The organism is Alcaligenes faecalis (genome assembly GCF_009497775.1).
Lineage (GTDB): Bacteria > Pseudomonadota > Gammaproteobacteria > Burkholderiales > Burkholderiaceae_B > Alcaligenes > Alcaligenes faecalis_D.
Genome location: NZ_CP031012.1, coordinates 4,111,978 through 4,159,911 on the forward strand (window position 1 = coordinate 4,111,978; position 47,934 = coordinate 4,159,911).

43 protein-coding genes and 3 tRNA genes are annotated in these 47,934 nt (G+C 53.7%); 26 read left to right on the top strand and 20 right to left on the bottom strand.

What is annotated here, in order from left to right:
- Positions 1 to 14: 14 nt before the first annotated feature.
- The 7 genes from DUD43_RS18855 to mnmG all read right to left on the bottom strand — a co-directional run bounded on the left by DUD43_RS18855 (position 15) and on the right by mnmG (position 5,314).
- Positions 15 to 89 (bottom strand) — tRNA-Thr (locus tag DUD43_RS18855).
- A 38-nt stretch (positions 90 to 127) separates the two neighbouring features.
- A tRNA-Gly gene (locus DUD43_RS18860) sits at positions 128 to 201 on the bottom strand.
- A 56-nt stretch (positions 202 to 257) separates the two neighbouring features.
- Positions 258 to 344, bottom strand: a tRNA-Tyr gene (locus DUD43_RS18865).
- Positions 345 to 943: 599 nt separating this feature from the next.
- Positions 944 to 1,882, bottom strand: a complete 939-nt coding sequence (locus tag DUD43_RS18870; RefSeq protein ID WP_153231465.1) for a ParB/RepB/Spo0J family partition protein — start codon at positions 1,880 to 1,882, stop codon at positions 944 to 946.
- A 29-nt stretch (positions 1,883 to 1,911) separates the two neighbouring features.
- Complete coding sequence (locus DUD43_RS18875) at positions 1,912 to 2,727, bottom strand: ParA family protein (protein ID WP_153231466.1); 816 nt, start codon at positions 2,725 to 2,727, stop codon at positions 1,912 to 1,914.
- Between the two features lie 2 nt (positions 2,728 to 2,729).
- The gene (gene rsmG / locus DUD43_RS18880) at positions 2,730 to 3,401 is read right to left on the bottom strand and encodes a 16S rRNA (guanine(527)-N(7))-methyltransferase RsmG (protein ID WP_153231467.1); all 672 of its coding nucleotides are present in this window, start codon (positions 3,399 to 3,401) and stop codon (positions 2,730 to 2,732) included.
- Positions 3,398 to 5,314: a tRNA uridine-5-carboxymethylaminomethyl(34) synthesis enzyme MnmG gene (gene mnmG / locus DUD43_RS18885; protein WP_153231468.1), complete on the bottom strand. Its 1,917-nt coding sequence runs from the start codon at positions 5,312 to 5,314 to the stop codon at positions 3,398 to 3,400. The genes rsmG and mnmG overlap by 4 nt, the downstream gene beginning before the upstream one ends.
- Before the next feature lie 891 nt (positions 5,315 to 6,205).
- Between mnmG and DUD43_RS18890 the strand changes: the two genes are divergently transcribed.
- Both DUD43_RS18890 and DUD43_RS18895 read left to right on the top strand, forming a co-directional pair.
- Positions 6,206 to 7,378, top strand: a complete 1,173-nt coding sequence (locus DUD43_RS18890; protein ID WP_153231469.1) for a methionine aminotransferase — start codon at positions 6,206 to 6,208, stop codon at positions 7,376 to 7,378.
- Positions 7,379 to 7,585: 207 nt separating this feature from the next.
- Positions 7,586 to 7,945, top strand: coding sequence for a hypothetical protein (locus DUD43_RS18895; protein WP_153231470.1), 360 nt, complete (start codon positions 7,586 to 7,588; stop codon positions 7,943 to 7,945).
- Positions 7,946 to 8,546: 601 nt separating this feature from the next.
- Here the strand turns inward: DUD43_RS18895 and DUD43_RS18900 are convergent.
- Positions 8,547 to 9,605 (bottom strand): metallophosphoesterase, encoded by a 1,059-nt coding sequence (locus DUD43_RS18900; protein ID WP_153231471.1) that lies wholly within the window; start codon positions 9,603 to 9,605, stop codon positions 8,547 to 8,549.
- Between the two features lie 1,518 nt (positions 9,606 to 11,123).
- On the opposite strand from DUD43_RS18900, the gene DUD43_RS18905 reads away from it, so the two are divergent.
- From DUD43_RS18905 to DUD43_RS18915, 3 genes are all read left to right on the top strand, one after another.
- Positions 11,124 to 12,491, top strand: a complete 1,368-nt coding sequence (locus tag DUD43_RS18905) for a diguanylate cyclase (RefSeq protein WP_153231472.1) — start codon at positions 11,124 to 11,126, stop codon at positions 12,489 to 12,491.
- A 220-nt stretch (positions 12,492 to 12,711) separates the two neighbouring features.
- Positions 12,712 to 13,560 (top strand): archaetidylserine decarboxylase, encoded by an 849-nt coding sequence (asd, locus tag DUD43_RS18910; RefSeq protein ID WP_153231473.1) that lies wholly within the window; start codon positions 12,712 to 12,714, stop codon positions 13,558 to 13,560.
- Between the two features lie 190 nt (positions 13,561 to 13,750).
- On the top strand, positions 13,751 to 14,752 hold the full coding sequence (locus tag DUD43_RS18915) for a DUF4105 domain-containing protein (protein ID WP_228125855.1): 1,002 nt from the start codon (positions 13,751 to 13,753) through the stop codon (positions 14,750 to 14,752).
- Positions 14,753 to 14,970: 218 nt separating this feature from the next.
- Here DUD43_RS18915 and DUD43_RS18920 read toward each other — a convergent pair whose 3' ends face one another.
- The gene (locus DUD43_RS18920; RefSeq protein ID WP_153231474.1) at positions 14,971 to 15,888 is read right to left on the bottom strand and encodes a pyridoxal-phosphate dependent enzyme; all 918 of its coding nucleotides are present in this window, start codon (positions 15,886 to 15,888) and stop codon (positions 14,971 to 14,973) included.
- A 562-nt stretch (positions 15,889 to 16,450) separates the two neighbouring features.
- Here DUD43_RS18920 and DUD43_RS18925 point away from each other — a divergent pair.
- The 4 genes from DUD43_RS18925 (at position 16,451) to DUD43_RS18940 (ending at position 20,067) form a co-directional block, all read left to right on the top strand.
- Positions 16,451 to 16,804 carry a winged helix-turn-helix domain-containing protein gene (locus DUD43_RS18925; RefSeq protein WP_153231475.1) on the top strand — a complete coding sequence of 118 codons (354 nt, stop codon included), beginning with the start codon at positions 16,451 to 16,453 and terminating at the stop codon, positions 16,802 to 16,804.
- A gap of 271 nt (positions 16,805 to 17,075) precedes the next feature.
- A complete protein-coding gene (locus DUD43_RS18930; RefSeq protein WP_153231476.1) occupies positions 17,076 to 17,864 on the top strand; it encodes a PhzF family phenazine biosynthesis protein in 789 nt (262 codons plus the stop codon).
- Between the two features lie 294 nt (positions 17,865 to 18,158).
- The gene (locus tag DUD43_RS18935; RefSeq protein WP_228125856.1) at positions 18,159 to 19,034 is read left to right on the top strand and encodes a hypothetical protein; all 876 of its coding nucleotides are present in this window, start codon (positions 18,159 to 18,161) and stop codon (positions 19,032 to 19,034) included.
- A gap of 280 nt (positions 19,035 to 19,314) precedes the next feature.
- The gene (locus DUD43_RS18940; RefSeq protein ID WP_153231478.1) at positions 19,315 to 20,067 is read left to right on the top strand and encodes a DUF4880 domain-containing protein; all 753 of its coding nucleotides are present in this window, start codon (positions 19,315 to 19,317) and stop codon (positions 20,065 to 20,067) included.
- Positions 20,068 to 20,094: 27 nt separating this feature from the next.
- On the opposite strand, the gene DUD43_RS18945 is transcribed toward DUD43_RS18940, so the two are convergent.
- Positions 20,095 to 23,397: an autotransporter outer membrane beta-barrel domain-containing protein gene (locus DUD43_RS18945; protein ID WP_153231479.1), complete on the bottom strand. Its 3,303-nt coding sequence runs from the start codon at positions 23,395 to 23,397 to the stop codon at positions 20,095 to 20,097.
- Between the two features lie 283 nt (positions 23,398 to 23,680).
- On the opposite strand from DUD43_RS18945, the gene DUD43_RS18950 reads away from it, so the two are divergent.
- Positions 23,681 to 24,103, top strand: a complete 423-nt coding sequence (locus DUD43_RS18950) for a hypothetical protein (protein WP_228125857.1) — start codon at positions 23,681 to 23,683, stop codon at positions 24,101 to 24,103.
- A gap of 129 nt (positions 24,104 to 24,232) precedes the next feature.
- On the opposite strand, the gene DUD43_RS18955 is transcribed toward DUD43_RS18950, so the two are convergent.
- The 4 genes from DUD43_RS18955 to DUD43_RS18970 form a co-directional block, all read right to left on the bottom strand.
- Complete coding sequence (locus tag DUD43_RS18955) at positions 24,233 to 24,622, bottom strand: DUF6180 family protein (RefSeq protein WP_153231480.1); 390 nt, start codon at positions 24,620 to 24,622, stop codon at positions 24,233 to 24,235.
- Between the two features lie 136 nt (positions 24,623 to 24,758).
- On the bottom strand, positions 24,759 to 25,787 hold the full coding sequence (locus DUD43_RS18960; protein WP_153231481.1) for a virulence RhuM family protein: 1,029 nt from the start codon (positions 25,785 to 25,787) through the stop codon (positions 24,759 to 24,761).
- Between the two features lie 43 nt (positions 25,788 to 25,830).
- Complete coding sequence (gene mnmE, locus DUD43_RS18965) at positions 25,831 to 27,204, bottom strand: tRNA uridine-5-carboxymethylaminomethyl(34) synthesis GTPase MnmE (RefSeq protein ID WP_153231482.1); 1,374 nt, start codon at positions 27,202 to 27,204, stop codon at positions 25,831 to 25,833.
- 134 nt (positions 27,205 to 27,338) lie between these two features.
- Positions 27,339 to 27,941 carry a helix-turn-helix domain-containing protein gene (locus DUD43_RS18970; RefSeq protein WP_228125858.1) on the bottom strand — a complete coding sequence of 201 codons (603 nt, stop codon included), beginning with the start codon at positions 27,939 to 27,941 and terminating at the stop codon, positions 27,339 to 27,341.
- Positions 27,942 to 28,050: 109 nt separating this feature from the next.
- Here DUD43_RS18970 and argE point away from each other — a divergent pair, with 109 nt between their 5' ends.
- From argE to DUD43_RS19045, 16 genes are all read left to right on the top strand, one after another.
- Positions 28,051 to 29,247 carry an acetylornithine deacetylase gene (argE, locus tag DUD43_RS18975; RefSeq protein WP_153231483.1) on the top strand — a complete coding sequence of 399 codons (1,197 nt, stop codon included), beginning with the start codon at positions 28,051 to 28,053 and terminating at the stop codon, positions 29,245 to 29,247.
- A 30-nt stretch (positions 29,248 to 29,277) separates the two neighbouring features.
- Positions 29,278 to 30,252, top strand: coding sequence for a threonine ammonia-lyase (locus DUD43_RS18980; protein ID WP_153231484.1), 975 nt, complete (start codon positions 29,278 to 29,280; stop codon positions 30,250 to 30,252).
- 2 nt (positions 30,253 to 30,254) lie between these two features.
- A complete protein-coding gene (locus tag DUD43_RS18985) occupies positions 30,255 to 31,259 on the top strand; it encodes an ornithine cyclodeaminase family protein (protein WP_153231485.1) in 1,005 nt (334 codons plus the stop codon).
- 30 nt (positions 31,260 to 31,289) lie between these two features.
- The gene (locus tag DUD43_RS18990; protein ID WP_153231486.1) at positions 31,290 to 32,261 is read left to right on the top strand and encodes a Bug family tripartite tricarboxylate transporter substrate binding protein; all 972 of its coding nucleotides are present in this window, start codon (positions 31,290 to 31,292) and stop codon (positions 32,259 to 32,261) included.
- A gap of 126 nt (positions 32,262 to 32,387) precedes the next feature.
- A complete protein-coding gene (locus tag DUD43_RS19310) occupies positions 32,388 to 32,660 on the top strand; it encodes a hypothetical protein (protein WP_228125859.1) in 273 nt (90 codons plus the stop codon).
- 259 nt (positions 32,661 to 32,919) lie between these two features.
- A complete protein-coding gene (locus DUD43_RS18995) occupies positions 32,920 to 34,017 on the top strand; it encodes an ABC transporter substrate-binding protein (RefSeq protein WP_035270004.1) in 1,098 nt (365 codons plus the stop codon).
- A gap of 44 nt (positions 34,018 to 34,061) precedes the next feature.
- Positions 34,062 to 34,937 (top strand): branched-chain amino acid ABC transporter permease, encoded by an 876-nt coding sequence (locus DUD43_RS19000; protein WP_153231487.1) that lies wholly within the window; start codon positions 34,062 to 34,064, stop codon positions 34,935 to 34,937.
- A complete protein-coding gene (locus DUD43_RS19005) occupies positions 34,938 to 35,897 on the top strand; it encodes a branched-chain amino acid ABC transporter permease (protein ID WP_153231488.1) in 960 nt (319 codons plus the stop codon).
- A complete protein-coding gene (locus DUD43_RS19010; protein WP_153231489.1) occupies positions 35,890 to 36,648 on the top strand; it encodes an ABC transporter ATP-binding protein in 759 nt (252 codons plus the stop codon). Before DUD43_RS19005 ends, DUD43_RS19010 begins: the two co-directional genes overlap by 8 nt.
- Positions 36,645 to 37,373 (top strand): ABC transporter ATP-binding protein, encoded by a 729-nt coding sequence (locus DUD43_RS19015; RefSeq protein ID WP_153231490.1) that lies wholly within the window; start codon positions 36,645 to 36,647, stop codon positions 37,371 to 37,373. The genes DUD43_RS19010 and DUD43_RS19015 overlap by 4 nt, the downstream gene beginning before the upstream one ends.
- Positions 37,373 to 38,209 carry an alpha/beta hydrolase gene (locus tag DUD43_RS19020; protein WP_322742790.1) on the top strand — a complete coding sequence of 279 codons (837 nt, stop codon included), beginning with the start codon at positions 37,373 to 37,375 and terminating at the stop codon, positions 38,207 to 38,209. Before DUD43_RS19015 ends, DUD43_RS19020 begins: the two co-directional genes overlap by 1 nt.
- A 19-nt stretch (positions 38,210 to 38,228) precedes the next feature.
- The gene (locus DUD43_RS19025) at positions 38,229 to 39,269 is read left to right on the top strand and encodes a 2,5-dihydroxypyridine 5,6-dioxygenase (RefSeq protein ID WP_153231491.1); all 1,041 of its coding nucleotides are present in this window, start codon (positions 38,229 to 38,231) and stop codon (positions 39,267 to 39,269) included.
- Positions 39,266 to 39,883 (top strand): isochorismatase family protein, encoded by a 618-nt coding sequence (locus DUD43_RS19030; protein WP_153231492.1) that lies wholly within the window; start codon positions 39,266 to 39,268, stop codon positions 39,881 to 39,883. Before DUD43_RS19025 ends, DUD43_RS19030 begins: the two co-directional genes overlap by 4 nt.
- Positions 39,884 to 39,976: 93 nt before the next feature.
- A complete protein-coding gene (locus DUD43_RS19035) occupies positions 39,977 to 41,185 on the top strand; it encodes an FAD-dependent monooxygenase (RefSeq protein WP_153231493.1) in 1,209 nt (402 codons plus the stop codon).
- Between the two features lie 23 nt (positions 41,186 to 41,208).
- On the top strand, positions 41,209 to 42,084 hold the full coding sequence (locus DUD43_RS19040; protein WP_153231494.1) for an oxygenase MpaB family protein: 876 nt from the start codon (positions 41,209 to 41,211) through the stop codon (positions 42,082 to 42,084).
- A gap of 36 nt (positions 42,085 to 42,120) precedes the next feature.
- A complete protein-coding gene (locus tag DUD43_RS19045; protein ID WP_137431119.1) occupies positions 42,121 to 42,828 on the top strand; it encodes a TetR/AcrR family transcriptional regulator in 708 nt (235 codons plus the stop codon).
- A gap of 15 nt (positions 42,829 to 42,843) precedes the next feature.
- Here DUD43_RS19045 and DUD43_RS19050 read toward each other — a convergent pair whose 3' ends face one another.
- From DUD43_RS19050 to rpmH, 6 genes are all read right to left on the bottom strand, one after another.
- Positions 42,844 to 43,233 carry a VOC family protein gene (locus tag DUD43_RS19050; protein WP_153231495.1) on the bottom strand — a complete coding sequence of 130 codons (390 nt, stop codon included), beginning with the start codon at positions 43,231 to 43,233 and terminating at the stop codon, positions 42,844 to 42,846.
- Between the two features lie 106 nt (positions 43,234 to 43,339).
- Positions 43,340 to 44,782 (bottom strand): catalase, encoded by a 1,443-nt coding sequence (locus DUD43_RS19055; RefSeq protein WP_153231496.1) that lies wholly within the window; start codon positions 44,780 to 44,782, stop codon positions 43,340 to 43,342.
- Between the two features lie 351 nt (positions 44,783 to 45,133).
- Positions 45,134 to 46,801: a membrane protein insertase YidC gene (gene yidC / locus DUD43_RS19060; protein WP_153231497.1), complete on the bottom strand. Its 1,668-nt coding sequence runs from the start codon at positions 46,799 to 46,801 to the stop codon at positions 45,134 to 45,136.
- Between the two features lie 107 nt (positions 46,802 to 46,908).
- Entirely contained in the window at positions 46,909 to 47,151 is a 243-nt protein-coding gene (gene yidD / locus DUD43_RS19065) for a membrane protein insertion efficiency factor YidD (protein ID WP_021447161.1), read from the bottom strand.
- Positions 47,148 to 47,513: a ribonuclease P protein component gene (rnpA, locus tag DUD43_RS19070; protein ID WP_009461433.1), complete on the bottom strand. Its 366-nt coding sequence runs from the start codon at positions 47,511 to 47,513 to the stop codon at positions 47,148 to 47,150. Before rnpA ends, yidD begins: the two co-directional genes overlap by 4 nt.
- A 69-nt stretch (positions 47,514 to 47,582) precedes the next feature.
- Positions 47,583 to 47,717 carry a 50S ribosomal protein L34 gene (gene rpmH / locus DUD43_RS19075; RefSeq protein ID WP_003800771.1) on the bottom strand — a complete coding sequence of 45 codons (135 nt, stop codon included), beginning with the start codon at positions 47,715 to 47,717 and terminating at the stop codon, positions 47,583 to 47,585.
- Positions 47,718 to 47,934 lie beyond the last annotated feature (217 nt).

Here is a 47,934-nt window from a genome sequence, read left to right on the forward strand (position 1 = left end):
AGAGAAGAGAGATGTGGTGCCCATGACGCGGATCGAACGCGTGACCTCTCCCTTACCAAGGGAGTGCTCTACCACTGAGCCACATGGGCATTCAACTTCAGCCGAGAGTGGCTAAAGATTTTTTACTTGGAGCGGGTGAAGGGGATCGAACCCTCGTCTTAAGCTTGGAAGGCTTCTGCTCTACCATTGAGCTACACCCGCAGACTTTTCTTCACCCTCTCCTAAAGTCGCCTTGCTGGCTGACTCTAGAAAAGTGCTGGTGGTGGGAGTTGGATTCGAACCAACGTAGGCGCAGGGCCAACAGATTTACAGTCTGCCTCCTTTAACCACTCGGACATCCCACCCGAAGCGAAAATCGAATTATGGACATGTTTTATGAAGTCGTCAAGCCTTTTGGGAAGAAAACTTAATAATTCGATGAAATTTTTAGAAAAACCTGATTTTGGACGCTTTTCTTACTGGTTTTGTCACTATTTTCAGGCTCTGGGGATGCCGCTTTTGAGCGCATTCAAAACCTGGAAATCAGGGTGAAATGCGGGTAAACACATAGATTTTTTCGTATTTTCAGCGCTTATTTTTGTAAGCAAAAGATACCGAATCGGATTTTCTGCTTTTAGCCCGGCTTTCGGGCCTCTTCCCTACCTCTCCCTTGCCTCCCCAAGACCCTCATCGTGCTGTTTTCTACTGACTGGAGCACAAGCAAGCAATCTGAAAATCACGCAGTCATGAGCTGCCGCCAAAAAAAGATTGGATAGCTGAGGAGTTTTAGGGGAGTAACCCATCATTCCAGAAGTTTTTCAAAGTCTTCCTCCACCAGTCGCTTCTTTTTCTTGCTCCAAGATGCTGACCAGTCACAAACCATGCTTCATGGCAAAGAAAAAGCCGACCTTAGGTCGGCTTTTCTACAGCAATCACATCGCCTTCAGCGTGGCGCGCACCTGACTTAATCCTCTGTTTGCTCCAGCAAGGACGACAGGCCCTGCTTTTCCAGCAAGGCATTCAGATGCTCCCAGCCATGGAAAGCGATCTGCAGCTGGCCCTTGTCCTTGGCACCGACCTTCAGGGTCACCTTGGTACCCAGGTGGTCGGACAGCACCTTTTCAAAGCGCTGTACGTCGCCATTGCGGCTGGCCTTGCTCTGGGCCTGCTTGCTGGCAGGCTCGTCATCCTCGTGCAGGGCACGGGCAACCAGCTTCTCGGTTTCACGCACCGACAGACGGCGGGCAATCACCTCGTTGGCCAGCATGATCTGGCGGGCAGCGTCCATGGCCAGCAAGGCACGGGCGTGACCCATGTCGATGTCACCGGCCAGCAGCATGATCTGTACGGGCTCAGCCAGGTTGATCAGACGCAGCAGGTTGCTGGTGGTCGAGCGCGAACGACCAATGGCCTGGGCGGCCTGCTCGTGGGTCAGACCGAACTCGTCCAGCAGACGCTTCACACCTTGCGCCTCTTCCAGCGGATTCAGATCTTCACGCTGAATGTTCTCGATCAGCGCCATGATGGCAGCGTTCTCGTCGCCTACTTCGCGCACCAGAACGGGCACTTCTTCCAGGCCGGCAATTTGCGACGCACGGAAACGGCGTTCACCCGCGATGATCTCGTACTTGCCCTTATCCTTGCCCGACAGGGGACGCACCAAAATAGGCTGCATCACACCTTGTGCGCGTATGGATTCGGCCAGCTCGTTCAAGGCGCCCTCGTCCATGCGAGTACGCGGCTGATACACCCCGGCCTTCAGCAGTTTGACGGGCAGGTTGGAAGGTGGGCCATCGCTCACCGCCGCTTCGCCCTTTTTCCCTATAGTTGCGATAGCGCCTGCGTCTGCGCCGAGCAAGGCATCCAAGCCTCGACCTAGACCTTTTGGTTTTCGTGTAGCCATGCTTACTTTCCTATTGATTCTTGTGTGCCTTACGCCTTATCGCTGCGGGAGTCTTTCTTCAAGCGCTTGATCAGCTCTTTGCCAAAGTCCATATAGGCCTTGGCGCCCCGGGAGTTCTTGTCGTAGACAATACCTGGCATACCGTGGCTTGGCGCTTCAGCCAAACGCACATTACGTGGCACAACCGTCTTGAACACCTTATCGCCAAAGTGTGTCTCGATCTGATTGGAGACTTGCTGCTGCAAGGTAACACGACCATCAAACATCACTCGCAGCAGACCAATCAACTGCAAATCCGGGTTGATATTGCGATAGACCCGCTTAACCGTATTGACCAGATCCGACAGCCCTTCCAGTGCAAAGTACTCGCACTGCATGGGGATGATGACCCCGTGCGCGCTGGCCAGGCCATTGAGCGTTAGCAGCGACAAGGTAGGTGGGCAGTCAATCAGCACGAAATCGTAATCGTCCAGTACCTGTGCCAGTGCCTGTTTGAGTTGTTGCTCACGCTCTTGCATCTGAATCAGGTCGATTTCCGCGCCCGACAGCTCCCTATTGGAAGGCAAGACGTCATAGCCACCTGTTTCTGAATGTATCTTGACGTTAGCAATGTTTTCATCGCCAATTAGCACCTGGTATAAATTACCAGACAGGCTGTTTTTATCAATGCCACTACCCATGGTGGCATTACCCTGAGGATCCAGGTCAATCAATAAAACTTTTTTCTTCAATGCTGCAAGCGCAGCGGCCAAATTGATTGCAGTGGTCGTCTTGCCCACCCCGCCCTTTTGGTTCGCAATACAAAACACATAGGCACGGGGAGATTTTTCGTCGTTTTTACTCATGATTATCCTTGCTGCACCAACCACACTAGACAACGCTGTGCCTCTAGCTCCGGTACGGTTAATGATTCTATTCGTTCGACCTGCCAGTTACTTTCAGATTGCAATGCGGCTATTTCCAAATCAGGTTCTTTACCCTTCATAGCTGCAATGCGCCCACCTAGGCGAACATGCCTGCCTGCCAAATTTACGAAATCAAGCAGCGAAGAAAAAGCTCGGGAAACCACAATATCTGCCTGCATGGGTTCCTGCTGCTCTACACGCACATGCATAGCCGACAAATTGGGTAAGGCCAAAGCCCCAACCATTTGTTGAACAAATGCCATTTTTTTCTCAACAGCATCAATGCAAGTAATGTTCCACGTGGAACATGATGCTGCCAAAACAACACCCGGCAAACCAGCCCCTGACCCTACATCCACAATCCGAACCGATTCTTGTGCCGAGCGATTGCTGCTGGCCAGATAGTTCTGGAACGGGCGGACAATCGACAGGCTATCAAAAATATGTTGCACCAGCATTTGATCTGGGTCACGCAGGGCGGTCAGATTATAGGTACGGTTCCAGCGCTGCAACTGATTAATGTAATCCAGTAGCTTGCGCACCAAGGCGGGGTCCTGATCCAGGCCCAAATCCAGCAGGGCCTGATTCAGGCGTTTTGAAAAAATATCGCTCATGCCGTTTGTTTGTTTTTTTGCTTACGCTTCAGGTGTACCAACAATAAAGAAACCGCCGCAGGTGTCACACCCTGAACACGTCCGGCCTGGCCAATGGTTAAAGGCTTGGCCGCCTTCAAGCGTTGACGCACTTCAATCGACAATCCTTTGATGTCGTCGTAATCCAGATCCTCTGGAATGGCTTGCTCTTCCAGAGCTGCCTGACGAGTCACCTCGTCCTGCTGACGCGCCACATAGCCCGCATACTTCACCTGAATTTCCACCTGCTCAACATGCACCGGATCTTCCAAGCCTGGACCTGCTACGGGCGTACCTTGATCATTCAGCACAGCCATCAGCTTTGCATAGTCCACTTCGGGCCGCTTGAGCAAATCGAAGAAGGAGTATTCCCGTTCGATGTTTTTACCTAACAGTGCGTTTGCCTGTTCGGCAGGCAAGTTGCGGGGGTTCACCCAGGTACCCTTCAAACGCTCGATTTCACGTGCGACTGCATCGCGCTTGCGATTGAAATGATCCCAACGAGCATCATCCACCAGGCCCAATTCACGACCAATTTCAGTCAGTCGCTGGTCTGCATTGTCTTCCCGCAGGCTCAAACGATATTCGGCACGGGAGGTAAACATGCGGTAAGGCTCGGTCACCCCACGGGTAATCAAGTCGTCTACCAGCACACCCAGATAAGCCTCGTTGCGGCGTGGGTACCACTGCTCTTTCTCTTGTGCCAAACGAGCGGCGTTCACCCCGGCCAACAAGCCCTGAGCAGCTGCTTCTTCGTAACCCGTTGTGCCATTGATCTGGCCAGCAAAGAACAAGCCACGAATCTGTTTGGTTTCCAGCGTAGGGTACAAGGATCGAGGATCGAAATAATCGTACTCAATCGCGTAGCCCGGACGCATGATGCGGGCATTTTCCAAACCAGGCAGGCTGCGCACCATAGCCAATTGGATATCGAAAGGCAAGCTGGTCGAGACACCGTTCGGGTAGATCTCGGTCGTGCTCAAGCCTTCAGGCTCCAAAAACACCTGGTGACTGCTCTTGTCCGCAAAGCGATGAATCTTGTCTTCGATCGACGGGCAGTAACGCGGGCCAATGCCCTCGATAGTGCCCTGGTCGCTATACATGGGCGAGCGATCCAAGCCCGAGCGAATAATGTCGTGAGTACGCTCGTTAGTGTGCGTAATCCAGCACGGCATCTGTTGGGGATGCATGGAAACATCACCCATATAAGAGAACACCGGAATCGGATCACTATCGCCGGGCTGAACTTCCAGACGGGAAAAGTCGATGGTGTTGGCATCAATACGCGGAGGGGTCCCTGTCTTCAATCGCCCTTGTGGCAATTGCAGTTCCCGCAGGCGATGCGCCAGGCTAATGGACGGAGGATCCCCTGCCCGGCCTGCAGAATAATTATTCAGGCCGACATGGACCAGCCCATTCAAAAAGGTACCTGCTGTCAGAACCACGGACTTGGCTTTGAACTCCAAGCCAATTTTGGTCACGGCACCCACCACCCGATCACCTTCCACAATCAAGTCTTCGACTGACTGCTGGAACACCATCAAGTTGGGTTGGTTCTGCAGAACCTCACGAATAGCCTTGCGGTACAAAGACCGGTCCGCCTGGGCACGAGTGGCGCGCACGGCTGGGCCTTTGGAACTATTCAGGGTACGGAATTGAATACCGGCATGGTCGGTTGCCAAAGCCATTGCCCCGCCCAGGGCGTCAACCTCTTTAACCAGATGCCCTTTGCCAATCCCCCCGATAGAAGGGTTGCAAGACATCTGCCCCAGGGTATCCATATTGTGGGTCAGTAACAGGGTAGACACGCCGGTTCGAGCTGCCGCTAAAGCCGCTTCGGTACCAGCATGTCCGCCGCCTATGACAATAACGTCAAACTCTTCGGGATAAATCATGTCAGAACAGCTAAAAAGTAAAAACCAATTATACGATTACCAGCGGTGTATGTTCCACGTGAAACACATGGAACCAACATCTGTTCCACGTGGAACACAGTTTTTTGCGTAAATACCACTGTGGATAACTTTGTGGAGAAACAGGCCGTTTTTTATCCCCAGGCTACCCTATGGGGTACAAGCTGCGCTTCCAAAGATTTTTTTTAGTCAGAATCCCCCAGGGAGCGAAGCCATAAAAGGCGCGCTTATCACTCTTAAATCCCCTAAAAGTGGCTATCTAAGCGGGTACCCCATGGCAGGTGGATAAAAGCAGCCCAAGCAGGCAGCAAAATTGTGGATAACAGAGCAATAAAAAGAAATACTGCCTGATGAACAGGAATACTGCCCAACAGTCTGGCGATAAGGAAATTTCCGCTGGCCTGGAGAAAATATAAGGCTTCGTTTTTTTAATCTGGCTACTTTGGCTGCAGGTAAAAAATGTCCTATGCGCAAAAAGAGAGCGCGCTCAGACAGCGCAGAACTTGCCTGTGATGAGACAGATACTTTGAAAAACCAGCAGTACCTTGAAGCCCGTCTTGAAACCTGGTTCCTTATCAGGAAGCCGAGTTTAGGACACAAGTTTGACCAAAAAAATTCCCGCAGCTCTAACAGGCATCCGTAGCGAAGTAGCTGGAGAAGAAAAACGGACAGCAGGAAAAGCGGCGCTTTAACCCTATATAGGCAGCAGCTATATCAATGTAAAAAACTGTCCTGAGCGATCGGTTCCACGATCAACAGATCCATGTGGAATCTATGGTATTTTCGACAAGAATTTGTCTGATACTTCACCACCCAACTTTTTGCTCAACTCTGAAGCGCGGGTGCATTTTTATTATTCATATCAGTAGACCCATGCAGATTACATCCAAGCTCCCTTCTGTGGGCACCACCATCTTTACCACCATGAGCCAGCTGGCGCTTGAACACAAGGCCATTAACCTGGGCCAGGGCTTTCCAGACTTCAATCCGGATCCGGCTCTGATCGAGGCTGTACACCAGGCCATGCTGGATGGCATCAACCAATATCCTGCCATGGCCGGCTATCCTGCCCTGCGAGCCGCTATTGCCAGCAAGACGCAGGCTCGTTATGCCCGCCTTTACAACGTGGATACGGAAATTACCGTTACCAGTGGTGCCACTGAGGCTTTGATGGCCAGTTTCCAGGCCTTTGTGCATGCAGGTGATGAAGTCGTCGTGATTGAGCCCTTCTACGACCTGTATATCCCCGCTATCGAGCTGGCCGGCGGTATTCCTGTTGCCGTCCCCATGACAGCGCCTAGTGAGGCTGTGCCCTACTACCGCGTCGACTGGGACCGTGTGGAGCAAGCCATTACCGGCAAGACCCGTATGCTGGTAATCAACTTCCCGCACAACCCGACCTGCACCATCTTGCAGCCCCAGGATCTGGATGCTTTGGAGCAAATTGTAGAAAAGCACCCTTCCCTGATCATCTTGTCCGACGAGGTCTATGAACACCTGACCTTCGATCAGAAAGAGCATCTAAGCCTTGCTACCCGCCCTCGCCTGGCAGAACGAGCAGTGATCGTTTCTTCCTTTGGCAAGACCTTCCACGCCACAGGTTGGAAAGTAGGCTATTGCTGTGCTCCTGCCAGTCTCAGCACGGAAATCCGCAAGGTCCACCAATACACCGTTTTTACCGTTCCCAGCCCCTTACAGGCCGGTTTAGCCACCTATATGCAGGATCCTGCTACCTGGGAGAGCTTGCCCGCTTTCTACCAGGAAAAGCGCGATCATTTGCATCAAGGTCTGCAGAACACCCGTTTCACACCTATGCCCAGTGAAGGGACTTTTTTCCTGCTGGCCAGCTATGAAAACATTTCGGAATTGTCCGAGCTGGAGTTTGCCAAGCATTTGAACCAGAACTACGGCGTAGGCGCGATCCCCGTCTCTGCCTTCTACCTGAATCCCAATTCTGAGCAGGCTAACCATCGTTTGCTGCGTTTTTGCTTTGCCAAGCAGGCCAACACCCTGGATCAGGCCATTGAACGCCTGAAAAAGGTCTAAAGGCCTTTCTTCCTGCCTTTATCAAACCGCCGTCAGGCGGTTTTTTTTCGTCCTGATTTTTGTGGACAAGTGCGGTGGCCGCAATCTTGCCTATATCTGCCACAGAAGCTCCACAAGGGCCATGTAAAACAACACGCCTCATGCGAGGCGCAGAACACCGACCTCAACCAACAAAACCCGCATCTTGTGATCCACAAGACACCAAGCGTGAAACAGCTAATTCGGCCTCTTCGTGCTGTCCTGTTGATAACTTTGGGGGTAAACCTGATTTTTTGCCCAGTTATCGCTTCTTTTCCTTTGATAAAAGAAAAATCTAGTCAGCTCAGCGGCTTTCCTGTTTCCGCTCCTGTAGCCAGCAAAAAAACTGACCTCAAAGTTAAAACCACAAAAAATATAGATATAAAACAAGGACTTATTTCAACATTCCAGGCCTTGAACATACTTTCCAACTGTGAAAATACACAGTTCAGCAAGCCTTTTCAGGCGCAGCAGGATTCGTGCATGCACCAGCACACGCTTTACCCACAAAATGTGGATAAGTCAAAAATTCAAACAGGATTGACCTAGTACAAGCTCCAGGCGCAGCAATCCCTGCAGCCATAGCAAATTCTTGGCCAAACACGTCGTCCAGGTAGAACTCCCCTCTTTTGCCAGCCTGGTCCTTTTCTTGAGTTTTTCTCATATTGAAAGAAAACCCAGGGAACAGACGACAAAGTCGATCTTGCACGGTTCTGAAAATTTATTTTCAGCCTTTGCGGCTCAAATTTCTGTATGCAAAAGCCGCATAAGCCAGCGTTGAGCGAGATCGTGATTTTTGTTCATGGACTGCATCTTAGTCGAGAACTTTTGGCTTGCAAAGGGCAGGGACCTGGCTTGCAGGGAGTTGAACTTATCTTATATAACAAGCACTTAAATCTTTTATTAGAATTATTGGATGGAGCCCTGTTGATAAGTCGAACAAGTGTCTTTAGCAATGATAAAACAAGAGCTTAGCGGTTTTTTTTCCGGGGATAGATCTAACGCTTACCGGTGGATGGTTTAGGTACAACTTTTAGACTTCACAAAGAAGTACCTACTTATGCCTTATGTATCCACACCCTGTTCACAATGCCCTTCCTAGAGCTTATCCACAGAAAAGAAAATTGTAACAGCGGGAAGAAAAGCGGATTTAGCAGGTTGGCTGCGTAAAACCGGTGTCCGTCATGATGATTTTCTCTGGCCAACGCAAAGCAGCCAGGTGAAAAGCCGAGTCTTCAGGCGTCTGGTCCTTGCGACGATCGCGCCAACGAGCTCCAACGGAAAAGTCCACGCAAAACGTATTTTTCTTTGCACCGTGCCAGGAAAATGGATCTATATCCTTGAATAATAAGGAGTATTTAGACATTTTCGCTGTTGGTTGAGGAAAAAGCTGACGCCAGTAGTGGCCAAAAACGACCGGAATATCGTCCTGGTAGCTGTTCCACCAGGGGGTACGGTCGGAAAAACGCCAACGGTTGCCAGCAAAAAACGGGCGATCCGCGGGACCTTCGGTTCCGGAAGTCAGCAAACGGATGGGGTTGAAGTCATTTTTGACCAAATCGTAGTCAATGTAGGCCTGCAATAAAGGCATCAGGGTCTTTGGATCTTCAATTTTTTCTTTCCATTCTTGTTTTGCAGCCAGATATTTATTCAGAATTCCTTTTGTTTCTGCATAAGTATCAGCTTTACGCTCACATTCAAAGAAAAAATCAAGAAAATCTTCGCTTTTTACCGATCTAATTGCATCAATAGCTGGATTATTCCAGGCGGCATGCACAATTCTGAGGTCATTTCTTTCCAATGCAATGGGTAGTGAGCTTAAAAACTTTCGGATTTCGTCTTTATTTTGAGGTTTTGCACGCTTGAATGGCGAGTAATTCTTTAAATCTGACTGATATCGCTGATCAAAATACCATCCTGATCCATCTTTCGCATCGTCTATCAGTAGATTGATTTCATGATTACCTAATATTCCTTTTGCTTTATTATTATTTATCAAGGACTTAAGGTATTCAATTACAGCAGGGCTGTTTGGACCTCGATCACAATAATCTCCCACGAATATCAGGCTACGTTGCTCCGGATGAGATCCATCTTCCTGGTAACCCAAGTTTTGGATCAGTTGTTGCAAGGCTTGAAGCTCTCCATGTACATCACCGATGATGTCTAAAGAACCAGCAGGTAAAGGCTGTACAAGAAAGTTGGGCATGGGTGAAGAGATCTTTATTTAACAATAACTATATATATAACTGGTAATGGATAATGGGTGTCTGTGGATAAGTGGCATAGATAGAAATTTACCTTTAATTTCAGCATCTTATTGACCACTTTTACCTGTGCACCACCCCAATGGAGTCGGTGGACCGAAACTGGACAAAATTTGAGGTCTGGAAAGACAGGCAACTTATCCCCCTTTCATCCACAGCACGTCCACAACAGGCCTTCTTGGAGCTTATCCACAGGGTCCCAGAGCCAGTAGCTGCCTTAAATATAGCTTTTTTGCCCAGTCCCTGACCGATTTTCTGGCCGGATCTGGCCCGCCTGGAGCGTCTGGATGAGCGGATGTCGGTGTTTGCACCAACACCATGTTGGAGTGCGAATTAAGTCCTTATAATATCCACAAACTATTCACTTTCTTATTAACTGCTGATTTCACCGGATTTTATATTTCCATTTTTGGTTTAATCTATTTTGTTAATAAAATTGTGGATTTCTTTGTTATCCAAATCTGTGGATAAGTTGGGTTATCACGATTGTTATTTTTTTTCTGTCCCAAACAAAACCCTGTTTTTGTAATTCAATAACGTGATTTTGTTTTTTGCTTTCAGTTTTTATCTCTGTCTTTAAAAAAAATAAAAATTAGCAATTCGAATTATTGTTTTTAATTGCTGTTTGGATTGCTTTCTTTTTATCCATCTTTCTTCTATTTTGACTGGTCTCTTTTTTTATTAATTTATTTCCTCAGAAAAAATAGAAATTAATCAATTATTTGAGTCTTTTTATCTCTATTCTCCAGTCGCTTTCTTTGATTATTTTTTGATCTCTTTCTGGGTTTTGTAGATAAAGTTTGCTTATTTTTAATAAAAAAATGACTTGAAGCAGAGTAGTAAGCATTGATTGATCGGGTTTAGTGGTGGAACCTATCTGCCGACCCGACCCGACCCGACCCGACCCGACCCGACCCGACCCGACCCGACCCGACCCGACCCGACCGCGGCGGCTCGGCTGTCTCATGAAGGTCTGGGTATTTGTTCAGTATTGGATATAAACCCAGTCCTACGTATCCGTTTCCTGGCACTCCCTCCCTTGCCCAAGCACTAGCACGCTTTATTGATCGTTCTCTGTCCGGATGCCAAACGTGGCTTTTTGGCGATAGTGGGGAATTCGTTTTGTCAGCTATCTACTTTGATAGGACAATCTGCTCAGCGTGGAACTTTCGGGGCATTTGGGTCGACAAAGCCTTGGGTTTGAATCGCAAATCGCTGTCAAAGTGAGGCGAAACAGGCGCTTGCCTGAGTACAGGGACAGCGTATTTCTGTCTGGGCTCGTGGAATCACCCACTTATCTTTAAGGGGTATGTTTTTTCCTTGTGAGCAGCAGGGGTATTCTCCTGCTAGCCCGTGGCCTGTATCGCTATAAGAAATAGCGCGAAATCTCCCCTCATGTAACAATTGCCGCTAAGGCTGTTTAATCCTTAAGTATCGTCTCGCTACTCTCCCCGTACTTCATGTCTCAACCGAATATCGAAGAAGCCGCTCAGGACTGGCACGGCTTGCTCCAGAAAGTGCCCCTGGCGGTCCGTGCTCATGTGCTGACTATCACTCAAGATAACCAGGACGAGCTTGCGACCCATTTTTATACGCATATGCTCAAGCACCCTGCCGCACAGGTGTATCTGTCGCACGATCAGGTACACAAGCGTTTGCATCGCTCCTTGCGCAGTTGGTTGGTACAGCTGTTTTCGGTGGATGAACACAGTGATATGCAGGATCAGGTCAAGCTGCAAAATCAGGTTGGCGAGGTCCATGCACGGGTTGGGGTGCCTGTTCATCTGGTGTTGCGCGGAGCACGCCTGCTCAAGGGCCGTTATGCCCGCTTTTTATTTGAATCTTCGACTATTAGCTCCGAGCAGGCCTGGGAGTGCTATCGCTATGTTCAGAACTTCATTGATCTGGCGATGGAGCTGATGAGCCATGCTTATGCCAATTCGCGTGAGCGTAAATCCCGTGCCGAAGAGTCTTATCGCCTGTTTGCCATTGTGCAGAACGTGGCGGCCGAGCGTGGCCGACAGCGAGCCGCGCTGCTGGATTGGGAAAACCTCTTCATGTTTGCGATGGCGGTCAACAATGGCGTGACGCCTGCCCCGCGGATTGGAGATTCGGACTTCGGTATCTGGTTCAAGCACAAGGGCGCGCATGCCTTCCAGGGCACGGTAGAGAGCCGTGAGATCCTGGATCTGATGAACATGATTGATACCGAGCTGATGCCCGCTTTCGAGCAAGGAGACGCGAAAGGACAGGTTCTGCGCCTGCATGAGCTGCGTGATCGAACCCGAGCCATTGGTTTGCACCTGGATCGCTTGTTTGAGCAGCAAAACGAGCTGGAGTCTGGCCGGGACGTGCTGACCCGCCTGTTAAGCCGTAAATACCTGCCTGTCGTGCTTAGCCGTGAAGTGGGCTATGCCCAGCAGCGGGGATCGCGTTTTGCGCTGCTGGCTGTGGATATAGACTTCTTCAAGCGCGTCAATGACACCTATGGTCATGATGCGGGTGATCGTATCCTGCGTCAGTTTGCCGAGCTGCTTAGCAATAGCGCTCGTGCCGGTGATTATGTGTTCCGTCTTGGGGGCGAAGAGTTCCTTCTGGTTCTGGTCGATGTGGATGCGGATGGCGCAATGCGTGCCGCCCGTAATCTGCGTCTGCGTATTCATGCGGAAACCTTCCGGGTTGTGGATGGGGAAAGCATGAATATCACCGCCAGTATTGGTGTGGCCTTGTACGATGGCCACCCAGATTACGAGCGCACGCTGCGCCGGGTTGACCGCGCCTTGTATCAAGCCAAAGAAGAAGGCCGCGACCGGGTCGTATACGTCTGACAGGACAGGCTTGTCCGCCCTTTTATGTCGTATGGCGGCAACCTGTGCTACAAGTGCGTATTGTTTTATTCCTGCCAGTGTTTGACGCCTGATTCCTGACTGTTGCGTGGCCCTTGATGTGGTGGCCCCGGTCGGATGTGGCGCGATAAACACAATTACATTGAATGGCATAAACGCTTTGGCCCTAGGCTGAAGCAGGATTTGTTTGCGAGCTGATTTTATGCATCCCCGTTTGGCTGTTCTTCCCCAGTACCTGCTCCCTAAACAGGCTCTGACCCAGTTTCTAGGCGGCTTGGCCTCCAAGCCCATGGGTGGGCGTACGACCTGGGCTATCAAGCGCTTTATCGACCGCTACCAGGTCAATATGAGCGAGGCAGAAAACGCCGATCCAGCCAGCTACGCCACCTTTAACGAGTTTTTTGGCCGTGCCTTGCGTCCCGGTGCCCGCCCTATCGCGGACACCGCCTTGGTCAGCCCGGTTGATGGTGCCATTAGCCAGCTGGGGCCTATCCAGGGTGCCGAGGTATTCCAGGCGAAGGGCCATAGCTACTCGACAACGGCCTTGGTGGGGGGCGATGCCCAGGAGGCTGCCCGCTATCAGGATGGCTTGTTTGCGACCCTGTACTTGAGCCCTAGCGACTATCACCGGGTGCACATGCCTTGTGCGGGTGTGCTCAAGCGCATGGTTCATGTGCCGGGCGATTTATTTTCGGTCAATCCGACGACGGCGCGCGGTGTCCCCGGCCTGTTTGCCCGTAACGAACGTGTGGTCTGCTTTTTTGACTCCGAGCAAGGCCCGTTTGTATTGGTGCTGGTGGGGGCGACCGTGGTGGGCAGTATGGTCACGGTTTGGCACGGTGTGGTTAATGCCTCGCGTGATGGCAAGATCCATGAGTGGAACTACGAAGGTCAAAATATCGCTCTGGAAAAGGGCCAGGAAATGGGCCGATTCCTGCTGGGTTCCACGGTGGTGATGCTGTTTCCCAAAGAAAGCGCATATCGCTTTGACCCGAGCTGGCAGCCGCAAGGAGTGATCCGCCAGGGCCAGGTGATGGGCTATCAGGGCTAAACCCTGTTTTCTAATGAATAAAACCTGTGTTCAAGTGGACACAGGTTTTTTTTTATCGTCGGGCCGCCTCAAGGCTCGGCGCCCCTGGCAAAAACTTCCCCTGGGGGGCAGCAAGCCGAAGGCGTAGCGTGGTTTTTTGACTGTTCAGCGGTTAAAAACAATCTGTATTCAAGATGTCTGTGGAGTAAGTATGAAAAGGTGGGGGGCGATGGTGGTCAAGATTTTGGTCCTGTTAGTGGTCTTGGCGGTCGCGGCCTGGGGGACGCTGGCACTGCAGTTTCAGCTGGCGGCAGGCCTTGGACGCTGGCTGGCACTGGCCGGCTGGATAGCGGTGGCTGTATTGAGCCTGTATGCCTTGAGCAAGGGCAAGAATTGGCTCCTGGTACCCCAGGCGCTGGGCTTTCTGGTGCTGGTAGGCTGGTGGAGCAGTATTGCGCCCAGCAACGACCGGGAATGGGCGCCTGATGTGGCCAGAATGAGCTACGGCGAAGTAAATGGCTCTGTTGTGACCCTGCACAATGTGCGTGACTTTAACTGGCGCAGTGAAACCGATTTTGATGAGCATTGGATAAGCCAGAGCTACGATCTGCAAACGCTTAAATCAGTGGATATGTTCCTCTCCTACTGGATGGGCCCGGTGATCGCTCATACCCTGGTGTCTTTCGGCTTTGAGGATGGCCGCCATGTGGTGTTCTCGGTAGAGATTCGCAAGGAAAAGCATGAGGCCTTTTCTGCGATAGGCGGTTTTTTCAAAGAGTTTGAGCTGAGCCTGATTGCGGCAACAGAGCAGGACATTGTGCGTACCCGCAGCAATGCGCGCGGCGAAGACGTGTATATGTACAGCGTGGAGCTAGCCAAACCCGCCATGCAAGCCTTGTTCCTGTCGTATGTGGAGCAAGGCCAGCAATTGCAGACCACTCCCCGTTTCTACAACACCTTGACGGCGAACTGCACGACTATTGTTTACGACATGGTCTCCAGAATTGTGGACGGGATACCGTGGGACTGGCGTGTGCTGGCTTCGGGCTACTTGGCCGAGTATGTGTATGGCCTGAATGCTTTGGCGCCAGGTCATAGCTTCCAGGAACTGAAGCAACTGGGCTATATCAACCCGAGGGCTTTGTCGCAGCAGGATGGGCAGGATTTTTCGGCCCTGATTCGGCAGAATTTGCCTCTCGTAAAGCCTTTTTAAGGCTGTTTTAGGCGCTTTTGTTCCACGTGAAACATATGTTTTACTTTATATGCTCTGAAAGTTAGAGCGAATAAGGAATAAAGAAAATAAACAAAAAACCCATCATATGAAAATCATGTGATGGGGTTTTTTTAATCCTTGTCTCCTGGCTTTGAGATTGCAGGCGCTATAGGGAATCGTTGTTTTTGTTAAATACGCTAAGGCTGGTCAAGGACAGCTTAAGGCGTGGCTCGCCACTGCACCAACTGCTCCAGCGTCATGGTGTTGCCACCACACACCACAACCAGAATATTCTTGTAGGGTGCCAGGGCCTCATGGTCCAGGTATAAAGTCGACAAAGCCGCGCCACATGCGGGTTCCACCAGAACACGATGGTCAGTCAGAAAGCGTAAACATGCACTGACAGCCTGGGCATCGCTGACCTGAACGCAGGTGGTGGGATGGGATTGGCTGACGGCATAAGCCTGGTCACAGACGCGTGGTGCTGCCAAGGAGGTGGCTACCCCGCTGACTTCGCTAAGCGTGATGTGCTGGCGCTGCCGTACCGATTCGCCCAGGCTGGCGGTGCCTTGGGTCTCTACGGCAATAATCGTGGTCTTGTCCCAGCCCTGCTCCCGCAGGCCCTGGGCCACTCCGCTTAGCAAACCACCACCACCTACTGCCAGCAGGACGGCATCCGGCTGTACGCCCATTTGAGCCACTTCTGCGATCAGGCTGGCATGACCCTCCCAAAGCAAAGGATCATCAAAGGGATGAATCAGCGCATCGTCTTCTTGCACCAGGGTCAGCGCATATTCATGGGCTTCCTGCCAGTTCTTGCCGACTACGTGTAGCTCGGCTTTTTCCCGTTGAATCAAGCGTCTGGCGTGCTCGCTAGTGGTTTCGGGGACGACAACAAGGGTGGGCATGGTCAGGCGGCGTCCGGCATAGGCAACCGCAATTCCGGCATTGCCACCCGAAGAAATGATGAAGCGCTTCTTTCCTTGCTGGGCATGGTGCTGGCACAAGTGACCAATGCCGCGAATTTTGAATGATCCGCTAGGCTGCAGCGCATCCATTTTCAACCAGATTTGTTTGCCAAGCTGATCGCTCAAGGCGTGAGAATAAATGAGTGGCGTCTCAAGGTGAAGAATCATTTCTTATCGTTCCAGATTTTATAGTGATCTGAGGGGGCGCGCTGGGCGCTCCGAGCCCTGTTTGCCACATTTTATCGGTCTGAAACACCTGTGGCTAAAGATCTTGGACAGTGTTTTGTGACTGCCAGGACAAGCGGGCGGAAAACTGTTTGGAATGGATGCTTATATCATTGGGCCTGCATTTTGTAACTGTCCTTGTTCTCTGCGCTAAGTCCCGTAATTAGCGTTTAATGTGAGGCAACTTACTATCTATCTGCTTGTCTGCACCTTCTTACAATTTCGCGTCACCAGGATTGTAGTGTTCAAGCTAAATCAAGGACTTATCTGATAAAATTCCAGACAAATCGCCTGACTCAAGACCCCTTTCCCTACAGAATTCAGGCCCGGTCTTAAGCGTTTAATTTTAAGTGCATGATAAGCACCAAAACTCATTCCAATCACTCGGGCCATAAAGCAGTGTTGTTTTTTGCTTTGCCTGAACGGAATAAAAACAATAATAACCAGAACTTATTTCTAGAAAGGACGCTGCTGTAGCGGTTCTTAAAGGAATAAAGATTTTGTTATGAAAACTGCCACCAGACCTGCTGATATTTATATGCGTTTTTTGCAGCTCGCCGATTCGCTGCATACCTTGCCTTGCTTGCCCTGCCTGGACCCTCTTGAAGAGCGTATCTTGGTGCTGGTAGCCAAGGCATCGAAAGACTGTTTGCGTTTGTCGGTACGCGATGTCATGGCCGTAGAACGGCTGGGATCGCCCGCGACCATTCATACCCGACTCAAATCCATGCGCGAAAAAGGCTGGATTGTCCTCAGTGATACGGAGGACACTCGCCGCAAACAAGTGGATTTGAGCCAGGCAGCCCTGCTGCATTTTGATCGTCTTTCGGCCTGTCTTTTAGAAGCGGCAAATGCCTGATTGAACAAATGGCACGGCCTTGTATCCGGTGCAATTGCAGCGCTTTCAAGAAATAAGCTTTTGACATCAAGCAAATAACCTGGATGCGCTCGGGTCCAACTAATGGAATGCAAACAGGCGTTTGCCAAAAGCGCTCGCGTGCCCGGCGCTTAAAAAACGGAAAGGATAGGCGGTATTAAAACAATGCCCCTATTCCACGGATTTACCTGCCTTCAAAGAGTCTATTTTTCTATACTGGGGACTCACCTTGAATTCCATGCCTGGAGGCAGAATGCGCTTACCCATCTATCAGCTTGATGCCTTTACTGACACCTTGTTTGCAGGCAATCCTGCTGCTGTGGTGTTGCTGTCCGAGTTTCCTGACGATGCCTTGCTGCAGTCAATTGCCCAGGAAAACAATCTGGCCGAAACCGCCTTTCTGGTGCCACAAGGCCAGGACTTTCGCCTGCGCTGGTTCACCCCTACGGTAGAAGTGCCCTTGTGCGGCCACGCGACCTTGGCCAGTGCCGCTGTCGTGTTGCAGCATGTGCGTCCCCAGGACAGCCAGGTGGTGTTTCATACTCTGAGCGGCGCCTTGACGGTGCGTCGTGACGAAACAGGCTACGTCATGGACTTTCCGGTTCGCCCGGTTCGCCGTGTGGATGACAATCCTTTGCTGGAGCAAGCCCTGGGCACCAAGATTACGCAATTGTGGCGTAATGACTTCACCCATTTGGCTGTTTTGGAAACGGAAGAGCAGGTGCGACAGCTGCAGGTGGATACTGCAGCCATGCTGGCCAGTGGTTGTGATGGGTGTATTGTGACTGCGCCGGGCTCGGGCCTGTTTGATATTGTCAGCCGCTTTTTTGCGCCTGGCCATGGCATTGAGGAAGATCCAGTCACGGGTTCGGCCCATTGTGCCTTGCTGCCTTACTGGGCTCCTATCCTGGGTAAAACCCATTTGCTGGCGTATCAGGCCTCTGCCCGTGGTGGGGTGCTGGATTGCACCTTAAGTGGCGACCGCGTGTTTCTGAAGGGCCAGGCTGTTCTGTATCTGGAAGGTCATATCCAGGTCGCCTGAGGCGGCGCAAGGCGTTTTAAACGGGCATGGCGGTGGCCGTGCCTGTATTCCGTTCTGCTCTATCAGCACTGTAGCCAGCAAGACAAGCCCTGTTTTTCTTTTCGGCTCTCTTTATTGCGACTTTTTATGGTTTTTTGATCTCTTATGATTCCTGTCGCCCCGTTTTCTTTGGTATTTCTGCTGATTATTACGCTTGGACCGCTTGCACTATTTATTGTGCTGGTCTGGGCGGTTTTGCTTTTAGTGCAGCCACAGCGCCGGGCAAACTTCAAGAAAAAACCCTGGCCTCGAATAATGATTTTGCTTCCTTTGCTGGTATTGGCCGGTTACTACAGTTTTTTCCAGTGGAAGGTCTATCAGTTCGACAAACGACAGAAGCAGGAGCTGGCTAGTCGGCAGCATGTTTTAAAAGAGCCCGGTCGTTTTGCCGGGGTCGATATGCCAATTGGAACAGAGTTGGAGTTGACCGTGTGGGGTGACCCGGACAGCGTGTCCTGGGCCCGTTTCCCGGAGGCGGTCATGGTGGGCAAAGCCCCTGTGCTGTCTGTCAAGCGCCCCCGCCCCGATTTGCAGAACTCCAGCTGGCAACTGCAACTGGCAGGAGATGCCGAGCTGGAAGGCTGGCAGTGTGATGGCAGCCAAGTGCTTGAAATGGAACAAGATCCCTCGGCAGAGAACGGCTTTCGTTTTGTCAGCTGCTTTCTGGCCAAAGGGAATCAGATCACGGGCTGGAGCCCGTATGCAGCGGCTTCCAATATGAGTACAGCCCCGGACCTTGTTCTGGATCTGCCTGCGGGCACCCTGGTTCAGTCCAGACCGGAGGGGACTTTGTATGTCAACGGCGATAGGGATCAGGACCGTTGGATGGTACGTGTTGAAGAAAACGGTTTGCAGATTCAGGCATGGAACCTGCCTTTGGAACGTGCTTATTTCTCAGTCGATAAAAATAAAGATCTGCTTTATCTCTCGCATGCTCAATTGGCCAAGGAAATTCAATTCGGTGGATTTAGCTACCCGGCCGGTACTCGGGTGTCGACGCCCAACTATCGTTTTTACCCGCAGTGGCCTCTTTTATTGAAAATGGGATTAGCGGCAGACGGTGAATCGGATCAGAGAAAGGAACAGGCTCATGACCTGCTTAGTGGCCAAATTTTGGACGGTTTTCACTAATTAACGGCCCGATTCCGGCTTTTTTTACCAGTAATCTGCATTTTTTTTGTGGTGAGTGTAATTAAATAAGGCGAATTTGTTTTGAATGGGTCAATTTGAGTTAATGTAAGCATTTGAAGCGAATGTATAAAATAAAAACGTATCGTTTTCAAAGGTGGACATTAGAGGGTTGGTGGCTGCTGGTTTTGTTTTCCAAGGTTTCGGCGTTGAACGGACGAGACAACCCGTTGGACTGAAACCACCCTATTGCTGGCTTAACTGAACAAGGTTAGATGCCGCTATGACGACATATCAAGGGGAGCTGCTGGAGCATACGCAGGCCCACGCACAGGCTGCTTACTGGTTTACTCGCTTGAACTCGGGTGAGGCTACCGCAGCCGAATTACGGGAATTTGAGGATTGGCGCCGTGACAATCCTGAAAATGAACGTTCATATCGATACATTTGCTATTTTTGTGACGCCAGCCTGGATGCGCCCGAGCATGAGATACGCCGTTTATTGACCAGCTCGGGGGAAAAGGCGGTGTTGCTCAAGCCCTATCACCGTGGTTTGCTGGCGGGCTTTCTGGTATTGGCCTTGGCGCTAACCGTATTTTTCTCCTGGCCCGAGCGGGTATTGCGAGAAGAGCATCTGGTATCGGGGGCGCAAGCGCTGGAGCAGCGTTTTGTGAATGGGGCGGTAGTACAGCTGGGCCCGGACTCTGCACTTGAAATCCGCGAGTACGAGGACAGCTTGAATCTGCAGCTTTTACGCGGTCAGGTCACGCTACTGTTGGCTGATCCCACACAAAAGAGCGTGACGGTCTTTACCAGCTTTGCACAGGCACGCAGCAACAAGGGACAGTTTTCAGCCTTTCTGGACAGCGATCAAATGAAGTTTGCCGTGGATACCGGCTCGGTCGAAGTATCCAGCGGAACATGGTGGCGCCGACAGATTCGGGTCTTGATTCCCGGTCAGCATATTGATGTGGATCGATGGTCTGGAATGAAACGGGTTCAACCCGCTCCTGTATCTCCAAATGAGGCCGACTAACAGTCGGCCTCTTACGTTTCAGAGCGTTTAGAACATCCAGTTCAGGAACAATTTACCGTTTATATCGGCACGGCTATCCCCTAATAAACGGGTATTGGCCGACAGCCCTAAACGCAGACGCTCGGATTGCTGCAAGCTGATGCTGGTTCCCAGCGACAAGGCATGGCGATCCACCCGTGCATAACGACCATCAAAACCCACAGATTGGGCACTGGCAAAGGCGGCTTCCTGGGTCTGATTACGGCTTAGCAAAGCCTGCTCCCAGGCCACCGACAAGGACGTTTGCAGTTGACGATCCTGGCTTAAATTCCAGTTTTGACGCAGGGCCAGGCCAATAGAGGCCTGCAAGGCGTTTTGACGGCTGGAATCCAGACGCAGACGGCTGGCGGCATCGCCACTTTCTTCCAGTCCAGGACGACGGTAATGGAGGTAATCCAGAGCCAGAACCGGCCCGATGCTGCCGTTCTCACCCAGAGCCCAGTTGTAGCCAGTCTGTACCCCCAGCGAGAAGGTATGGCCTGTCCAGTCCGAGGAGGGACGTGCCTGATAGCCCGCAAAGCTGATGTCGCGGTTCATCTTGCCCTGCTCGATACCCACACGCAGCTGAGCCAAACCGTTCCAGCCTTCCTGGCTATAGCCACGGTAGCGGGCATGGACACCCAGGCCCAGGCCGGTCAGCTTGCTCTTGGCCTGGAAGGGAGCGTCCACGTTGACGCGCTGCTCGTTGGCACTACCGTGTACACCCAGGCTCCAGTCGCTGCCTTCAGCGCGGTGTTCCGCCCCCAGCATCACCCCATAGGTTTCGCTGCGGTGGTCCACATCGTTGCTACCCAGTTGCCAGTGGTAGCGGCCACCATAGGTCTGGATGAAGCTTTGCCAGCCGCTCTTGTTGATACCCTCGGTTTGGCGCAATTGCTCGGACACCAGTTGTTCGCGGCGCAAGGCGGCGGCGGTTTGGGCGGCGTAAGCACCTGCGCTTAACTGATCCAGTGCCAGGCCAATATCGCTGCCATCAGCACGCGAGAAGTCCATGGCCTGATACACGGCGGCCAGGGACTGATTGCCCGAGGAGGCTTGGGCCAGGCTGGTACCTACTGCGGCTGCATTGGGCGAAGCGGCATATTGTGCATAAGCGTCCTGATTACGGCTGACGGACCAGCCATTGCCTGTGCTTTGTACATTCAGGGTGGGAGACGCCAGCGTGGCGCCATACAAGGCAAACTGCCCCTGTGTCTGGCTGGCGGTGAACACCTTGTCCTGATTCAGTGTCCAGCCGTTTTGATACCAGTCTGGCTGCAGGTCTACGTGCAGCTCGCCATCCAGCTGAGCCAGGCCCTGCACATCAATATGATCGTTCTGGGTGGTCGAGGCCTCCACCAGAATCCGGCCATCGGCACTTTGGACAAAGTTGCCCTTGATCGTCATGTTCCCGTAGGAGTTGCCGGGGCTGAGGGTGCCGTTATTGGTGAAGTTGTATTCAGGGTTGATGGTGAATTCGCTATTGCCGTACAGAGTAGCGCCCTGATCCACGCGCAAGCCATACAGCTCGTGCTGTCCATTCAAGGACGTTGCGCCCCCGGCAATGACGACCTCCAGACTATTCTGGCCCTTGATATTGCCGTCATAACGCATCTGGAAGTTGGGGTCAGCCGCATTGGTGGCACGGCCATGTTCATCGGCCTTTTGACCAAAGCTGATGCGGGTCAGGCGCAAGTCCTGATTGTCATCCCGGCGGTTGTAATCCGAGGTGATGTCTCCCGTAATCTGCGCGCCCTGCAAAATATTGATGTTTTGTACCCAGGCATTGTCCGCGATATGGATGGCTGCTTTCTGGCCTGACAAGGTGCCGGACAGATCGTAGTTGCTGATCAAGGCACCTTGCAAAATGGTTGGTACAGGACGTAGCTGGCCACCCTCTAGGACTAGCCAGGAGCCGTGATACTGATCGTCGCTACCCATGGCGTTCTGGCCGAAATCAAACAAGGCACCCACGCCATCCTGGCCATCTGCGCGGACTTCGCCTTGCTGGACAATATTGTGTAGGCGGCCATAGCTGAATTGCAGGCCGCGGCCATACCAGCCTTGAGCATGAATAAGCGTCGTCTTGGGGATGATCAGCGTGTTTTCACTACCATCCACACGTACACCTACCCCTCCTGGACCGGCTGTCAGCAGATCCGCTGCCTGGGTAATGGTGTTGCGTTCGCCATAAATGTGCAGGCCCAAGCCTTGTGTGGCCATGTTGTACTGGCCGGGCAGGTAGGCTGTGCCATCTGCATTGCGTGCAAAGTAGCCATTGGTATTGTTCAGGGTGACATCGTCCCCATAGACCGAATAGCCAAAGAAGTTGCGGCGATCAATGCTCAGCCCGATATCCTGCAAGGCGGCAATTTCGGCCTCCATCAGATTCACGTAGTTGCGATAGGTCTGATGGCTCATCAAGCTGTTGCGCAGCTCGGTGTGGCTCATGTAGTTGCGGTCCACGCCGTACTGCGGTTGGTCGTGGTAGTTCAGGATGCTGACGGGGACGCCCGGCATGGCACCATTCAGGACTTCCTGTACGTGATCCCCGGTGAAGTAGCCCTTGTCCTGGCGCAGGTCAAAAGCGGCAGGATCATATGGGTTGGAGCAGACCGAACACAGGATCTTTTGCCCGGGGCTCGGGGCTCGGCCCTGGTCATCGCGCAAGCCCAAGGCCCAGGGGCTAAGCTCACTCAGGAAGAAGGGATCGGGTGGATCAAAGCTGTCGCCAGGCAGGGTATCTGTGACCGTATTGCTGATGCCCAAAGCGTGGGCCAGCTCGTGGAAAATCACTGCATTGTAATCAGCCTTGCCTGTTAAAGGCAGTTGGCTGGGGTTGACGGGGGCCGTGTCCAGATCTATTTTTCCAACACCGATAATGGCATCGGGATTAGTCGGGTCACCCTGGAATAACCCCAGCAAGCGTGCTTGTAAGGCTGAGAGGGTGAAATTGGGGTATGCCGAGTCGTTCCATTTCTTGCCATAGGCATTGGCATTTTTGATGCTCATGGTTCCCAGATTGATCACAGCCGGTGTATACCCTGCTGGCAAATTGATGATTTCAGCCCAGCGCTCCAGTGCGGCACGAATTTTCAGCCGGCCATTCTCGTCGATATTCCAGGGGGAAACGCGTTGATCGGTCTCATCCGACGCATCGTAACTGCCATCATCAGGTCCATAGACCCTCAACTCAAAAGCTTGTTGACCTTGTTTGTTCAGAATGAATTCTGTCTCGTAGGCATAAGCGCTGCTGGTCCCGCTCAAGGCTAACAGGGTGTGGGCTAGTAGTGCTTTGATTTTCAAGTCCATGGGGTTCCGATCTCAATGAGAAGACAATGGATAGGGGGTATTTTTTCTATCCAGATAAATAAAAGTGTTTTTTGTTGCCGTTTACTTCTGGGTTGTATTGAGCATCTGAGTAAAAGGCGCAACACTTGATGACATGCTCAGTGGTAAAGAACTACCGGGTTTCAGCCGTAACCCCTAAGGGAGAACGTGTTCAACAGAGGAAAGTATGCCGATAGAGATCAGTGGACAGGGTTTAATACATAGACAAAATATGCCCGTGGCCGAACCGATAAACGCGACGGCCATGACGCCCCCTGTAGTGTCAGAGCAAGAAGATGCAGGTTCCATAGACTCGTCGGGACGTATCAAGGTGAGCCTGTCATCCTTGGGAAAAGAGCTGTCGCTGACCAGTCAGCAAGCCAAAAAACAAGAGCGCGACAAGGATATTGATGACAGTTCTCTGCCCGATGGCATCAAGGACATCCTTAAGCGCATCCGCGACCTGAAAGAGCAGATTCAACAGAAGTTGATGGAGCTGCAGCGTGTGCAGGCCAGCGATAAAGGCAGCGAAGCGGAGAAGAAACAGGAACTGGAGCGAGTGCAAAGCGAGCTCACCAGCCTGAATGCGGCGTTGGCCAGTGCGCATGCCATGTTGAACAAGGTCATGGACGACATTGAGCTGGGTGGTGAGGGCCGAATGGAAGTAGCGGATTTATTGATGAAGTAAAAAGCCGTTCGATTGGCTTTGGGAGTCCTTGGGGCGCAGGTGGTTTGTTGGGGGCGGTTTTGCCCGTATGAACCCGTTTACTGCGCCCTTTTTTGCGCCTTTGATATTCAGGTGTCGGCTGGATACCGATCAGGGTTGGGTCGCGACTGTTAAAGCCTGCGTGATTTTGTGATTAAGCTGATGCGGAGACATCAAATCCGCCGTGACCTGCGCCTTGGTGTGAATGATATAGGCGGTCGACGGGTTCAAATCAATGCAATACACCACCAGCGAGCCGCCCCCCATAGGGGCAGCGCCGATATATACCCCTAATTGATCGTTGGCCGTTGGCTCGTTGCGCTGCTGATAGCCTTCCCCTGTCGCCGTTTGCTTGACCGTATCCAGACACTGAGCCACGTTCAAACGAGAGATGGAGCGCTGCTCGGCTTCCAGCTCCAGAGGCACCAGATCCTGGGCCTGGACGGCCCAGGTGGTATGGACCAAAGCGGCCATCAAAACCCACTTGTTGAGTGTGTGCATGACGCCCTCCCGCAGGAGACGATGGAATACCCAGCATAGTCCTGATCAAGGGGGGCGGGTTTTGATAGGGCTTAATTCAGGGATGAATTTCGGGTTTTTACTGAGTTTGGGGTAGGCAAGTATGGGAGTGATCAGGCTATTGCTCTGCTTCCGGATTTGAGGAGCCTAGTTCTTTGATCGCCTTATCAAAGTCACTCTCAAACAAGCGATCTTGTATGACGCGATATTTCTCGAACTCGCTTTCAGCATGGGATTGAGCCAGCTTGGCAGAAATCTTGCCACTATCTTGCAGAATTTCCCGGTCATCGAATTCCAGAAACATATCCAGGCGTTTGGCCCAGTCTTCCATGGTCATGGGGATTTTTCTGCGGGCACGGTTTTCAGCCAGCTCCAGATAGGCATTGACGATGCGTCCCAAGGAGTCCAGCTCGTCTTGTGTCAGGTAGTTCTTGGCAATACTGATGTCTGTTTTCAGTATTTTGCCGTTGGGTGCATTGGCCCAGGAGCTAAGTCCCATATGGGCTTGGCGACTATCGGCACGCTGATGGATAAGCTCCGCGGCGGTCTGACCGTGGATGGCGTAATGCAGCTTGTTTTGCACTTTGGCAAAGAAGATTTTGCTGGTGGGCGCATTCTTGTTGTAGTCCACGCTGGTTGCGTAGATATCGGTGATCTTCTGGTAGAAGCGCCGTTCGCTTAGGCGAATCTCGCGGATTTCTGCCAGCAACTGCTCAAAGTAGTCTTCGTTCAGAAAACTGCCGTTCTCCATGCGTTGACGATCAATCAAGTATCCCTTGATCGCAAATTCACGTAGGACTTGGGTGGCCCATTGGCGGAATTGAGTAGCACGGATGGAGTTGACCCGATAGCCGACAGAGATGATGGCGTCCAGATTGTAGAACTGCGTCAGGTAGTTTTTACCGTCGCTGGCAGTTATCCGGAATTTCCGGATAACTGCTTCTTCGGATAGTTCTTGAGAGCCAAAGATATTTTTTAAGTGCTCATTGACCGTGCGTACATCAACGCCAAAAAGCTCCGCCATCAGCTTCTGAGACAACCAGACCGTCTCGTCTTCGTAGCGAGCTTCGATGCTTTGCTCACCAGCCTGACCGGTAAAGATCAGGAATTCAGTGGTGCTATTTCGAATCAGCTTTTTGCCGCTCATGCCTAGTCCCTCTGCACATCAATGGCTCAGTCTTTAGACGAGGTCACTTCCCAATACAAAAACTGGAGAAAATCTCCCCCAGCAAATCATCGCTGCTGAATTCGCCGGTAATCGAGCACAAATCCAGATGTGCCAGGCGCAGTTCTTCGGCAAACAGATCCAGCACCTGATCGCTGTGCGTAGCGTGTTCTGCCGCCAGACCCAGGTGGTACTCTGCGCGCTCCAAGGCTCGCAGGTGTCGTTCTCGTGCCAGCCAGGGGGATTCGCTGCCGGGGTTCCAGCCTGCGATATCCAGCAAGGTGCGGCGCAGCGTGTCCAGACCTACATCCTTACGGGCGGAAATTGGCAGCACGGTGGCGCCGCTTTCCTGGGCGGGCAAGGCGGCCTGTTGCTCAGCTGTCAGCAAGTCTATCTTGTTATAGACGCGCAGCACGGGTACATGTGATGGCAGGCGAGTGGTAATGGCACTGTCCAGCTCGTCTTGCGGGTTGCGTGCATCCAGCAGGTGCACGATCACGTTGGCTTTGGCGATTTCGTCCCAGGTACGGGCAATGCCGATGCGCTCTACGGTGTCCTCGGTTTCACGCAAACCGGCGGTATCCACGATATGCAGCGGGATGCCATCAATGTGGATCAGCTGCATGACGCGATCGCGGGTGGTGCCGGCAATATCGGTCACGATGGCCACATCCTCACCGGCCAGGGCGTTGAGCAGGCTGGATTTGCCCACATTGGGCTGGCCTGCCAGTACAACGTGTAGGCCTTCGCGCAGAATCGCCCCCTGACGCGAATGCTGCAGGATGCGTTCCAGCTCGTCCTGTATGCCTTGCAGGGTGGCCGCTGCCTGGTATTTTTCCAGGAAGTCGATTTCTTCTTCGGGGAAATCCAGCGTGGCTTCTACGAGCATGCGCAGGTGAATGATGCGGTCGGCCAGGGCGTTGACGTTATTGGAAAAGACGCCGGACAGGGAGGCGACGGCACTGCGGGCAGCGGCCTCCGAGGAAGCGTCAATCAAGTCGGCCACAGCCTCAGCTTGGGCCAGGTCCAGTCTGTCGTTCAGGAAGGCGCGCTGGGTGAATTCGCCGGGCTCGGCCAGGCGCAGGCCCTGATCTTTACCCGCTTCCAGGCAGCGATCCAGCAGGCGGCGCAGAACAGCTGGGCCGCCGTGGCCTTGCAGTTCCAGCACGTCTTCGCCGGTATAAGAGTGCGGGCCTTTAAAGAACAGTGCGATGCCCTCGTCGATTGCTTCGCCTTGTGCATCCTTGAAGGGCAAAAAGTGTGCATGACGCGCTTGTAGCGCGCGGCCAAACAGGGTCTGGATCAGAGCATCAAGCTCCTTGCCGGACACACGGATGACACCAATACCACCCCGGCCGGGGGCGGTGGCAATAGCCACAATAGGGGAAGAACTGGACATAGGGCAGATCGATCAAAGAGGCGGAACAGAACCGTATTGTAATGGAGCAGATGGACGGTTCGTGCTGGAAGCGCTAGCCCTTGCTGGTATCTGAAATACTGGTGTTTATGTACCTGTGGCCTAGGCTCTCGAGCCTAGTGATTGTTCACACAAACCACCAGAATCTCCACGCTTTCCCCGTGTTCGCACAGATACAGGTGGCCCAGATTGCTTTTGAAGTAGATGCTGTCGCGCGATTGCAGCACATGACGGCGGCCGTCCTGGAATTGCATGGTCAGCTGCCCTTCAATCACAAAAATGAACTCTTCGCCTTCGTGCTGGCTGAAGTCGCTGGCATCGCGTGGTTTACCAGCCAGTACACGCCCGTGCATGGGCGTCATTTTCTTGTTGATCCATTCCGATGCCAGCATGCCGTACTCATAACGATGGGCATGGTAGGTCACGGTGCGTGAGGCCCGTCCCACCAGAATATCCATGCCGGATTCGTTTTGATCGCGCGGTGTCTTGAACAGGTCCGACAAATCCATTTTCAAGGCGCGGCTGACGGCCAGGAATTTCTCGTAGCTCAGGCCAATCAGGCCGCGCTCTGCCTTGGACAGGGTGGACAAAGACACATTGGATAAGCGTGCCAACATGAGCAGGGTCAAGCCCTGTCGTTTGCGTTCATCACGTATGCGCGCCCCCATGGCTGTTTTGCTTAATAAATTGGGGGCGGTGGTGGCTAAGTCTTTTGTCATAACCTAAAGAAGTAATAAACCATCTTCTTATAAATATTATTAATTTTCTTATAAGAAAACTCTGTCCTATTGTATAGAACTACACGCTTTACGCTGGGAGAAAGAAGGCATGACTGCGTTGTTTGATCCTACTGCTTATCCCTCTACCTCGGTGGAATGGATACAAAAACTGATTGCTTATGATACGACAAGCCGGGAATCTAACCTGGAACTGATTCACGACGTACAGGCCTATTTGCAGCAGCAAGGGCTGGAAACCGTGCTGACGCATGACGACAGTGGCCGCAAGGCCAATCTGTTTGCCACGATTCCGGCAGCCGATGGCACACGTACTGGTGGCATTGTTCTGTCGGGTCATACCGATGTGGTGCCCGTCGATGGCCAGAACTGGAGCAGCGACCCTTTCAAGGCCGAGATCCGTGACGAGCGCCTGTATGGCCGCGGCACTTGCGACATGAAAGGCTTTGTCGGTGTGACGCTGCAATTGGTTCCTGAAATGCTGGAGACCAAGCTGGCCAAACCCATCCACCTGGCTTACTCCTACGACGAAGAAGTAGGTTGTGTGGGCGCGCCCGTCATGATTGATGATCTGGTCCGTCGTGGCATCAAACCCGAAGGCTGCGTGGTGGGCGAACCCACCAGCATGCGCACTATCGTGGCTCATAAAGGCATTAACGCCTATCGCTGCCGCGTACATGGTCATGCCGCGCACTCCTCGCTGACCCCCAAGGGTGTAAACGCGATTGAACATGCGGCACGCATCATTACCGCCATCCGTGATCTGGCCGACGACTACAAGAGCATGGGTCCCTACGATCACGATTTCGACGTGCCCTTCACCACTTTGCAGACCAGCATGATTCGTGGCGGTATCGCCTTGAATACCGTGCCTGATCTGTGCGAATTCGAGTTTGAATACCGCAATCTGCCCGGCGTGGACCCCGAGCCGATCTTGCAGGAAATCCGTGAGTTCATCGACCTGAAAGTCCTGCCCGCCATGCGCCGCGAGCATCCCGATGCTTTGGTGGAGCTGGAAAAGCTGGCCAGCGCCCCCGGCCTGAATCCCGAAGAGCAAGCCGCCATCACCAAACTGGTGCGTGAACTGACAAGGGACGACACGGTGCGCAAAGTGGCCTACGGCACCGAAGCAGGTCTGTTCCAGCAAGCCGGTATCCCTTCGATTATTTGTGGCCCCGGCAATATCGAGCAGGCCCACCGCCCCGATGAATACGTAGAACTGGCGCAAGTGGAACAGTGCGAGCAGTTCTTGCGCGCCCTGATTCGCAGCCAGGCCGTGGCCTCTTAAAAACAGACAAACAGGTTTCAACGCAAACCCATGACAACAGAAAAAGTTACCAAGGAAAACGTGGTGCAGGCGCATGAGCGTCTGCGTCCCTATGTGCGTCAGACGCCCGTGTTTGATTACCAGACCGGGCGTCTGGATAGCGCCGTCAATTTCAAGTTCGAACATTTGCAGGCCTCGGGCACTTTCAAGGCACGCGGTGCTTTCAACAACTTGCTGAGCTTGTCCGAAAAGGCTCGCCAGCAAGGGGTGACCTGCGTCTCTGCAGGCAACCATGCCGTGGCTGTGGCCTATGCCGCCCATCAAATGGGTGTGAAAGCCAAGACCGTCATGATCAAGACGGCCAGCCCGGCCCGTGTAGCCTTGTGCCGTGAATATGGGGCCGAGATCGTCTTTGCCGACAATGGCGAGCAGGCTTTTGAACTGGTGCGCCAGATTGAAAAGGATGAACAGAAAACCTTCATTCATCCATTCAGTACCTACCCCACCGTGCTGGGAACCGCCACGCTGGGCTACGAGTGGTTGCAGCAAGCGGGCAAGCTGGACGCGGTGCTGGTACCGATTGGTGGCGGTGGCTTGGCCGCGGGTGTCTCGGCAGCCGTCAAGCTGTGGCAGCCTGATTGCGTGGTTTATGGCATCGAGCCTGTGGGCGCGAACGTCATGGCGCTAAGCCGCCAGGCTGGTGAGCCACAAAAAATCGGCGCCATGCAGTCCATCGCAGACAGTCTGATGGCGCCGCATACCGACGAGTTCAGTTTCCGCGTGTGTCAGGACAATATCGACACTCTGGTGACCGTCAACGACGACCAGATCCGCGCTGGCATGCACTTCCTGTTCAACGAATTCAAGATGGCTACTGAACCGGCTTGCGCTGTAGCCACAGCCGCCTTGATGTTCCCCTTGCGTAAACATCTGGCCGGGCAACGAGTGGGCGTGCTGTTTTGCGGCTCCAACACGGATACCGACACCTTTATTCGCCATATCACCACGCCACTGGCGCAAGGCTAATCATGCAGCTAAGCGTTTATGTAGCAAAAGCCCAGGAAGTGTATGAGGGGCTGGATATGGGGGCGGCGATTGATCTGATGCGCCAGGGTTTTATCGCCATGCAGCAAGGGCGTATTGACCAGCCCTTGCGTACGATTGTGCGCAGCAGTTTGTCCAGCGGCTTTCTGGGCATGATGCCTGCCTGCATCGACATGCCGGAGATTTATCCCGAGCCTTTGTACGGTGCCAAGATGGGCACCCTGTTTCCAGACAATGTGCGCCTGGGTAAAGACCCCCATCAGGGCTGCGTGCTCTTGATGAGTGGCTTGACCGGCGAGACTCGCGCCATTCTGGATGCCAGCAGCGTAACGGCCTTGCGCACCGCGGCAGTCAGTGGTCTGGCCACCGATATGCTGGCGCGCCCGGATGCCAGTGTGCTGACCTTGTTTGGCGGCGGTCATCAGGCCTTATGGCAGTTGCGCGCTGTGGCGCAAGTGCGTCGCTTGAGCAAAGTGTTTGTGATTACCCGCTCTGCACAGTCAGCCCAGCATTTTATTGAAGAAGCCCAGGCGTATTTGGATTGTCCTTTGATAGCCGATATTTCGGCCCAGGAAGCTGTGTCCCAATCGGATCTGGTACTGACGGCCACCAGTTCTGCCACACCTGTTTTGCAGCGCGAATGGTTGCGCCCTGGCACACATATCACTGCGATGGGTTCCAGCACGCCAGCCAGTAGTGAACTGGATGGCCCCACCATGACGGCAGGCCGCTTGTTTGTGGACCGCGCGCAATCCACTCGTAACGAGTCAGGCGAGTTCTTGAATGCGTGCAAGCAGGGTTATCTGTCGGCGGATACCGAGCTGAACGAGCTGGGTGCCGTTCTGGAGGGGCAAGCCGCAGGCCGCATCAACAACGAAGAAATCACGATTTTTAAATCCTTGGGACTGGCATTCGAGGATGTACTGACGGCGGCCGCCTTGTTAAGCCGTCATGCCGCACAAGGGAATGGACGAGTAGTAGAACTTTAATAGCGTCATCAAGAGGTAGGGAGACAAGTAATGAAAAAGAAATGGGCGCAGGTTTTGCTGGGAACGGCGTTGGCATTGGCGACGGGCATGTCTGTTGCCAGCAAATTGCCGGACACCATACGTTTGGTCGTGGGCTATCCGGCTGGCGGAACAGCGGATGCCGTCGCGCGGGTATATGCCGAGCAACTGCGCGAGAAGCTGGGTGTGAATGTGGTGGTGGATAACCGTGCTGGCGCGGGCGGGCAGGTGGCTGCTCAAGGCTTTTTGCGCTCACCCACGGATGGCTCGGTGCTGTTGGTTGCCAATAATCACATGATGACCACCCTGCCCTTGACCGTAAAAACGGTCAGCTACGATCCGATGAAGGACTTTGCGCCGGTGGCGGTGATTGCAAAATTCGAGCATATCTTTGTGGTGGGTAAAACCACGCCTGCCGATACCTTGCAGGAGTACGTGGAACTGGTGCGCAAGGAACCGGAAAAATACGGCCACTATGGCATTCCCGCTCCTGGCAGTGCTCCCCAGTTCATGGGTTACAGCATCGCCAAGAAGAACGATGTCCAGATGTCCCCCGTGCCTTACAAAGGGGGCGCCCCCTTGATCAACGACCTGCTGGGTGACCATATCCCTGCTGGCGTGGATGCTGTGGGCATGATTACCGAGCACGTCGCTGCCGGTTCGGTGCGGGTGCTGGGGATTACGGGTGCAGAACGCCTGCCTATTTTGAAAGACGTGCCTACCTTTGCGGAAATGGGCTACGGCGATCTGAAGGCGTCGGGCTGGATGGGGATTTTTGCCCCGTTGGGCATGGAGCCGGAGATGGTCAAACAGTTCCAGGATGCCTTCAATGAAGTAGCCAAGCTGCCCAAGATTGAAAGCGCGATTACGCCTATCGGCTTCCGACCAGAATCGGGTAGTGCGCAGGAGCTGTCCCGCATCGTTCAGGATGATCTGGATACCTGGGGACCCATCATCAAGGAATCGGGGTATTTGCAGCAGTAAAACTCAGGGCTTTGGTGCAGACGGCTGCTTGGGATGGGCGGTGTCCATCAAGCCCGATGAGTGCAGACTAGCGTTTCAGCTCCGTTCTTATGGAACATGGGGAGCAACGGCTAGTAGCAGCTAACAGTGCAAAACTTGTTAGCGCAGAAAAGCTGGAATGCGGGCCTGATGCCAAATCAGGTCCGTTTTTTTATGGCAATTTCAAGAAGGGAACCGGCACCTTCAGAGCTTGTTGGCTGTGCCTCGTTTGAGGCCAGCTTTTGGGCGGCATTTCATCATCAGAAAGAGGCTTCGTGGCCCGAAAAGAGAACTGATTATCTAGGTGCTGAAGCATTGGATTTTCGCTTCGTAGGCAGCCTGGGAGCAGCCGAAATACCTCTGGCTCACTCCTTCAAATAGCACTTGAATGTTGCTACCAAGATTGGGCTGGTAAGCAGGTTTCGACTGGCTTCAATCATCCGTTGAAGCTGCTTTAATCCCATTAAGTAGCTGATAGATAACAATAAAAAATTATTTTAAGTCTGTAGGGAATTCCCTGTATTTTATTTATTGGCTAGTCAGTTAATAATATTTCAAACTAGAAATAATCAATCAGTTAATTAAAAACCAAGGAAGGAGATACAAGGTGCGCAAGACGATATTGACGATGGGGTTGCTCATGACGCTTGGTGCTGTGGGGGCCGTGCAAGCGCAAACCATCAAAATTGGTGTGATTCAGCCTTTGACCGGGTCGGTGGCCTACAACGGGGAAGCCGATGTGAATGGCTCCAAGTTGGCTGTCAAAGAGCGAAATGCTCGTGGCGGGGTCCTGGGCAAACAGGTTGAACTGGCTATTGAGGATGGAGAGTGCCAGCCCTCCAAAACCGTGAATGCGGCTGAAAAGCTGATTCAGAAAGACAAGGTGCCGATTATCTCCGGTGCCTTTTGTAGCTCCGCCACCATCGCAGCCATGAGTGTGGCGCAAAAGTACAAAGTGCCTCTGCTCTCGGGCGTGTCGTCAAAAAGTGATTTAACCGAGCGTGGCAATGAGTGGTTCTTCCGAACCGCAGAAACCGATGGTTTGCTGGCCCATGCCTTCGCAACGATTCTGGTCGAGCAGCTCAAACTGAAAAAAATTGCCTACATCGGGGTGAATGATGACTGGGGCCGGGGTGGCATGGAGGAGTTCTCCAGTCAGATCGAAGCCCTGGGCGGTGAAACCGTGCAAAAGCTGTATTTCGACCATGGCACCACGGATTTCTATACCTTGTTGACGCGGGTACGGGCCGCTAAACCGGATGGTGTCTTTGTGGCAGCCGAAACTCAGGACGGCTCGATTCTGGTCAAACAGATGAAGGAAGTGGGTCTGGAGAGTCTGATTTTTGGCGTGGGCAGCTGGGCGACCGCGGACTTCGTGAATCTGGCCGGCTCTGCATCAGAAGGCATTCATGCAGCCGTTCCTTACGCCCACACCTTGCAGCGTCCCGAAAATCTGGAGTTCGTGCAGTCCTATCAGAAAGAGTATGGCGAGCTGCCCGGCAAGTATTCGGTAGCTGGCTATAACGCGATGAACATCATCATGGACGCGATCGAACGCGCAGGGGAAGCCGACCCGGACAAGATCCGTCTGGCGCTGCCGGCCACTGATTACAACGGTCCCAATGGCAACTTCAAATTCAACGAAAAACGCCAGGGCTACGGCTTTGATGCCGTGTTGGTGAAGCTTCAAGGCGGGCAGCCGGAAATCGTTGCTCAGGCAAAAGTAACGGCGGACTAAGAGCACAATGAGCTGCGGATTTTATCGTTTGATGAGGGGGCATTGTGTTTGATTTATTGCTGCAGTTCATTGCCAATGGACTGGTGAACGGGACGTTCTACGCGCTGTCGGCTCTGGGCCTGACCCTGATTTTTGGTTTGATGCGATTGGTGAACTTTGCTCATGGTGAGTTCTACATGATCGGTGGCTTGCTGGGATGGTTGGTAACCCAGCAACTGGAGCTGAACTTCTTTGTGGGCCTGGCCTTGGTCATGGTGATCGTCGCGGTGTTTGGATGGTTGCTGGATCGCTTCCTGATTGCCCGTATCCGGGACAAGGGTCCGGAGCCAGGCATTTTGCTGACTATCGGTTTGTCGATTTTTCTGACGAACACCGCCTTGATGATTGTGGGTACGGCGCCTTTGAAAGTGGTAGCGCCGGTCCCCAATACTCCCATGTTTCTGGGGCCGATATTCATTACCGAGGTGCGGCTTTTTGCGATCGGGATGTCTATTGCAGCCATCGTCGGCGCACGTTTGCTGATTCAGAAAACCCGCTTGGGTAAAGCCATGCGGGCCACCTTTCAGGACTCCACGGCGGCTAGTCTGGTCGGTATCAACACCGCCACGATTTATGCCTCCACCTTCGCCTTGGGTGTGGTCCTGGCGGCAACCTCGGGCATGTTGCTCAGCTCCATTTATGTCGCGCAGGCTTCGATCGGTGGCCTGATCAGTTTGAAGGCTTTTGTGGTGGTCATTCTGGGCGGGATGGGTAATTTTGGCGGGGCCATTCTGGGTGGCTTGATCCTGGGCGTGGCAGAAGCGCTTTGGGGAGGTTATGTGCAAACGGGGACAGCGGACATGGTGGGCTTTGCCCTGGTTATCTTGATTCTGTTCTTCCGCCCCTATGGTTTGTTTTCGGTTCGAGCGGAGCGCGCGTAAATGAAAATAGAACGTCACTTTATGGTGGGCTTCCTGGTCTTGTCGGCGTTGCTCGCTTGTTTTGTGCAGAACGATTATTTGCTGCACATCCTGGTGCTGGTGCTGATGTATAGCGTGCTGGCCAGCAGCCTGAACTTGATCATTGGCTATGTGGGAGAGTTCCCGCTGGGTCATGTGGCATTTTTTGGCCTGGGCGCGTATTCGGTCGCCATTTTGAGTTCACCTGCGGTGGGCTGGCCCGTCACGGTCACCATTGCAGCGGCGGCCTTGATTGCTGCGGCAGCGGGCTACGTGATCGGGCGTGTGACTTTGCGTCTGAATGGGCCCTTCTTTGTCATTGTGACTCTGGCCTTTGCCGAGGTTCTGCGCCTGCTGGCCAATAACTGGGTAGACCTGACTAATGGCCCGATGGGCATCTCGGGTGTGGCTCATCCCGCCCTGCTGGACATGTCGCCCTGGCTGGCTGGCAAGCGGGGTTTTGTGGTGATGGGCATTGTGCTGGCCGCCATCACTTTCTACATCTGCTACCGCCTGGTTCATTCCAGTGCAGGCCGTGCGGCCGTCACCTTGCGAGAGAACAATTACGTTGCTCAATCGGTCGGTATTGATCCTTTTCGCTACTCGCAGTTTGTCTTTGTGGTGGCCGCCTTTCTGGCGGGGATTGCCGGGGCCTACTACGCCAGCTACATCAGCTTTGTAGGGCCGGAAGTCTTCGGTTTCCCGTTTACGGCGACCATGATCATCATCGTTTTGCTGGGCGGTAAAGGTACTTTGCTGGGTCCGATTGCCGGGGCCATCGTGGTGGCCTTGCTGGAAGAGTATTTGCGCGAATTCAAGGAACTGCGCCTGTCCCTGTTTGGATTGATCGTCATGGCCTCGGTGCTGTTTGCACCGGATGGAATCATGGGATTTGTGCAGCAGCGTTTTCATCATCTATTTGGGAGGACGCGTCATGCTTGAAGTAAGCGGTCTCAGCAAATCCTTTGGCGGTATTCATGCGGTTCAGGATATTGATTTCACCGTTCCTGCCGGGCAAATCGTCAGCTTGATCGGGCCTAATGGCGCTGGCAAAACGACGTGCTTCAACCTTATCACCGGCTTCTATCAGCCTACTCGTGGGCGGGTGTTGTGGGATGGCAAAGAGGTTACGGCCAGTAAGCCTTATCGCATGGCACAGCAGGGCGTCATTCGTACTTTTCAAAAGACCAATGTGCTGCGGGCTTTGAGTGTTTTCGACAATCTGGTTCATGCCCATTATTTGGTCGATCGAGCACCCTTGTGGCGCACTTTCTGGCCCAGCAAGGAGCAGGCAAAAACCGAGCAGGAAATCATCGTCTCGGCCCGCCGTATTCTCGATCAGATTGGCCTGGCCAAGCGTGCTGATGTATTGGCCAGCTCCTTGTCTTGCGGTGAGTTACGACTGCTGGAAGTGGGCGTTGCCCTGAGTGCCAAACCCAGATTGCTGATGCTGGATGAACCAGCGGCAGGGCTCAACACACATGAAGCAGAAGGTTTGGCAGATTTGCTCAAACAGCTGCCTGGGCAGTGGGTGGAGTCCATTTTGCTGGTAGAGCACAACATGGGTCTGATCATGCGTGTGTCTGACCAGATCGTCGTCATGAACTTTGGCAAAAAACTGGCAACGGGTACGCCGGCAGAGATTCAGGCCAATGAGCAAGTGTTGGAAGCCTATATGGGGAAAGCGGCATGAGTAAACAGGACATTGAACCTCTATTGGCTTTGCAGGATGTGGTGGCGGGATATGGAAACTTAACGGCCCTGCATGGCGTCAGCTTGCATGTACAGCCTGGTGAAGTCGTGGCCATTCTGGGGGCGAATGGCGCGGGGAAATCCACCACGCTGCGTGCTATCTCCGGCTTGATCCGCCCTACTTCCGGCCAGATCACCTGGAAAGGGCAAGTGATCAGTGGTCGTAGCCCTGAGCATATTCTGAAGCTGGGTTTGGCTCACTGCCCTGAAGAACGGCATGTGTGGCCCGAAATGACGGTTGAGGACAATCTGGATCTGGGTGCTTACCTGATCAAGTCCAGGACTGAAGTGGAGCGGCGTAAAGGCATAGCCTTTCATCGTTTCCCGCGCCTGAAAGAGCGATACAAGCAACTGGCGGGCACGCTTAGCGGCGGCGAGCAGCAGATGCTGGCGATTGCCCGGGCATTGATGTCAGAACCGGAGCTGTTGATTCTGGATGAACCCTCCTTGGGGCTCAGCCCCAAGATGGCTCTGGAGGTTTTTCAGGTGGTGCGGGACATCAGTGAGCATGGCGTGTCCATTTTGGTGGTGGAACAGAACGTGCATAACGCGCTGAACGTAGCCAGTCGAGCCTATGTGCTGGAGACAGGGCGCGTCATTGCAGAGAAAGACAGCGCCAGCATGCTGAAAGATCCTGAACTCTTGAGCGCTTACCTGGGAGGCTGATGATGAGCATGAACAAGACGGTAGAACTCCCATCGCGTCTTAGCTACGGCGCCCATGTCCACGCCAATGGCATACGGCAGCACTACTTGCGTTATGCCGGTCCCGGACCCGCTTTGGTGCTGGAGCCGGGGATCACCAGCCCTGCCCCCACCTGGGGCTTTGTGGCAGAGCGTTTGGCCCTGCATTTTGATGTGTATGTGCTCGATGTACGTGGTCGTGGCCTGTCGCAATCGGGTGCAGATCTGGACTACGGGGTGAATGCGTGCGCGGATGATTTGTGCGAGTTCGTTCGGGAGCTGGCACTGGAGTCACCCATCTATGTGGGGCATTCCATGGGGGCGCGCATTTTGTTGCGTGCCGCCAGCCGGGGGCTGCCCAAGGGAGCCGCCATGGTGCTGGTGGATCCGCCAGTGTCCGGCCCGGGGCGACGCCCCTACCCGGCGAATATTGCCTGGTACACCGATTCGATTGCACAGGCTAAACAAGGCATGAGCGCCGAGCAGATGCGGCAGTTTTGCCCGACCTGGACCCCCGAGCAACTGGCGCTGCGCGCCCAGTGGCTGCACACCTGCGATGTGCGTGCGGTGACGGACAGCTACGAGTGGTTCCACACCGACGATGCGTTCCCGGACTTCAGCCAGCTCAATGACTGGAAGGTGGCCCTGATGGTGGCGGGCAAGGGGGATGTCATTCGCGATGAGGATATTAAAGAGGCGCAGTCCTTGAAGCCCGACTTGCAGGTCTTAGGTGTGCCAGGAGCTGGGCACATGATTCCCTGGGATGACGAGGAAGGCTTTTATCGTGCATTGGGCACCTTTCTGGGCCTTACCTTTTAACAAGAAACAGGAGTGGAAGATGGCTGTATCTGATCATCAAATGGTTCAGGCCTGGAACGAGGTGCTGAGTCTTTCTGGAGTGAAGCCGGGGCAGATGGTCACCATTCTGACCAGTTTGCATACTCATCCTCAAACCTTGGCTACAGCCAAGCTGGCCGTGGCGGCCTTGGGGGCAACCCAGATGCAGGTGGATTTGCTGCCTGTAAACGCAGAAAAAGCATTGAGCCGCGACCTTTTGGCTTACTTGGGCACGACTCCGTTGACGGGTAATCCAGCAGCGATTGCTGCCCTCAAGGCCAGTGATCTGGTGCTGGACCTGATGACCTTGCTGTTCTCTCCCGAACAGCATGAGATTTTGCAGTCCGGTACCAAAATCCTCTTGGCAGCCGAGCCGCCCGAGGTGCTGGTGCGTATGGTGCCGTCCTTACAGGACAAGGAGCGTGTGGAGCGTTCGGCGCAGGTGTTGCAGGGGGCTCGTGAAATGCGAGCGACATCCAAGGCAGGAACCGATCTGGTGATGCCTTTGGGGCAGTACCCGGTCATGAAGGAATACGGCTTTGTGGATGAGCCGGGGCGCTGGGATCACTGGCCCAGCGGCTTCATCCTGACCTGGCCCAACGAGGGTCAGACGCATGGTCGCATCGTGATTGATCGCGGCGACATTTTATTGCCCATGAAGTCCTATGCGGCTGATCCCATCACCATGACGGTCGAGAACGGCGTGGTGACCTCAATTGAAGGCGGGCTGGATGCCGAACTGCTGCGCGAATACATGGCCTCGTTCAACGATCCTGAGGCTTACGCCATGTCCCACATAGGCTGGGGCCTGCAGCCCCGTGCGCACTGGTCCACGCTGGGCCTTTACGACAAGGAGCAAACCCTGGGCATGGATGCCCGTGCCTATGCAGGCAATTTCTTGTTCTCCTTTGGCCCCAATAATGAAGTTGGGGGCGATCGCACAACGGCTTGCCACATCGATATTCCGCTGCGTGCCTGCACCGTGACGGTAGATGGTCGCGAGACTGTGCGGGAGGGCAAAGTGGTGGAGGAATTGGCATGAGCAGCCAGAGTGTTTACGAGCGACAGGGGTTTGGGCAAGGGCTGGAGCTGGAAGGCAATGTCGGGCTGTTAATTGTGGATTTCGTTAACGGTTTTGCAGATCCCCAGGCATTTGGTGGTGGAAATATTCTGGAAGCCATTGAGCAAACGCGCACGGTTCTGGCGGATGCACGGGCACAGAACTGGCCGGTGGCGCACAGCCGCATTATCTTTGCCGATGACAGTGCCGACCGCAATGTATTTGGTCTGAAAGTCCCCGGTTTGGTGCAGCTGCGAGAGCACAATCCAGCCAGTGCGATTGTCGATGCCTTGAAGCCTGCACCGGGTGAACTGGTCGTGCGTAAAACGGTTCCATCGGCCTTCTTTGGAACTGCTTTGGCTGCCTGGTTTGCGGAGCGGGCGGTGCAAACTTTGCTGATTGCTGGCGCCACCACAAGCGGGTGCGTACGTGCCTCTGTCGTGGATGCCATGTCCTGCGGCTTGCGCCCTTTTGTCCTGGCAGATTGCGTGGGTGACCGAGCCAAGGAGCCGCACGACGCGAGCCTGTTTGATATTCAACAGAAGTACGGCGAGGTTCGTCCGTATGCGGACTTGCGCCCCTTGCTGGTGATCTAGGACTATCGGTTTTTTTGCTTATTTATTATTTATTTGTTTAATTAATTGGGAAGGTTTGGGCTGCCCAAGGCCCAAACACCGAGGATGTACAGCATGAAAAAAACGTTGAAAGTAGGTGTGATAGGCGGTGGTATTGGCGGCGTGACTTTGGCAGCAGCCCTGGAGCAGCGCGGCATAGAAGTACATTTGTTTGAGCGTGCAGCCGCCTTTGGAGAGGTGGGTGCCGGGATTCAAATGACCCCGAATGCGGTCAAGGTGCTCAACGCTTTAGGCGCACACGATGCGCTGGCCAAGGTGGGTTTTTTGCCCGAGGCTTTGGTGGGGCGTGATTGGTCCAGTGGAGAGGAAAGCTTCCGTATCCCTTTAAAGAGCGATTGCCCGACGCTGTATGGGGCGGAGTTCTTTCACGTGCATCGTGCGGACCTGCATCATTTGTTGACCGAGCTTCTGGGTACAACAAAGGTCACCTTTAACACGCAGTGCACCGGGGTGTCGCAGCAAGATGGCAAGGCGGTGGCACATTTTGCTGACGGATCTAGTTTTGAGGCCGATCTGATCGTGGGTGCTGATGGAGTGCGTTCAGAGGTACGTCGCTCCATTTTTGGAGAGGAAGAACCCAAGTTCACCGGCAATATGTGCTACCGGGCAGTCGTGCCTTTTGACCAGATGCCTGATTTTGTCGCACCCGAATCTTCTTTCTGGCTGGGTCCTAAAAGCCATGTGGTGACCTATTACGTGAATGGCGGCAAGGCTGTGAATATTGTGGCGGTGAATGAAACAGCCAACTGGGTGGAAGAGTCCTGGAATGCGCGTAGCACCCAGCAGGAAATGCTGCAGGACTTCAAGGATTGGCACCCCAATATCGTCAAGCTGTTCGAGCGCGTGACGGATGTCTATCGTTGGGGTTTGTTCGATCGTGACCCTATGACCAAATGGTCGGCAGGCCGTGTGACCTTGCTGGGCGATGCGGCACATCCGATGCTGCCCTTCCTGTCACAGGGCGCGGCAATGGCCATCGAGGACGCCTACGTGTTGGCGGTTGCTCTGGCTGCTTTGCCGGATGACCTGGACACAGCCTTGTCGCTTTATGAAGCAGAGCGCTTGCCACGTACCAGCCGTGTGCAGCTGGAAGCGCGTGAGCGTGGCCGCACCTATCACCTGTCCGATAGCGAAGCCAAGGCCAAGCGAGATGCCGAATACCGTGAGCAGCAGAAGAAAAACCCGCACGCGGGTGGTATCAAGACGGACTGGGTTTATTCATATAATGCTACTGACTTTCAGCCGAAAGCATTACAGGTTTAATGGGTAGGGCCGGGGGAAGCGTCTTGTTGTCGATACGTCAGTATGTTGAGAACCAGATTCACATCATTACCGGCCTGCAAGGCAGCCCGGTAGACTTTACGACGCCTGCGGGTGACCCCGGTTTGTTTGGCCCACAGTCCGCTGTTTGGGAAGTGCATGCAGACTTCACCTCCATGATGTTGGGGGGGATTTCTGCATTGTGCTTGCAGATGCTGGACCCGAAGGTACTGGCCGGGGTCTGGGATCACTCCCGCTTTCGCCAGGATATGCAGGGTCGCTTGAGCCGAACGGCACAGTTCATCTCGGCAGTCAGCTATGCAGGCACGGAGCAGGCCGAGCGTTGCATTGATCAGGTACGGCGGGTGCACGAGCACATCCATGGGCATTTGCCGGATGGTACGCCTTACGATGCCAATGACCCGGAATTGCTGCGCTGGGTGCATCACACGCAGGCCTACTGTTTTCTGCAATCCCATATGCGCTGGCGTAATGCCAGGCTGGCGCCGGAGCAGCAGGATCGCTATGTCGCGCAATATTCGAAGGTTGCAGTATTGCTGGGTGCGGATAGCCTGGTCATGGATGCGGCAAGCTTGAGGGAGTTGTTTGCCCAGGCCGGTCCGCAATTACGGGTTGATGCGCGAACCCAGGAAGTGGCTACAATTTTAATGTCTTCACATACCCTGTTTAAGGGGCCCAAGGCTTGGGTTGCCAGGGTGTTCCTGTTAGCGGCATTGGATATGTTGCCAGAGTGGGCTCAACGCTGTTTTGAGCATCGCCCCAGCACGGCATCCATGTGGTGGCGTCGCAAGGTGGTGAACAGCGTTGCGTGCGTCTTGCGTTGGGCCACACGTAACGGCTCCGTGCATCGGGCACGGCGTCGCGTCGCCAATCTGGCTTAGCTGGTAGATAAGAATGAATCAAATTTTGAGGCAAATATGGGCCGTGTAACTTTGTCGTCGGATAGCTCCTGGGTCAAGCGGGATAAGCCTGGACGCCCGGAAGGGGTAGGTGACAACACGTCAGAGCGAATTCTGGACGCCGCCGAGGAAGAGTTTTCCGAGACTGGCTATGCCGGGACCACATTGCGCGTCATCGCTCAAAAGGCGGCTGTGACCCAAGCCTTGATTAACTACTACTTCGGTTCCAAATACGGCCTGTTTGAGGCCGTGTTCATCCGCCGAGGCAAAACCATTTCCGATGAGCGTCTACGACGCTTGCATGCCTTGCGCGATCAGGATGGCAAGGTCCTGGTCGATGATGTGGTGCGCGCTTTTCTGGCACCCACGATTGCCTTGCGCGAGACACCCGGAGGCCGACGCTTCTTGCGACTGCAAGCACGTTTGCACACCGAGCCAGCCGAGATTTCCTACAAACTGCGTAATGAAGCCTACGACGGCTCAACACGCGCGTACGTACAGATCCTGGAAGAAATACTGCCCGAGTTGCAGGCCAAGGACGTGTACTGGCGTGTAGTCCTGATGATCGGGGCCTATATGTATGCCTTCTCCGATACACACCGCCTGGAAGAGCTGGCGCCAGGTATCTGTGACCCCAACAATACTGACGAGATTCTTGAGCAGATCATTGCCTTTGTCTCTGCCGGTTTGCTGGCTGCGCCGGTGGTCTTGCCTGGCAAGGCTTGAACCAGGCGTTTTCGTTTATTTAACCGGCGTACACAACTCCACCACAACACGCTCTGGCGTCTGTACATAAGACACCATCTGCCCCCACGGCTTGTTCTGTGGTGGTGCCAGTTCCGTGCCGCCTTCTGCCAGCGCCTTGGCATGAGCTGCAGGCACATCGTCGCAGACCAGGGCGATTTCAATGGCCAGTGGCACGTCTGATGCGTGAGCCGACAAATGCCCTTTGGGGTAGTTCATGTAGGCCAGCATTTCCGCTGCAAAGGCCAAGGTGGTTTGGCCGGTTTCCAGTTCACCGTACAAGCCGGTTTCATGCAGCATCTTGGTGGACAATCCAAATGCACGGTTGAAGTAGCCCAGTGCCTGGCCGACGTCGGGAACGTAGATGATGGTGTAGCCAAATTTCATGGTGGGACTCGGTAGGAAAATGCAGGGCCAGTGCAAAAAAAAATCGGCCCCCCGATTGTAGAGTGGGGGGCCGATCTTTTTACGGCTTTACAAGCCGGGTCAGGGTTTAAAGCTGACCGCGTTTTGTCAGTTCTGCTTTCACACCCGCACCGTAAGCAGGGTCTGCCTTGGTGAAGTGGCCCAGCTGACGTTCGATGATTTCCTTGGGAACACCGGCCATGGCGTCGGCAATATTGCTGAACAGACGCTGCTTTTCCTCGTCGTTGAACAGGCGGAACAGATTGCCGGGCTGCGAGTAGTAATCATCATCTACACGGTGATCCCAGTGATCTGCCGGCTGGCCGTCCAGCGCCAGAGGCGGTTCGCTGCGGGGAGCCTGTTGCCATTCACCCTGGCTGTTGGGCTCGTAGTTCAGCGTGCCGCCGTTATTGTCGCCAGTACGCATGGCGCCATCGCGGTGGTAGCTGTGGAATGGGCAACGCGGTGCGTTCACCGGCAGCAGGCCGTGGTTCACGCCCAGACGGTAGCGCTGGGTGTCGCCGTAGGAAAAGATACGGCCTTGCAGCATGCGGTCGGGCGAGTGGCCAATACCAGGCACCAGGTTGGCAGGCGTAAAGGCAGCTTGCTCCACTTGGGCGAAGTAGTTGGTGGGGTTCTCGTTCAGTTCCAGCATGCCCACATCGATCAATGGGAAGTCGCCATGTGGCCAGACCTTGGTCACGTCAAAGGGGTTGATGTGATAGGTGCGAGCCTGCTCTTCGGTCATGATCTGGATGCGCAGCGCCCAGCGTGGGAAGTTGCCCTTTTCAATGTTCTCGTACAGATCGCGCTGCGAGCTTTCGCGGTCCTGGCCTACGACTTTGGCGGCTTCTTCGTTGGTGTAGTTGGCAATGCCTTGCTGGGATTTGAAGTGGAACTTCACCCAGTGGCGCTGGCCCTTGTCGTTGATCAGGCTGTAGGTGTGCGAACCAAAGCCGTGCTGCTGGCGCAGGTTACAGGGCAAACCGCGGTCGCTCATCAGGATGGTGACCTGGTGCAGGGATTCGGGCGACAGGGACCAGAAATCCCAGGCGGCGCTCATGTTGCGCAGGTGGCTGCGAGGGTCGCGTTTCTGTGTGTGGATGAAGTCGGGGAACTTCAGTGGATCCCGTATAAAGAAGACAGGAGTGTTATTGCCCACGAGGTCCCAGTTTCCGTCTTCTGTATAGAATTTGAGGGCAAATCCTCGAACGTCGCGTTCTGCATCGGCGGCTCCTGCTTCACCAGCTACGGTGGAAAAACGTAAGAAAACGGGGGTCTTGCTGCCTGGCTTGAAGACCTTGGCCATGCTGTACTGACTGATATCGTGCGTCACGGTAAAGGTACCGAAAGCGCCCGAGCCTTTGGCGTGTACAACGCGCTCGGGGATACGTTCACGGTCAAAGTGAGCCAGCTTCTCCAACAGCCAATAATCCTGCATCAGGACGGGACCACGAGGGCCTGCTGTCATGGAGTTCTGGTTCTCCTCAACAGGGCGGCCAGCGGCGGTCGTCAGGGTTTTGTTGCTCATTGTGATTCTCCGTTGAAGCTGACCCGAACCGAGTGGGCGGGTCGTTTTAAGAAGTTGAGATCAGTCTACTTGCCTTGGTCGAAATAGTTAAATCAAATGATTTTAGCGAACGAATAGCTTTTTGCTATTGAGAGGACTTTCATCCCGATCATAGCGGTAAGTACAAACACAGAGGATGAAATTTCGATGATAGGGGCAGAGAAAAAAGTTAATAAATGTTTGTAAATTCGGGCCTTTAGCGCTGTTGGATAGAGCCATTAATGGTAGGTGGGATTGTTTCGAGCAATCTGGCAGGCAACAGGCATAAAAAAACCCCGCTAAACGTAGCGGGGTTTTTCGTGTCAGAGCGAATTAGCTGTTGGCTGCTTTCGCGCTGTTCTTTTCGATCTGCAGCGTGATGTAGCGCTGTTGTGCAATGGACAGGATGTTGTTCACGCACCAGTACAGAACCAGACCAGCGGGGAAGAAGAACATCATGCCACCAAAGACCAGAGGCATCAGCATCATGACTTTGGCTTGCATTGGATCAGGCGGAGTTGGGTTCAGCTTGATCTGCAGGAACATGGTACCCATCATGATGGCGGGCAGAATCATCCATGGGTCGCGTGCGGCCAAGTCGTGAATCCACAGAATCCAGGGTGCACCGCGCATCTCGACGCTGCCCAGCAGCACCCAGTACAGCGCAATGAACACAGGGATCTGAACCAGCATAGGCAAACAGCCACCCAGCGGGTTGATCTTCTCGGTGCGGTACATCTCCATCATGGCAGCGTTCAGCTTGGCCTTGTCGTCACCGAACTTTTCGCGCAGGGCTTGCATGCGTGGAGCAAATTGCTTCATCTTGGCCATGGAGCGGTAGCTGGCAGCCGACAGCGGGAAGAACACCAGCTTGATCAGCACGGTCAGCGCCACAATGGACCAGCCCCAGTTACCCAGCAGGGAATGCAGCCAGGTCAGCAGCTTGAACAAAGGCTTGGAGATGATGGTCAGCCAGCCGTAGTCCACAACCAGATCCAGACCGGTAGCCAGTTGCGACATGGCCTTCTGGTCTTGCGGGCCTACCCACAGGGAGGCGTCCACGGCCTTGTTCTGGCCAGCAGCGATAGAACCGACCGATTCCAGCGTGCGCACGGCGTACAGATTGTTGCCCAGCTTCAGGATTTCGTTGGTGCGTTGCAGCTCCTGGGCGGGAACCCAGGCGGTTGCAAAGTAGTGCTGCACCATGCCGATCCAGCCGTTATCCACGCTGCGAGCGTAGGTGGCCTTGTTCTTGTCGATGTCCGAGAAGGTGATCTTCTGGAACTTGTCGCCGCTGGAGTAAACCACAGGACCGGTAAAGGTGCTGTACAGGCGGGACGAGTCGGCCGGGTTGTTGCCGTCACGGGTCAGTTGCAGGTACAGGCGTGGGTCAATCGCGGCGCCCGTATTGTTCTGGATGTCGTGACGAACCTGGATGTCGTAGCGGCCCTTGTGCAGCGTGTAGGTCTTGGTGACTTTCACGTCGTCCGAAGTGGCTTCAAACACCACGTCCAGCGTATCGCCTGTCATGCTGCGCTGGTTCGAGACCAAGGCGAATGGAGTCAGGTGGTTGGGCAGGTTCTGGCCGGAGGCACCCACAATACCGGACTGGGCCAGGTAGGTGGAGGCGGGCGAGTTATCCAGCAGCACCATGGGCTGCTCGGGGTTCTCGGGCGAACCGTACTTCAACAGCTCGGACTTGATCAGCTGGGCACCTTCGGTGCTGAAGCTGAGCTTGTAGACGTCTGTTGTGATGTCGATGGTTTGCGCTGTGGCGGACACCGCGCTGTTGCTCGAAGGCAAGGCAGCAGACGCAGTCGGCTCTTGAGCAGCGGGAACACCACCATTTGCGGCAGGTTCGTCGGAGGCTGCTGGAGCTTGCGTGGTGGCTGGGGTGGAAGCGAACAGCGATGGCTTGCCGTTATATTCCTGCCAGTTGTTCCACAGCAGCAGCAGTGCAAAGGAGAAGATCATCCATAGGATGGTGCGTCGGATATCCATAGCGCCTGTATCACATTTATAAAGCTGAGCAAAAGCTTAGCAGTTTAACGTAGCTGGTCGGCAAACAGGGGGTTGCCTTGAAAAACAAGGCGCAGACCAGGACGGTTTTAGAAAGTGTTGCGGTCTTCGGGCGTGCGAGCGGGCACAGGATCATGCCCTCCCTTGCACCAGGGATTGCAGCGGCAGATGCGTACACCACCGAGCCATAGCCCTTTGAGCGGGCCATGAATTTCAATGGCCTGCAAGGCATAGTTGGAGCAGCTGGGGGTAAAGCGGCAGTTTCTACCGATCCAGGGACTCAGAAAAAACTGGTAAAAGCGGATCGGTGCCGAAGCCAGTTTGCGCATCATGGCCGTACCTTGGAAAACAAGGTGTCGGCCTCGGTGCGAACCAGTTGCTTCAGGGCGGTCAGCGACACCTGGGGTACCTTGCTGTGCAGCCTAAAGACATAGGCGGCATTGGGCAAGCCTTCGCGTTTGTGGCGGAAGGTTTCACGCAAGATACGTTTGATGGTGTTGCGGGTGACGGCGCGGTTGGCAAAGCGCTTGGGGACGATCAGTCCCAAACGGGCGCCTTCGGTCTGGTGTGGATCCTCGCCACGAGAGCGAGTGACCACGAACAAAGCCCCGCGACCTACGCGTTGTCCTTTTAATGACTGCGCGTATTCGGTGGGGCTATGTAAGCGAGCCGTAGCTGGAAAGGAGGCACGCATGATGCGTATCGTGGGAGTCGGGCTTTAGATAATAGATCCATCACCCTGGGCCCCGCATCCCGACATGGCTTATACAGCCAGACGTTTGCGACCTTTGGCGCGACGTGCGTTCAAAACAGCGCGGCCACCGCGAGTTTTCATGCGAACGCGAAAACCGTGGGTGCGCTTGCGACGGGTAACGGAGGGTTGGTAGGTGCGTTTCATGGTGTATCCAAAAAAATGAGCCGCCAGAAATCGCAGAAAAGCTCCACCCCGACAGCATAAACGCTTGGGATCTGGCAACAGAAAATCGTGTTAAGCCCGTCATTTCAGCAAATTCTTTCTGTTGTGTCAATTATTTAGCCCGATATTGCGCAACTAAATTTGTTAGCCTGTGGATAACTTGGCACAGCTCAGGGTAGAATCGAGGTTTACAGAAGTG

What these genes read in the sequence shown, in the direction of transcription:
- DUD43_RS18870 (WP_153231465.1), bottom strand. Translation starts at nt 1,882, where the DNA reads ATGGCTACACGAAAACCAAAAGGTCTAGGTCGAGGCTTGGATGCCTTG.
- DUD43_RS18875 (WP_153231466.1), bottom strand. Translation starts at nt 2,727, where the DNA reads ATGAGTAAAAACGACGAAAAATCTCCCCGTGCCTATGTGTTTTGTATT.
- rsmG (WP_153231467.1), bottom strand. Translation starts at nt 3,401, where the DNA reads ATGAGCGATATTTTTTCAAAACGCCTGAATCAGGCCCTGCTGGATTTG.
- mnmG (WP_153231468.1), bottom strand. Translation starts at nt 5,314, where the DNA reads ATGATTTATCCCGAAGAGTTTGACGTTATTGTCATAGGCGGCGGACAT.
- DUD43_RS18890 (WP_153231469.1), top strand. Translation starts at nt 6,206, where the DNA reads ATGCAGATTACATCCAAGCTCCCTTCTGTGGGCACCACCATCTTTACC.
- DUD43_RS18900 (WP_153231471.1), bottom strand. Translation starts at nt 9,605, where the DNA reads ATGCCCAACTTTCTTGTACAGCCTTTACCTGCTGGTTCTTTAGACATC.
- DUD43_RS18905 (WP_153231472.1), top strand. Translation starts at nt 11,124, where the DNA reads ATGTCTCAACCGAATATCGAAGAAGCCGCTCAGGACTGGCACGGCTTG.
- asd (WP_153231473.1), top strand. Translation starts at nt 12,712, where the DNA reads ATGCATCCCCGTTTGGCTGTTCTTCCCCAGTACCTGCTCCCTAAACAG.
- DUD43_RS18915 (WP_228125855.1), top strand. Translation starts at nt 13,751, where the DNA reads ATGAAAAGGTGGGGGGCGATGGTGGTCAAGATTTTGGTCCTGTTAGTG.
- DUD43_RS18920 (WP_153231474.1), bottom strand. Translation starts at nt 15,888, where the DNA reads ATGATTCTTCACCTTGAGACGCCACTCATTTATTCTCACGCCTTGAGC.
- DUD43_RS18925 (WP_153231475.1), top strand. Translation starts at nt 16,451, where the DNA reads ATGAAAACTGCCACCAGACCTGCTGATATTTATATGCGTTTTTTGCAG.
- DUD43_RS18930 (WP_153231476.1), top strand. Translation starts at nt 17,076, where the DNA reads ATGCGCTTACCCATCTATCAGCTTGATGCCTTTACTGACACCTTGTTT.
- DUD43_RS18935 (WP_228125856.1), top strand. Translation starts at nt 18,159, where the DNA reads ATGATTTTGCTTCCTTTGCTGGTATTGGCCGGTTACTACAGTTTTTTC.
- DUD43_RS18940 (WP_153231478.1), top strand. Translation starts at nt 19,315, where the DNA reads ATGACGACATATCAAGGGGAGCTGCTGGAGCATACGCAGGCCCACGCA.
- DUD43_RS18945 (WP_153231479.1), bottom strand. Translation starts at nt 23,397, where the DNA reads ATGGACTTGAAAATCAAAGCACTACTAGCCCACACCCTGTTAGCCTTG.
- DUD43_RS18950 (WP_228125857.1), top strand. Translation starts at nt 23,681, where the DNA reads ATGACGCCCCCTGTAGTGTCAGAGCAAGAAGATGCAGGTTCCATAGAC.
- DUD43_RS18955 (WP_153231480.1), bottom strand. Translation starts at nt 24,622, where the DNA reads ATGCACACACTCAACAAGTGGGTTTTGATGGCCGCTTTGGTCCATACC.
- DUD43_RS18960 (WP_153231481.1), bottom strand. Translation starts at nt 25,787, where the DNA reads ATGAGCGGCAAAAAGCTGATTCGAAATAGCACCACTGAATTCCTGATC.
- mnmE (WP_153231482.1), bottom strand. Translation starts at nt 27,204, where the DNA reads ATGTCCAGTTCTTCCCCTATTGTGGCTATTGCCACCGCCCCCGGCCGG.
- DUD43_RS18970 (WP_228125858.1), bottom strand. Translation starts at nt 27,941, where the DNA reads ATGACAAAAGACTTAGCCACCACCGCCCCCAATTTATTAAGCAAAACA.
- argE (WP_153231483.1), top strand. Translation starts at nt 28,051, where the DNA reads ATGACTGCGTTGTTTGATCCTACTGCTTATCCCTCTACCTCGGTGGAA.
- DUD43_RS18980 (WP_153231484.1), top strand. Translation starts at nt 29,278, where the DNA reads ATGACAACAGAAAAAGTTACCAAGGAAAACGTGGTGCAGGCGCATGAG.
- DUD43_RS18985 (WP_153231485.1), top strand. Translation starts at nt 30,255, where the DNA reads ATGCAGCTAAGCGTTTATGTAGCAAAAGCCCAGGAAGTGTATGAGGGG.
- DUD43_RS18990 (WP_153231486.1), top strand. Translation starts at nt 31,290, where the DNA reads ATGAAAAAGAAATGGGCGCAGGTTTTGCTGGGAACGGCGTTGGCATTG.
- DUD43_RS18995 (WP_035270004.1), top strand. Translation starts at nt 32,920, where the DNA reads ATGACGCTTGGTGCTGTGGGGGCCGTGCAAGCGCAAACCATCAAAATT.
- DUD43_RS19005 (WP_153231488.1), top strand. Translation starts at nt 34,938, where the DNA reads ATGAAAATAGAACGTCACTTTATGGTGGGCTTCCTGGTCTTGTCGGCG.
- DUD43_RS19010 (WP_153231489.1), top strand. Translation starts at nt 35,890, where the DNA reads ATGCTTGAAGTAAGCGGTCTCAGCAAATCCTTTGGCGGTATTCATGCG.
- DUD43_RS19015 (WP_153231490.1), top strand. Translation starts at nt 36,645, where the DNA reads ATGAGTAAACAGGACATTGAACCTCTATTGGCTTTGCAGGATGTGGTG.
- DUD43_RS19020 (WP_322742790.1), top strand. Translation starts at nt 37,373, where the DNA reads ATGATGAGCATGAACAAGACGGTAGAACTCCCATCGCGTCTTAGCTAC.
- DUD43_RS19025 (WP_153231491.1), top strand. Translation starts at nt 38,229, where the DNA reads ATGGCTGTATCTGATCATCAAATGGTTCAGGCCTGGAACGAGGTGCTG.
- DUD43_RS19030 (WP_153231492.1), top strand. Translation starts at nt 39,266, where the DNA reads ATGAGCAGCCAGAGTGTTTACGAGCGACAGGGGTTTGGGCAAGGGCTG.
- DUD43_RS19035 (WP_153231493.1), top strand. Translation starts at nt 39,977, where the DNA reads ATGAAAAAAACGTTGAAAGTAGGTGTGATAGGCGGTGGTATTGGCGGC.
- DUD43_RS19045 (WP_137431119.1), top strand. Translation starts at nt 42,121, where the DNA reads ATGGGCCGTGTAACTTTGTCGTCGGATAGCTCCTGGGTCAAGCGGGAT.
- DUD43_RS19050 (WP_153231495.1), bottom strand. Translation starts at nt 43,233, where the DNA reads ATGAAATTTGGCTACACCATCATCTACGTTCCCGACGTCGGCCAGGCA.
- DUD43_RS19055 (WP_153231496.1), bottom strand. Translation starts at nt 44,782, where the DNA reads ATGAGCAACAAAACCCTGACGACCGCCGCTGGCCGCCCTGTTGAGGAG.
- yidC (WP_153231497.1), bottom strand. Translation starts at nt 46,801, where the DNA reads ATGGATATCCGACGCACCATCCTATGGATGATCTTCTCCTTTGCACTG.
- yidD (WP_021447161.1), bottom strand. Translation starts at nt 47,151, where the DNA reads ATGATGCGCAAACTGGCTTCGGCACCGATCCGCTTTTACCAGTTTTTT.
- rnpA (WP_009461433.1), bottom strand. Translation starts at nt 47,513, where the DNA reads ATGCGTGCCTCCTTTCCAGCTACGGCTCGCTTACATAGCCCCACCGAA.
- rpmH (WP_003800771.1), bottom strand. Translation starts at nt 47,717, where the DNA reads ATGAAACGCACCTACCAACCCTCCGTTACCCGTCGCAAGCGCACCCAC.